General features: G+C 74.4%; 39 protein-coding genes (1 of these 39 running past the window's edge). 20 read left to right on the top strand and 19 right to left on the bottom strand.

Features of this window, described 5'->3' with window-relative positions; genetic code table 11:
• Positions 1-92: 92 nt before the first annotated feature.
• The 3 genes from AC3ERT_RS01760 to AC3ERT_RS01750 all read right to left on the bottom strand — a co-directional run bounded on the left by AC3ERT_RS01760 (position 93) and on the right by AC3ERT_RS01750 (position 5,378).
• A complete protein-coding gene (locus tag AC3ERT_RS01760) occupies positions 93-1,223 on the bottom strand; it encodes a ricin-type beta-trefoil lectin domain protein (RefSeq protein WP_435172327.1) in 1,131 nt (376 codons plus the stop codon).
• A gap of 154 nt (positions 1,224-1,377) precedes the next feature.
• Positions 1,378-3,921 carry a CBM35 domain-containing protein gene (locus tag AC3ERT_RS01755; protein WP_435172326.1) on the bottom strand — a complete coding sequence of 848 codons (2,544 nt, stop codon included), beginning with the start codon at positions 3,919-3,921 and terminating at the stop codon, positions 1,378-1,380.
• A gap of 434 nt (positions 3,922-4,355) precedes the next feature.
• Complete coding sequence (locus tag AC3ERT_RS01750; protein ID WP_435172325.1) at positions 4,356-5,378, bottom strand: acetylxylan esterase; 1,023 nt, start codon at positions 5,376-5,378, stop codon at positions 4,356-4,358.
• 230 nt (positions 5,379-5,608) lie between these two features.
• Here AC3ERT_RS01750 and AC3ERT_RS01745 point away from each other — a divergent pair, with 230 nt between their 5' ends.
• The 6 genes from AC3ERT_RS01745 to AC3ERT_RS01720 all read left to right on the top strand — a co-directional run bounded on the left by AC3ERT_RS01745 (position 5,609) and on the right by AC3ERT_RS01720 (position 12,075).
• Complete coding sequence (locus tag AC3ERT_RS01745) at positions 5,609-6,613, top strand: acetylxylan esterase (protein ID WP_435133528.1); 1,005 nt, start codon at positions 5,609-5,611, stop codon at positions 6,611-6,613.
• The gene (locus AC3ERT_RS01740; protein WP_435172324.1) at positions 6,603-8,879 is read left to right on the top strand and encodes an FAD-dependent oxidoreductase; all 2,277 of its coding nucleotides are present in this window, start codon (positions 6,603-6,605) and stop codon (positions 8,877-8,879) included. The genes AC3ERT_RS01745 and AC3ERT_RS01740 overlap by 11 nt, the downstream gene beginning before the upstream one ends.
• A gap of 131 nt (positions 8,880-9,010) precedes the next feature.
• Entirely contained in the window at positions 9,011-9,448 is a 438-nt protein-coding gene (locus AC3ERT_RS01735; RefSeq protein WP_435133522.1) for a hypothetical protein, read from the top strand.
• A 133-nt stretch (positions 9,449-9,581) separates the two neighbouring features.
• The gene (locus AC3ERT_RS01730; protein ID WP_435172323.1) at positions 9,582-10,589 is read left to right on the top strand and encodes a heavy metal-binding domain-containing protein; all 1,008 of its coding nucleotides are present in this window, start codon (positions 9,582-9,584) and stop codon (positions 10,587-10,589) included.
• 157 nt (positions 10,590-10,746) lie between these two features.
• Positions 10,747-11,577, top strand: a complete 831-nt coding sequence (locus AC3ERT_RS01725; protein WP_435172322.1) for a heavy metal-binding domain-containing protein — start codon at positions 10,747-10,749, stop codon at positions 11,575-11,577.
• Positions 11,578-11,628: 51 nt separating this feature from the next.
• On the top strand, positions 11,629-12,075 hold the full coding sequence (locus tag AC3ERT_RS01720) for a hypothetical protein (RefSeq protein WP_335972705.1): 447 nt from the start codon (positions 11,629-11,631) through the stop codon (positions 12,073-12,075).
• A 47-nt stretch (positions 12,076-12,122) separates the two neighbouring features.
• Here the strand turns inward: AC3ERT_RS01720 and AC3ERT_RS01715 are convergent, their stop codons facing one another.
• Both AC3ERT_RS01715 and AC3ERT_RS01710 read right to left on the bottom strand, forming a co-directional pair.
• Positions 12,123-13,571 (bottom strand): glycoside hydrolase family 43 protein, encoded by a 1,449-nt coding sequence (locus tag AC3ERT_RS01715; protein ID WP_435172321.1) that lies wholly within the window; start codon positions 13,569-13,571, stop codon positions 12,123-12,125.
• Positions 13,572-13,712: 141 nt separating this feature from the next.
• A complete protein-coding gene (locus AC3ERT_RS01710; RefSeq protein ID WP_435172320.1) occupies positions 13,713-14,840 on the bottom strand; it encodes a hypothetical protein in 1,128 nt (375 codons plus the stop codon).
• 430 nt (positions 14,841-15,270) lie between these two features.
• Between AC3ERT_RS01710 and AC3ERT_RS01705 the strand changes: the two genes are divergently transcribed.
• The 3 genes from AC3ERT_RS01705 to AC3ERT_RS01695 all read left to right on the top strand — a co-directional run bounded on the left by AC3ERT_RS01705 (position 15,271) and on the right by AC3ERT_RS01695 (position 18,628).
• Complete coding sequence (locus tag AC3ERT_RS01705) at positions 15,271-16,206, top strand: LysR family transcriptional regulator (RefSeq protein ID WP_335972715.1); 936 nt, start codon at positions 15,271-15,273, stop codon at positions 16,204-16,206.
• A gap of 113 nt (positions 16,207-16,319) precedes the next feature.
• Positions 16,320-16,925 carry a MarR family winged helix-turn-helix transcriptional regulator gene (locus tag AC3ERT_RS01700; protein WP_435172319.1) on the top strand — a complete coding sequence of 202 codons (606 nt, stop codon included), beginning with the start codon at positions 16,320-16,322 and terminating at the stop codon, positions 16,923-16,925.
• Complete coding sequence (locus AC3ERT_RS01695; RefSeq protein ID WP_435172318.1) at positions 16,922-18,628, top strand: MDR family MFS transporter; 1,707 nt, start codon at positions 16,922-16,924, stop codon at positions 18,626-18,628. The genes AC3ERT_RS01700 and AC3ERT_RS01695 overlap by 4 nt, the downstream gene beginning before the upstream one ends.
• A 94-nt stretch (positions 18,629-18,722) precedes the next feature.
• Here the strand turns inward: AC3ERT_RS01695 and AC3ERT_RS01690 are convergent, their stop codons facing one another.
• Positions 18,723-20,678, bottom strand: coding sequence for a Xaa-Pro dipeptidyl-peptidase (locus AC3ERT_RS01690; RefSeq protein ID WP_435172342.1), 1,956 nt, complete (start codon positions 20,676-20,678; stop codon positions 18,723-18,725).
• A 189-nt stretch (positions 20,679-20,867) separates the two neighbouring features.
• Between AC3ERT_RS01690 and AC3ERT_RS01685 the strand changes: the two genes are divergently transcribed.
• The 7 genes from AC3ERT_RS01685 (at position 20,868) to AC3ERT_RS01655 (ending at position 30,054) form a co-directional block, all read left to right on the top strand.
• The gene (locus AC3ERT_RS01685) at positions 20,868-21,812 is read left to right on the top strand and encodes a GNAT family N-acetyltransferase (protein WP_435172317.1); all 945 of its coding nucleotides are present in this window, start codon (positions 20,868-20,870) and stop codon (positions 21,810-21,812) included.
• 371 nt (positions 21,813-22,183) lie between these two features.
• A complete protein-coding gene (locus tag AC3ERT_RS01680) occupies positions 22,184-23,476 on the top strand; it encodes an ABC transporter substrate-binding protein (RefSeq protein WP_335972729.1) in 1,293 nt (430 codons plus the stop codon).
• Positions 23,473-24,375, top strand: coding sequence for a carbohydrate ABC transporter permease (locus AC3ERT_RS01675; RefSeq protein ID WP_435172316.1), 903 nt, complete (start codon positions 23,473-23,475; stop codon positions 24,373-24,375). Before AC3ERT_RS01680 ends, AC3ERT_RS01675 begins: the two co-directional genes overlap by 4 nt.
• 53 nt (positions 24,376-24,428) lie before the next feature.
• On the top strand, positions 24,429-25,193 hold the full coding sequence (locus tag AC3ERT_RS01670) for a carbohydrate ABC transporter permease (RefSeq protein WP_335973080.1): 765 nt from the start codon (positions 24,429-24,431) through the stop codon (positions 25,191-25,193).
• 45 nt (positions 25,194-25,238) lie between these two features.
• Entirely contained in the window at positions 25,239-27,515 is a 2,277-nt protein-coding gene (yicI, locus tag AC3ERT_RS01665) for an alpha-xylosidase (protein WP_435172315.1), read from the top strand.
• Between the two features lie 53 nt (positions 27,516-27,568).
• Positions 27,569-28,576: a LacI family DNA-binding transcriptional regulator gene (locus AC3ERT_RS01660; protein ID WP_435133487.1), complete on the top strand. Its 1,008-nt coding sequence runs from the start codon at positions 27,569-27,571 to the stop codon at positions 28,574-28,576.
• A gap of 179 nt (positions 28,577-28,755) precedes the next feature.
• The gene (locus AC3ERT_RS01655; protein ID WP_335972744.1) at positions 28,756-30,054 is read left to right on the top strand and encodes an MFS transporter; all 1,299 of its coding nucleotides are present in this window, start codon (positions 28,756-28,758) and stop codon (positions 30,052-30,054) included.
• A gap of 64 nt (positions 30,055-30,118) precedes the next feature.
• Here the strand turns inward: AC3ERT_RS01655 and AC3ERT_RS01650 are convergent, their stop codons facing one another.
• From AC3ERT_RS01650 to AC3ERT_RS01640, 3 genes are read right to left on the bottom strand one after another with little or no spacing between them, the layout of a single operon-like run.
• Entirely contained in the window at positions 30,119-30,844 is a 726-nt protein-coding gene (locus AC3ERT_RS01650) for an FAD:protein FMN transferase (RefSeq protein ID WP_335973084.1), read from the bottom strand.
• A 50-nt stretch (positions 30,845-30,894) separates the two neighbouring features.
• Positions 30,895-31,371, bottom strand: coding sequence for an FMN-binding protein (locus tag AC3ERT_RS01645; protein WP_435172341.1), 477 nt, complete (start codon positions 31,369-31,371; stop codon positions 30,895-30,897).
• 39 nt (positions 31,372-31,410) lie between these two features.
• On the bottom strand, positions 31,411-32,775 hold the full coding sequence (locus tag AC3ERT_RS01640) for a ferredoxin reductase family protein (protein ID WP_435172314.1): 1,365 nt from the start codon (positions 32,773-32,775) through the stop codon (positions 31,411-31,413).
• A 161-nt stretch (positions 32,776-32,936) separates the two neighbouring features.
• Here AC3ERT_RS01640 and AC3ERT_RS01635 point away from each other — a divergent pair, with 161 nt between their 5' ends.
• Both AC3ERT_RS01635 and AC3ERT_RS01630 read left to right on the top strand, forming a co-directional pair.
• Complete coding sequence (locus AC3ERT_RS01635; RefSeq protein ID WP_335972754.1) at positions 32,937-33,698, top strand: response regulator transcription factor; 762 nt, start codon at positions 32,937-32,939, stop codon at positions 33,696-33,698.
• Between the two features lie 71 nt (positions 33,699-33,769).
• Positions 33,770-35,236 (top strand): sensor histidine kinase, encoded by a 1,467-nt coding sequence (locus AC3ERT_RS01630; protein ID WP_435172340.1) that lies wholly within the window; start codon positions 33,770-33,772, stop codon positions 35,234-35,236.
• Between the two features lie 36 nt (positions 35,237-35,272).
• On the opposite strand, the gene AC3ERT_RS01625 is transcribed toward AC3ERT_RS01630, so the two are convergent.
• The 7 genes from AC3ERT_RS01625 to AC3ERT_RS01595 form a co-directional block, all read right to left on the bottom strand.
• The gene (locus AC3ERT_RS01625) at positions 35,273-35,998 is read right to left on the bottom strand and encodes an SOS response-associated peptidase (RefSeq protein ID WP_435172313.1); all 726 of its coding nucleotides are present in this window, start codon (positions 35,996-35,998) and stop codon (positions 35,273-35,275) included.
• Between the two features lie 41 nt (positions 35,999-36,039).
• On the bottom strand, positions 36,040-37,224 hold the full coding sequence (locus AC3ERT_RS01620; RefSeq protein ID WP_435172312.1) for a sensor histidine kinase: 1,185 nt from the start codon (positions 37,222-37,224) through the stop codon (positions 36,040-36,042).
• Positions 37,221-37,877 (bottom strand): response regulator transcription factor, encoded by a 657-nt coding sequence (locus AC3ERT_RS01615; RefSeq protein ID WP_435172311.1) that lies wholly within the window; start codon positions 37,875-37,877, stop codon positions 37,221-37,223. The genes AC3ERT_RS01620 and AC3ERT_RS01615 overlap by 4 nt, the downstream gene beginning before the upstream one ends.
• A 4-nt stretch (positions 37,878-37,881) precedes the next feature.
• A complete protein-coding gene (locus tag AC3ERT_RS01610) occupies positions 37,882-38,979 on the bottom strand; it encodes an FAD:protein FMN transferase (protein WP_435172310.1) in 1,098 nt (365 codons plus the stop codon).
• Between the two features lie 233 nt (positions 38,980-39,212).
• On the bottom strand, positions 39,213-40,205 hold the full coding sequence (locus tag AC3ERT_RS01605) for a class I SAM-dependent methyltransferase (RefSeq protein ID WP_435172309.1): 993 nt from the start codon (positions 40,203-40,205) through the stop codon (positions 39,213-39,215).
• Between the two features lie 108 nt (positions 40,206-40,313).
• Positions 40,314-40,886 carry a helix-turn-helix domain-containing protein gene (locus tag AC3ERT_RS01600; RefSeq protein ID WP_435172308.1) on the bottom strand — a complete coding sequence of 191 codons (573 nt, stop codon included), beginning with the start codon at positions 40,884-40,886 and terminating at the stop codon, positions 40,314-40,316.
• A 93-nt stretch (positions 40,887-40,979) separates the two neighbouring features.
• A complete protein-coding gene (locus tag AC3ERT_RS01595; RefSeq protein ID WP_435133451.1) occupies positions 40,980-42,482 on the bottom strand; it encodes a SulP family inorganic anion transporter in 1,503 nt (500 codons plus the stop codon).
• Positions 42,483-43,008: 526 nt separating this feature from the next.
• On the opposite strand from AC3ERT_RS01595, the gene AC3ERT_RS01590 reads away from it, so the two are divergent.
• Positions 43,009-43,671, top strand: coding sequence for a CBS domain-containing protein (locus AC3ERT_RS01590; protein ID WP_435172307.1), 663 nt, complete (start codon positions 43,009-43,011; stop codon positions 43,669-43,671).
• Between the two features lie 124 nt (positions 43,672-43,795).
• Here AC3ERT_RS01590 and AC3ERT_RS01585 read toward each other — a convergent pair whose 3' ends face one another.
• On the bottom strand, positions 43,796-44,221 hold the full coding sequence (locus AC3ERT_RS01585) for an Hsp20/alpha crystallin family protein (RefSeq protein WP_335972790.1): 426 nt from the start codon (positions 44,219-44,221) through the stop codon (positions 43,796-43,798).
• Positions 44,222-44,512: 291 nt separating this feature from the next.
• On the opposite strand from AC3ERT_RS01585, the gene AC3ERT_RS01580 reads away from it, so the two are divergent.
• Positions 44,513-45,385, top strand: coding sequence for a universal stress protein (locus tag AC3ERT_RS01580; RefSeq protein WP_435172306.1), 873 nt, complete (start codon positions 44,513-44,515; stop codon positions 45,383-45,385).
• 33 nt (positions 45,386-45,418) lie between these two features.
• Here the strand turns inward: AC3ERT_RS01580 and AC3ERT_RS01575 are convergent, their stop codons facing one another.
• Together AC3ERT_RS01575 and AC3ERT_RS01570 are read right to left on the bottom strand one after the other, a co-directional pair.
• Positions 45,419-46,135 carry a response regulator gene (locus AC3ERT_RS01575; RefSeq protein WP_435172305.1) on the bottom strand — a complete coding sequence of 239 codons (717 nt, stop codon included), beginning with the start codon at positions 46,133-46,135 and terminating at the stop codon, positions 45,419-45,421.
• 291 nt (positions 46,136-46,426) lie between these two features.
• Positions 46,427-46,519 carry the end of an Acg family FMN-binding oxidoreductase gene (locus AC3ERT_RS01570; protein ID WP_435172304.1) on the bottom strand. 912 nt of this gene lie beyond the right edge of the window, so only the last 93 of its 1,005 coding nucleotides appear in the window; its start codon lies beyond the right edge, outside the window; it ends in the stop codon at positions 46,427-46,429.

The raw sequence follows: 46,519 nt of genomic DNA, 5'->3' as shown, positions 1-46,519 counted from the left end.
GGAGGAGCGGCAGACGTGGTGGCGGCGCGGGTCCCCCGCGACCGGCTCTCGGCCGCGGCGGCCCCTCCCTATTCGGATGGCGCGGGGGCGGGTCAGGTGACCGGGAGGGCGGTCCACTGCTGGGCGTCGGTGCCGTTGCAGTCCCACAGCTGGAGCTGGGTGTTGTCCACCGTGCTGGAGCCGGGGTCGTCCAGGCAGCGGCCGGACTGCGGGTTGCGGTAGCCGCCGCCGTACGGCTGCCAGACCTGCGCGGCGGTGCCGTTGCAGTCGTAGAGCTGCACCAGGGTGCCGGCGGCGGTGCCGCCGTCGGCGGCGTCCACGCACTTGCCGTAGATCTGGAGGGTGCCGTCGCTGCGCCGGGTCCACCACTGCGCGTTGGTCCGGTTGCAGCCGCGGATCTCGATCGGGGTGCCGTTGTCGGTCCTGGCGTGGTCGTCGTTGAGGCACAGGCCGCTGAGGCCGGAGTGGACGGTGCCGTCGGCGCCGGGGGCGGTGATCCAGCCGGCCGCGTCGGCGGCCTGGATGCCGGTGTCGAAGGCGTCGGCCATCTTCTGGTAGCCGGCGTCGTCGGGGTGCAGCGCGTCCGACAGGTCGGCGGTGGTCAGGGCGCCCATGTTGACGTAGCGGACGTGCTTGCCGGCCGCCTGCTCGGCGCGGGCGATGCCGGGCACGTCGGCGTTGAACGCCGGCCGGTAGGGCTCCTCGATGGAGTTGGTGGACACGATCAGCGTGGCGAGCAGCACAGTGACGCCCGGGTCGTCGGCGGTGATCCGGTCGACCAGGTCGTGCAGCCGCTGCGTGGCGGTGGAGACCTCGTAGGCCTGGTTGAGGTCGTTGGTGCCGATCATCAGCGTGATGACGTTCGGCCGGTAGATGCTGAGCGTGGCGTCGGCGATGCCGGCGATCTGGTCGATCCGCCAGCCGCGGTGGCCTTCGTTGTCCGGGTCGGCCATGCTGCCGCTCTGGAGGCCGCCGACGTAGTCCAGGGTGTGGCCCTCGCCGGTGAGTTCGTCGCGCAGCGGGACGCGGTAGCCGTTGCCGGCGCTGCTGCCGACGCCCCAGGTGATCGAGTCGCCCAGCGGCATCACCCGCAGGGCCGCCGGTTGGGCGGCGGAGGCGGGTGCGGCCGCCGGGGCGGCGGCCAGTGCGTTCGGCGCGAGTACGCCGGCCGCGGCGAGCAGCGCGGCGGCTGCCGCCGCGGCCGCCGCGAGGAGTCTTTTCATCGCCAGTCCTCACCTTCCGTCGGGGGCGGGGTGGTGCGGCACCGGTGCGCGGGCGCCCGCGGGCGGGGCGGGCGGCCGCGGACCGCTGGTCGTACAAGGGGGGTGCTGCGGTGGTACCCGCGGGTGCCACCGTCTGTGCGGTCCTGCCGCGTGTTCAGAGGGCGAGCGCGACCACGGCCTGGTGGTCCGCGCCCGCGGTGACCGCCACCGTGAACAGCCCGGTGGACGCGGTGTAGCCGACGGCGCCGACGCTGCCGGTGGACGCGGTGGCCACCGGTTTGCTCGGCGCGTAGCCGTGCAGGGTGATCGGGCCCTCGCCGGCGGCGAAGGCGACGGTGGTGCGCACCGTCCCGTCGTCGCTGAGGTGCGCGATGCGCTGGTCGCCGTGGGCGACGAACTTGCCGGCGTCGCCGAGGAACGCGATGCCGGACGGGCCGACCGGGGCGACCACCCAGTAGGTGCCGGTGCTGACGGTGGCCGTGACGCTGCCGCCCGCGGCGACGAGGGCGCCGGTGTGCCCGAAGTAGTCGTAGGCGTACGCCTTGCCGCTGACGCCGGCCTCGGCGAGCGTGAAGGACGCGCTCTGGGTCGGGCCGGTGGCGGCGGTGCCCCGGGTGACGCCGAGCCAGTCGATGTTGCCGCCGCTGGCGCCGGTGGCGGTCGCCCGCACGGTGTTGCTGCCCTGGGTGAGCGTGGTCGTCATGCCGACGACCGTCCACGCGTTCCACCAGCCGGTGGAGGGGAAGGACAGGGACTTCGCGGCGCCGCCGTTGACCGAGACGGCCAGCGGGCGGTCGGTGAACGCGGCGTTGGCGTACCGGAACTGGAGCGTGTAGGTGCCGGCCGCGGGCGCCGTCACGGTCCACTCGACGTAGTCGCCGGAGTCGTGCTGGTAGTCCGCGTAGCCGCTGCCGCTGTAGCCGGAGTTGTCGCTGCCGACCACCGCCCCGGACAGGGTGGCGCTCTCGGCCTGGTAGACCGTGGTGGGGGCGGGGGTCTGGCGGGCGTAGGCGAAGACGTAGCCGTAGCCGAGGCCGCCGGCGTGCTGGACGTGGGCGGTCGCGACCATCGCGGGGTTCTTCCCGGCCGCCTCGGCGACGTAGGTCGCGTCGGTGGGCACGATCGGGCTGTCCGGTTTGACGATGATCCCGTCGGCGCGGGCCACCTGGAAGAGGTTGCCGGCGTCGACCTTGCCCAGCGCGTCGCCGACGCCGACCGGGCCGGCCGACAGGTTCGCCAGCAGCAGGTTGTTCGTCTCGCCGCTCAGGAACACGTCGACCCAGGGCCAGATGCCCAGCGACGCGGCGAACTGCGCGTCGTACAGGAACTGGTCCCACTTGGGCCGGTCGAAGCGGTCGCCGCTGACCCGGATCGTGGTGAGGTTCTGGTAGCGGACGCTTTGCAGGTAGTCGCGCGGCAGCGCCATGCAGTACTGGAGGTCCATGCCGTTGACGGCGGCCTGGTGGGCCATGTTGTCGAAGAACGCGTCGGCGTCGGTGAGGTTCTCGGCGGGCTTGGCGTTGTTGCACAGCCAGTCCTGCTCGTAGACGACGACACCGCCCTCCTTGAGGTAGGCCATGATGTCCTGCCACCAACCCGGGTCGATGACAACGTTGTTGGAGAACGCGTAGTCCTCGTGGTACGGGCTGGAGGCGTCCATCCACCGGGCGTGCGTGACCAGGGGCAGGCCGAGGTCCTTGCGGAAGGCGGCGAGGCCCTCGGGGAACAGGTCCGCGTCCGCCTCGTACAGCGAGGTGCCGTCGGGCAGGTCGTTCCAGTCGCCGTTCGGGCCCTTGGGGTACCACCAGCTGTCCAGTTGCATGTAGCCCATCGGGATCTTCTGCGCGGCCCATTCGTCGCGCACCGCGAGCAGGGTGCCGGTGTAGCCCTTGGATTCGTCGTACTTGTAGTAGTAGTCGGCGCCGTTGTCGGTCCAGTAGCCCAGGGTGCTCAGCACGATGCCGGTGTCGTTGGCCGGCACGGTCTTGCCGGCCAGCGTGCGGATCGCGGCGCCCCAGGCGCGGTAGGCGGCGCCGACGCCGTTCTTCGTGGTCAGGATGGTTCTGCGGGTGTAGCCGGCCGGCAGGCTGCCGACGGCGGTGACCACGCCGGCCGCGATGGAGCCGTCGGACGCCTTGCTGGTCCGCGCCTCCTGGAAGTGGTCGGCCGCGGACAGCACGAAGGCGTTGCCGGAGTCGTCGAAGTAGACCCAGGGGCTGTCGGAGGCGCCGGCGAAGGTGTTGAACTGGTAGGCGCCGAAGCAGTCGGCGTGGCTGACCTGGTGGGCGAGGTCCGGGTAGGCGGTGAACGTCGGGAAGGCCGTGGCGTTGGCGGCGGCCTTGACGTAGGTGTCGGTGAAGACCACCGCCGAGGCGGCGTCGTAGACGCGGATGCCGCCCTTGCGCGCGCCGGACTGGAAGGTGAACGTCGTCTCGGTCCAGGCGCCCAGCGCGTCGGTCCCGGACGCGGTGGTGATGGCGGTGGCCGCGCCGACCGAGCCGCCGAAGGTCCAGCCCAGCGCGCTCGCCCGCACCGTCCAGGCGCCGGACGCGGAGACGGTGCCCGACAGGACCCGCGGCTTGGCCGCGGCCGCGTCCGCGGCTCCCGCCGGTCCCGCGGCGCCCGCCAGCGGCAGGGCCAGGGCGGCCGAGCCGACTCCCGCGGCCCGGATGAAGACACGACGGCTGATTCCTGTCATGGGGGGTGCTCCTCGTCTCGTTGCGGGGCAGCGAAGGGTGCGCGCGGCGCCGGGGCGAGCGGCGGTGTTCGCTGGTGGGGAGAGGTGCGGAGGACGTGCGCGTGACGGTGGTGCGCCGTGGCGGCCGTGAAGGGGGGACGGCCGGAATGACGCTCAGTGTGGAGCGGTGCGGGCGAGGCGGTCAAGACGCGCGACGAAGAATCACCGGCCGGCCGCGGTTCATCCATGTGAAGAAGAGGCTGGGAACTGACCATCTCTCACGTTGTAATGACGCCTCCAACCCCCTTGAGTTCACAGTGCAGTTCGTTGTTCATATACGCAATCGCCGTCCAGACCCCTCCCCGGCCGCCCCGCACCGCGCCGCCCACCTGCCCCGACCGCCCGATGGTGACACTCCGTCACCGCCCCCCGGGCGCCGCACGGCTGGGGGGACGTCAGGCCGCGCAGGCGGCGGGCTCGGCGAAGAAGGCGCGGACCGCGCTCTGGAGGCGGGCGTGCTCGGCGGCGTCGTCGGGGTGGTCGAAGAAGTGGCCGAAGGGCATGACGTACAACTGCTTGGGGCCGGCCAGGGCGTTGTGGACGGCGAACTGGCCGGGCGGCGGCACGTAGGCGTCGAAGAGGGCGGCGCCGACGTGGACGGGGATGCGCAGGTGGCGCGCGGCGGTGGCGGCGTCGAAGTAGGCGAGGACGTCGAGGACGGACGGGTCGGCGAGGTGGCGGGCGCGGATGTGGGAGCCGCTGCCGAGGCACTCCAGGCCGACGCGCAGCGGGTGGTTGCCGAAGCTGGGGACGGTGAGGTGGCCGGAGGCGAAGCGGTCGTCCCAGGGCAGGGCGAGCGCGCCGATGCCGCCGCCGAAGCTGCCGCCGAGGTAGTCCAGGCGCAGTCCGCGGGTGGCGGGGAGCAGTTCGTGCAGGGCGGTGGCGGCGCACCAGATGTCGGCGGCGCACCCGCCGTGCACGTAGGTCTCGCGTGAGGCGAGGCCCTGCACGACGTGCGGGGTGCCGATCTGCGGCAGTTCGCTGAGGGCGGGCAGGCCGCGCAGGCAGGGCTGGAGGACGGCGGCCCCGTCGATCGGCACCCGGGGGTCCGGCGCGGCGCGGCCGCCGTAGCCGTGGGTGAGCACCGCGGCGCGGGTGGGTTCGGCGCCGGCCGGCAGGGTGAGCCAGCCGCCGAGCCGTACGCCGCCGAGCGAGGTGTAGCTGATCCGGTACGCCTCCAGGGCGGCCGGGGCCGGCCCGTCCGGGCCGGGCTCGCCCGGCCGGCCCGCGGGCAGGCGCTCCTCGATCCGCGCGTCGACCGCCACGGCCCGGGCGCGCGCGTACAGCTCCTGCCAGAAGGCGGCGAAGTCGGGCGGTTCGTTGCCGGGGGCGGGTACGGCCAGCAGGGCGTCCAGGTCGTGGCCGTAGGTCGGGTCGAAGGCGAAGGGGTGGGTGCGCGGCGGGGTCGGGCGGTCCATCGGTGTCTCCGTGCGGGGTCGGCGGCCGGGCGGGCCGACTGGGGCTGGGGCCCGCCGCACGCTGCCAGAAAGCGCCCTCTATGGGCAAGCGACCCCGGCGCCCCGCACATACCCGCTGCGCTGCGCCATTGACTTGGAAAGCGCTTACTCCTAGCGTTCCGAGGCGGACCGCCCAACCGCCCGCACGCGCCGGCGCCCCACCCGGGGCCGGACCCGACAGAGAGCCCGCGATGCCCCAATTCGACCTGCCGCTGGAAGAACTCCGCCGGTACCGCCCGGACCAGCCGGAGCCCGACGACTTCGACGCCTTCTGGGCCGCCACCCTGGCCGAGGCCCGCACCACCGCCCTCGACGCGCGCTTCACGCCGTTCGACGCTCCGCTGACCGGGGTCGAGGTGCTGGACGCCACGTTCGCCGGATACGGCGGCCACCCGGTCAGGGGCTGGCTGCTGCTGCCGGCCCACACCGAGGGACCGCTGCCGGCGGTGGTGAAGTACATCGGCTACAACGGCGGGCGCGGCCTGCCGCACGAGCACCTGGTGTGGCCCGCGGCCGGCTTCGCGTGCTTCGTGATGGACTCCCGCGGCCAGGGCAGCGGCGGCTCGGTCGGCGACACCCCCGACCCGGTGGGCGGCGGGCCGGCCTACCCCGGCCAGATGACCCGCGGCATCCTCGACCGCGACGCCTACTACTACCGGCGGCTGTTCACCGACGCCGTCCGCGCGGTGGAGGCGGTGCGCAGCCACCCGCGGGTGGACCCCGCCCGGGTCGCGGCTGCCGGCGGCAGCCAGGGCGGCGGCATCACCCTGGCCGTCGCCGGGCTGGTCCCCGACCTCGCCGCGGTCGCGGTGGACGTGCCCTTCCTGTGCCACTACCCGCGGGCCCTCGCGGTCGCGGCCCAGGGCCCGTACCGCGAGATCGCCGCCTACCTGAGCGCGCACCGCGACCACACCGAGGCCGCCTTCCGCACGCTGGCGTACTTCGACGGGGTGCACTTCGCCGCGCGCGCCACCGCGCCCGCGCTGTTCTCCGTCGCCCAGGAGGACCAGACCTGCCCGCCCTCCACGGTCTTCGCGGCCTTCAACGCCTACGGCGCCGCCGCCAAGTCGATCGAGGTCTACCCCTTCAACGGCCACGAGGGCGGCGGGCCCTTCCAGGTGCTGCGCCAACTCAGGTGGCTGCCGCAGCAGTTGGCGGCCGCCGCAGCCGGGACGGAGGCCGTCGGTGCTCGCTGAGGAGCGCACGTACGACATCGTGGTGGTCGGCGGCGGGCTGGCCGGGGTGTGCGCGGCGGTGGCCGCGGCCCGGCTGGGCAGCAGCGTCGCGCTGGTGCACAACCGCCCGGTGCTGGGCGGCAACTCCAGCAGCGAGGTGCGGGTGTGGGTGTGCGGGGCGACCGCGCACGGCGTGCACCGCTACGCCCGCGAGACCGGCATCATGGGCGAGCTGTACACCGAGAACCAGTACCGCAACCCCGAGGGCAACCCGCACTACTGGGACCAGGTCGTGCTGGACGCGGTGCTCGCCGAGCCGCTGGTGGACCTGTTCCTCAACACCGACGTGCGGCAGGTGGCGGCGGACGGCCCGCAGGACGCGCGGACCGTACGCTCGGTCACCGGCTGGACCATGGGCGCCGAGCGCACCACCGTCTTCCGCGCCGCCCAGTTCCTGGACTGCACCGGGGACGGCCTGGTCGGCCACCTGGCCGGCGCCCGCTACCGGATCGGCCGCGAGGCGCGCTCGCAGTACGGCGAGAGCTGGGCCCCGGAGGTCGCCGACCAGGCGCTGCTCGGCTCCACGATCCTGTTCTCCACCAAGGACGCGGGCCGCCCGGTGAAGTTCGTGCCGCCCTCGTACGCCAAGGACCTGTCCACCACGCCGATCCTGCGCAACCGGGTGCTGCGCACCGGCGACAACGGCTGCGACTACTGGTGGATCGAGTGGGGCGGCGAGCTGGACACCGTCCACGACAACGAGCGCATCCGCGACGAGTTGCAGTCGGTGGTCATGGGGGTGTGGGACCACATCAAGAACTCCGGGGAGTTCGACGCGGACCACCTGACGCTGGAGTGGGTCGGCTCGCTGCCCGGCAAGCGGGAGTACCGCCGCTTCGTCGGCGACCACACCCTCACCCAGCAGGACATCCTCGGCCAGCGGCAGTTCGACGACCGGATCGCGTTCGGCGGCTGGTCGGTGGACCTGCACCCGGTGCAGGGCATGTACGCGGACGAGCCCGGCGCCCGCCAGCGCTACGCCGACGGCGTCTTCCACATCCCGCTGCGCAGCCTGTACTCGGCGAACGTCGGCAATCTGCTCTTCGCCGGGCGGAACATCTCCGCCACGCACATCGCCTTCGGCGCGACCCGGGTCATGGCGACCTGCGCGACGCTGGGCGAGGCGGCCGGCACCGCCGCCTCGCTGTGCGTCACCCACCGCCTCACCCCACGGCAACTCGCCCACGAACGGTTGGAGTTGATGGCGCAGACGCTGCTGCGCCAGGACGCCTCCGTGATCGGCGTGAAGAACACCGACGACGCCGACCTCGCCCGTACCGCCCGCGTCACCGCGTCCTCCGCGCAGAACGTGCTCGGCACGCCGCCGGACGCGGACGCCGAGCCCTACCCGCTCACCCGGGACGTGGCGCTGCTGCTGCCGGCCGACCCGGCGCTGGACGCGGTGGAGCTGCTGGCCCGCACCGAGGAGCCGGGCGGCACCGAGCTGACGGTGGAGCTGTGGGGCACCGGGCTGCCGGAGAACGGGGTGCCGGCCGACCACCTGGCCACCGCCACCGTGCCGGTGCCGCCCGGCGGCCCGCACTGGGTGCGCGCCCACTTCGGCCACCGGCCCGAGCGGCCGCAGAACGTGGTGGTCGTCGTCCGCGCCCGGCCGGGCACCGCACTGCACCTGTGGGACGGGCGGGTGGACGGGGCGCTGTCGCTGCGCCGCCGGGCCGAGGGCGACGCCGCCGTGGACCACGACATCCCCGAGGAGGAGGGGCAGAGCGTGCTGGAGTGGTCCGCGCGCGAGCTGCGCCGCCGCTCCTTCTGCTTCCGCGCCGAGCCCGCCACGGCCGCGTTCGCGCCGGACAAGGCCGTCGGCGGCTACCAACGCCCTTACGGCGGGCCGCAGATGTGGTCCTCGGCCGCGCTGGGCGACGCGGACCCGACCGGCGAGTGGCTCCAGCTGGAGTGGGACGAGCCGGCCGAACTGCGCACCGTCCAGGTGGTGTTCGACGACGACGTGGACGAGTACCTCAACAACCTGCACCGGCACCGCACGCCGTTCGAGGTGATGCCCGAACTGGTCCGCGACTACCGGCTGCTGGCGCGCGGCGAGGACGGGCAGTGGCAGACGGTGCAGACCGTGCGCGGCAACCGCCGCCGCCACCGCGTCCACCGGTTCGCGCAGCCGCTGCGGACCGGCGCGCTGCGGATCGCCGTGGACGCCGTGTACGGCGCGCGGCACGCCCATGTGGTCGCCGTCCGGGCGTACGCGCGGTAGGGCCTGGACCGTGGGGCCGCCTTCCGCGCCGTACGGTCCCGGGCCGGTGTCGGGACCCGTCACGACCGCGGCGCGCCACACTTGTCCGCGCGCCGGCCGTGTCGTGGGCGCCGGCCGGAAGGGAGCGGGCGATGGGCGAGCGGACGATGTGCTGGAACTGCCGTACCGCGCCCGCGCGGCCGGACGCCGCGCACCGGGTGCGGCTGAGCCGGGACGTGCGCACGCGCTTCGTCGTCGTGGGGCACCAGTACCGCTGGAGCGCCCGGGAGGTGGTCGTGCCGCGCTGCGCGCGCTGCCGCCGGACCAACGTGGCGTACGCGGTGTACGGCAGGGTGCTCAGGGCCGGCGGCGGCTTCGTGGGCTTCATGGCGTTCTGCGGCGCGCTGGCGGCGCTGACGGTGCACCGCTACGGCGCGCTGGTCGTCGCCGCCTTCATGGCCGCGGCGCTGCTGGCCGTCCTGGTGCCGGCCCGGCTGTACATGTGGCGCCACCCGCGCCGCGCCCCGGCGGAGTACCCGCCCGTGGCCGCGCTGATCGCCGACGGCTGGCGGATCGGCAACCCGTACTGAGCCCGGCGGCGGTGGCGGGCCGGGGCGGCAGGGGGTGGTGCGGAACGGCGCGGGCCCGTGGGCGCCGCGCGCGCGGAGGCCCTAAAGTTCAGGGCAGAGCAGTGCTGCGCGCCTGACGGGAGACGGGGGACCCATGTCCGAGCCATGGAGCAGTGGGGGCCTGCCGCCCGCCGCGGCCGAGCGGTTGGCGTCGGCGGAACGGAGCGGGACCTGGACGTCCGCGCTGTCCACCGGCGAGTTCGCCGCGATCCGCTCGGTCGGTTTCGAGCCGGTCGGCCAGGTGATGGGCTCGGCGGTCTTCCGGATCGGCCGCGCCGGCCGGTACTGGGGCTACCACGACTGCCAGTACGCCGGTGCCCGCTACCTCTACCGCACCTCGCGTCAGGACGCGCCGGTCGCGCTGTCGGGCGGCGGTGCCCCGTCGCGCGCGCTCGTCGAGGTCTTCGACCGGGCCCGGCGGACCGCGCTGGACCGGATGACGGCGGAGTGCCGCGCGCTGGGGGGCGACGGCGTGGTGTCCGCGGCGCTGACCATGGCGCCGTTCGTCGGCAGCGCCGGCAGCCTGGAGTTCAAGGTGATCGGCACGGCGGTCCGGGCGCGGGGCGGCCGGCACGCGCGGCAGCCGTTCACCTCGCACCTGGACGGGCAGGGGTTCGCGAAGCTGCTCGGCGCCGGGTGGGTGCCGGTGGGGTTGCTGGTGGGCATGTCCGTCGGGGTGCGGCACGACGACTACCGGACCACCTCGCAGGCGTACTCCTGGCGCAACGTGGAGATGCGCGGCTGGAGCGACCTGGTGCACGGTGTGCGGTCCGACGCGCGGCAGCAGCTCGGCGCGCAGGCCGCCCGGTGCGGCGGTGACGGCGTCGTGATGGCCGCCGGCGACCTGCGGGTGTGGTCGGAGAAGTGCTTCCGGTCGAACAGGAGCGACCAGGAGGACCACATCGCGGAGGCCACGATGGTGGGTACCAGCATCGCGCGCTTCCAGGTCCGCACGCCGCCGCCGCGGACGCTGTCGGTGCTGCCGCTGGGCGACCGCGGCGCGAAGCTGCGCAGGCGGCTGGCGACGGCCGCCGCCAGCCCGTACGTGGACAACGCGCAGTACCGGCGGCTGGTCGAGGAGATCCACGAGTTCGACGGTTAGCCGGCTTCGACGGCGGCGATCCGCGCACACCGCCCGCGCGGACCGCTCACCCGGACCGCGCACGCGCACCGCCGCGCACCGCCCGGCCGCCACGCACGGCCGCACCCGTCCCAAGGGCCGCACCGCACCACCGCACGTCTCACGAGGGGTACTTGACATGACGAACCAGCAGCCGGGCGCCGACGGTGTTCCCGCGGACGCGATGCGCCGGTTGTCGGAGCTGACGCCCGGACGCCCGGGGTCGATCTTCACCAGCGACCTGTCGGTGAACGAGTTCCTGCTGGTGCGGGAGGCCGGCTTCACACCGATCGGCCTGGTGCTCGGCAGCTCCATCTACCACGTCGGCATCCAGCTGGGCCGCTGGGGCAGGAACCAGGAGCTGGACACCCTCAGCCAGGCGATGTACCACGCCCGGGAGCTGGCGATGTCCCGGATGGAGGCCGAAGCGGCGGCGCTGGGTGCCGACGGCATCGTGGGGGTCCGACTGACCGTGGAGGCACGGGAGTTCGGCAAGGACGTCGCGGAGTTCATCGCGATCGGCACCGCGGTCAGGGGCGACGCGGCGCCTCCCGGCGGCGGGACCTGGCGCAACAACAAGGGGCAGCCGTTCACCTCGGACCTGTCGGGTCAGGACTTCTGGACGCTGATCCGGGCCGGCTACGCGCCGCTCGGGATGGTGATGGGCACCTGCGTTTACCACATCGCGCACCAGAAGATGGGCTCGGTGGTGTCGAACATGGGCCGGAACGTGGAGATCGAGCAGTTCACCCAGGCCCTCTACGACGCCCGGGAGCTGGCCATGGCGCGCATGCAGGCCGAGGCGGAGGCGCTGCAGGCGGAGGGGGTGGTCGGGGTGCAGCTCAACGCGCACAACCACCGCTGGGGCGGCCACACCACGGAGTTCTTCTCGATCGGCACGGCGGTCCGGCCGCTGCGCCCCGACCACGAGATCGAGCGGCCCACCATGGTGCTGGGCCTGGACGGCTGACCCGGCCCGGCATCCGGCGGACCGTACGACATCTGGGAGTGGGGAAGAGCCATGAGCGAGCGAGAGCCGGCGCGGGACCAGGACGGCGGCGCGGGGCCGGACTCGGGCGCGTCGATCGAGGTGCTGGCAGCCGCGCTGCGGCGGGACGCGGCGGATCTGGAGCTGTACGCGAAGGTGCTCACCGGGTCGCTGGCCGACGCGCTGCCGCCCGGTGCGGTGGCCCTGGCGCGCAGGCGGACCGTGGGCGACCGGCTCGCGGGGCGGGCGGGCCGGCTGGAGAAGCTCGATGTCGCCCTGGACGACCGGCGGTTGACGCTCACGCTGACGCAGGGGCGGCCGCAGGGCGAGGTGGCCACGGTGGTGCGCGGGGTGGTGCTGTCCCGTACGCCGGTCGCGCTGGACGCGTGGGTCGCCGAACTGGCCGCGGCGCTGGCGGCGCGGGCCCGCTCGGACGCGCGGGCGCGGGCGGCGCTGGAGCGGCTGGTCCTCGGCGACTGAGCGGCGCCGGGTGTCGGGCCGCCCGGTGGACGGCCCGACACCCGCGGTCAGTTGGTGTACACCTCCGCGCGGTCGATGGAGACGTACGCGGCGCCCGAGGAGGCGTCCTTGTCGCCGGTCACCCGCACCCGCAGCGTGTGGGTGCCGTAGGGCAGTTCGGGGCTGACGTAGTTCAGCTGCTCGCCCATGCGGATCGGGCCGTAGTAGTCGCTGGTGGTCTCGGCGCCGCCGTCCACGGAGAAGGCGGCGATGCCGTTGCCGGTGTCGCGTACCGACAGCAGGGCGATCCGGGTGCCGGTGAACGTCCAGGTGGCGGTGGCGCCGGTGGTCGCGCTCCAGTGGTCGTCGCCCCAGAAGCACTGGACGCCGCACCCGGAGCCGGAGTTCCAGGCGCCGGTGTAGGCGACGGAGCCCGCGCCGCTGCTGCTGTTGGTGTCGTTGATCCAGTACGGGCCGCCGCCGGGGTCGCCGGAGGGCAGGTCCTGGGTGGCGCCGGCGGCCAGCGGGGACCCGAAGTTCGGGGTGCCGTCGGCATTCCAGCTGATCTTCTGCGCGCGGGTGGTGCGCCCGGTGTAGGTGTAGTCCGAGGTGTTCTTGCCGTGGTAGACGATCCAGTCCTGGGTGCCGTCCGGGCTCTTGAAGAAGCCGTTGGAGCCCGGGCCCCACACGCCGGTGGAGTCGTTGCGGGAGAACACGGCGCCGGAGTGCTGGGTCCAGTTCGCCGGTCGCAGCGGATCGGCACTCTGCGGGATGGACTGCATCCACAGCTGGTAGTCCGGCAGTCCGGTGTCGCAGGTGGAGTACACCAGGTAGGTGGTGCTGCCGTGCTGGAGGATCGAGGGGGCCTCGCGGATGGTGGAGCAGCCGCCGGCGGTGGGCAGGTAGACGCGGTTGCCGGAGACCGTCCACGGGTCGGACATCGGGGCGATGTAGATCAGGTTGTGGCCCTCGCTGCCGGCGCCGGACCACAGCAGGTAGAGGCTGTTGTCGCTCTGCCGCAGCAGCACCGGGTCGATCGCCCACTCGTCGGGCGCGTTGGGCGGCTGGAGTTCGGCCTTGAAGTGGTAGGGGCCGAGCGGATTCGTGCCCTCGGACTCCACGACGTAGAGGCGGTGGTGGTCGTCCACCCCGTCGTCGGCGGTGTAGTAGATGTACCAGTGCCCGTTGATCAGGTAGAACGACGGCGCCCACACCTGCTGGTTCCGCGAGGCGTCGGTGTCCTTCCAGACGGTGACGCGCGGCGCGGTGAGCAGTTCCCCGAGGGTCGGCGCGACGGCGATCCGCACCGCGTCGCCCTCGGTGGCGGCCAGGTAGTAGTTGCCCTGGTAGTAGGTCATGTACGGGTCGGGGCTGGTGCCCAGCGGGTTGCGGAACGTACCGGCGGCGGCGTGCGCGCTCGACGGTTTCAGGCCCATGCAGCACAGTGCGGTGAGCAGCAGGACGAGGGCGATGTTGCCCAGGGTTCTCAGCGGAAGGCCGGACGCCTCGCGGCGCATGACCGCCTCCTTGGATAGACGGTGGTGGGGGGTGTACACGTCTGATCACGTTCGAGCCGAGCCGACTTTACAACGTTGCACACGGCGCGCGACAGCTCCGTGCGCCCCTCACGTCAGCCCGGCGGCGAAGGCCGCGCCGGGTCAGTCGTCCTCGGGCCGCGCCAGTTGGGCGTCCAGCCAACCGGTCCGGTCCGGCGGGCAGGTGGCGCGCAGGGCGCCGAGCGCGAGGTGCACGGAGTCGCTGTCGTAGCCGGAGACGACGATGCCGCGGGAGCGCAGTACGCCCAGCGCGTGGCCGGCCAGGCCCTCCGGCAGCCCCCAGAAGGCCCGCGCGGCCTCCTCCCGCAGCTCCGGCTCGAACGAGGGCGATTCCAGCACGTCCGCCAGGGAGTTGACGCTGAGCATGGTGCGCGGCGGCGCGGCGCGCAGGCACTGCCGGACGACGTCGGGGTTGGGGTGGTGCAGGAAGACGTTGGTCCAGCTCTCCCGCAGCAGCGCCTGCGCGCTGCGCCGGCTGCCCATGTACTCGCGGTAGCGGGCGTTGTCCGGCCACAGGTACGGCAGCGGGGTGTCGGCGAGGAACGCGGTGACGTCGATGCTCCAGCGCACCCGCAGCGGCGCCATGCCCCACAGTTCGTCGCCGAGCGGGTCCGCGGGCAGCGTGACGGTGCCGCCGGCCCCGCCGGCCGGCCCGCGCGCGGCCCTGCGCGGCGCCCGGGCGCCGACCCCCAGCACGGTGTGCACCGACAGCCGCCGGCCGCAGGCGCGGCAGTGGGGCACCCCGGCAGCGCGGTCGGGCGCCGAAAGGCCGCTGCACACGGCGCACTGGAGCAGCGCGCAGGACCCGCAGCCGAATCCGCCGCCGGTCCGCACCAGCCCGGCCAGGCCGTCGGGGTCCAAGGAGCGCGGCCCGCTGCCGTGCGTCCAGTCGTCGAGCGGGATGTCGTAGGGCACCACGGTGTGCTCGCACCAGGCGCAGCGCGTGCTCGACGGGGTGAGGGTGCTGCCGGCGGTGCGGACGCCCAGCTCGATCAGGGCGCCGTCGGCCTCGTCGAAGATGTAGATCAGGTCGCGCCCGAAGGTGCCCTCCGGGGTCTCCACGACGGTGTACACCAGCTCGTCCCGGACCGGGGTGCGGCGCAGGAACTCCAGTGCGGCCGCCCGGCCGGGCCCGCTGTGCACGTGGTAGGTGGCGCGGTCGGTCCGCTCGGTGCGCAGGAAGCGGACGCCGCCCGGCACCGGGGCCTTCTCCCGCCTGGTGAATCGCATACGCCGGCCCCCTGTACGTCCCGTGGTACGTCGTGCTCGCGGCGGACACCGACGATGCTCCCCCGCTGTCTGTCGGAGCGTCAACTCCCTGTCACCGCGAGGTCTTCCCAGCCCAGCGCCCCGCAACCGCCGCCGAAGCGCCCGGGGGCGGCGTCCAGGACGGGTCCGACAGATGGCGCCGTCCCGCCCGAGGGACGGGGGCCGACAAGGCCCTGGTGCTCCCCCGTGGCCTGCGGCATGGGAGGTGCCCCCGACCGCAGGGCGGAGGGTGGGGTCCCTCCCGGGCGAAGCACTGGGGGAATTGAGCGCGGCGGCCCCCGCCGACGACGGGCAACGCCGGGGCGCCTCCCGCCGAAGGCGCGGGGAGAGCGTGCCTGCCGGGCCCGGCCGGCCGGCCGGGATGTGGTCAGGCACGGCCTAGTGTGGCCGCATGGATCTCGAGACCGTGCGGACGTTCGTGGCGGCCGCGGACACCGGGCGGTTCCAGGAGGCCGCCGCCGAACTGGGGGTCACCCAGCAGGCGGTGTCCAAGCGGATCGCGGCGCTGGAGCGGGCCCTCGGGGTGCGGCTGTTCGACCGCACCGCGCGGGGCGCCGAACCCACCATCGACGGGCGGGCGTTCCTGCCGCACGCGCGCGAGCTGCTGCGGGCCGCCGCGCGCGCCGTCGCCTCGGTGGGCGCGGGGCGCGGGCGGCTGCGGGTGGACGTGCTGTCCTCGCGCGGCGCGGCGTCGGGGCTGATGCGCGACTTCCACCGCGCGCACCCCGAGGTCGAGCTGGACGTGCTGATGCTCTTCGACATGGACACCGCGGTGGCGTCCCTGCGGTCCGGCGCCATCGACGCGACTTTCCGCGCGGTCACCGCGCCCGGCCGGCCGCTGCCGGACGACGTCGATTCGGCCCGGGTGCTCGACGAGCCGCTCGAACTGCTCACCGGCCCCGGCCACGCGCTGGCCGGGGCCCGCTCGGTGAGCGTGGCGCAGCTGGCCGGGCAGCGGATCTGGATGCCGGGCATCGTGCCCGGCACCGAGTGGGCCGCGTACTACGACGCGCTGCTGGCCGCGTACGATCTGACCATCGAGGCCACCGGCCCGAACTTCGGTTCGGACGCGCTGCTCGACACCGTCGCGGACACCCCGGCGCTGGCCACCTTCATGGGTGCCCGCACCCGGCTGGTCTGGCCGGCGGGGTACGACCTGCGCCGTATCCCGGTGACCGATCCGGTGCCGGTCTACCCGCACTCCCTGCTGTGGCGCCGCGGCGACCCCCACCCGGGGCTCGCCGCGCTGCGCGCCCACCTGGCCGCGGTGGCCCCGGCGCACAGCGGGCCCGGCACGTGGGCGCCCGACTGGGCGAACCGGCGCTGACCTGCCGGACAGCCGGTTCCGGTACGCCCCGGGGGGCGGCGCCGGGAGCATTACTTGCTCATGGCAAGCACTTGCGCTATACAAATAATGGACGGATGAGGAGGTGGCCACGCGTGGTGGACGACAGCGGCAGCGGCCGCGAGGAGCCGGCGGCAGAGGCGGACCCGGCGGTGGCGTCGGTCGCCCACGCGGTCGTCGAACTGCTGCGGACCGTACGCCGCTCCAAGGCCCGGCTGCTGGCCTCGGCGAGCCAGGACGTGGACTCCGCGACGCAGATCCTGCTGCGTACCGCCGCGGCCGAGGGACCGCTGCGGGCGAGCGCGCTGGCCGCGTGCGTCCAGTCCGACCTGTCGACGGTCAGCCGCCAGGTCGCCTCGCTCGTGGGCCGCGGCCTGCTGGAGCGCCGCGCCGACCCGGTGGACGGCCGCGCCAGCCTGCTGGTGGTCACGGCCGCCGGCCAGGCGGTGATCGCCGAGCACGAGAGGGCCCGGGCGGCCTTCTTCGCGGAGGTGGTGAGCGACTGGACCGCCGAGGAGTGCAGCCGGTTCGCCCGGCAGCTGGAACGTTTCACCGCCGCCTACGACACCACCCACGCCCACTGGCTGACCGACACGGCGCCGCCGCGCGCCGGCAGCGGCAACTGCGACGCCGGTCACGGCGGCGACGACAGCAACGACGGCAACAAGAGCAACGAAGCGAAGGAAGGCACCAGCGCATGAGCGCCACCTCGCCCGGACGGACCGGTGCGCCGTCCGACGGCGCACTGACCCACCGGCAGATACTCACGATCCTGTCCGGCCTGGTCCTCGGCATGTTCCTCGCCGCACTGGACCAGACGATCGTCTCGACCGCGATCAAGACGATCGGCAACGACCTGGACGACCTGTCGGCGCAGGCGTGGGTGACCACCGCGTTCCTGATCACCTCGACGATCTCCGCACCGCTGTTCGGCAAGCTGTCGGACCTCTACGGCCGCAAGCGGCTGTTCATGCTCGCCATAGTGCTCTTCGTCGTCGGCTCGGCGCTGTGCGGCCTGGCCCAGTCGATGTACGAGCTGGCGGTGTTCCGCGCGTTCCAGGGCATCGGCGCCGGCGGGATCATGCCGCTCGCGCTCGCGGTGATCGGCGACATCATCCCGCCGCGCGAGCGCGCCCGCTACCAGGGCTACATGATGGCGGTCTTCGCCAGTGCCTCCGTGCTCGGCCCGGTGCTGGGCGGGCTGTTCTCCGGCACCGACAGCTTCCTGGGCACCGCCGGCTGGCGGTGGATCTTCTACATCAACGTGCCCGTCGCGGCCTTCGCGCTGGTCGTCATCGCCAAGGTGCTGCACCTGGACCACGTCCGCCGCGAGCGGCGCATCGACTGGTGGGGTTCGGCGCTGCTGGCGCTCGGCCTGGTGCCGCTGCTGGTCGTGGCCGAACAGGGGCAGAGCTGGGGCTGGGCCTCGGCCGGCGCCTTCGTCTGCTACTTCCTGGGCGCCGCGGGCCTGGCGCTGTTCGTGTGGGTCGAGCACCGGATGGGCGACGACGCGCTGCTGCCGCTGCGGCTGTTCAGGAGCAGCACCTTCTCGGTCGCCTCGGCGCAGGTCGCCATCATCGGTATGGCGATGTTCGGCGGCATGTCGGTCCTGCCGCTCTACCTCCAGATCGTCAAGGGCGCCTCGCCGACCCGGTCCGGGCTGCTGATGCTGCCGATGGTCGCCGGGCTGATGTCCGCCTCGCTCGGCTCGGGCCGGCTCATCGCGCGCACCGGCCGCTACAAGATCTTCCCCGTCGTCGGGTCGGTGCTGATGGTCATCGGCATGGGCCTGATGACCACCATCGGCGCGGACACCCCGCTGTGGCACACCGACATCTACATGGCGGTCTTCGGCATCGGCCTGGGCCTGAACATGCAGAGCCTGGTACTGGCGATGCAGAACGCCGTGCCCGCCAAGGACATGGGCGTGGCCTCCGCGTCCTCGACGTTCTTCCGCTCCATCGGCGGCACCCTGGGGACGGCGATCTTCCTGTCCGTGCTCTTCTCGCAGGCCGGCACCAAGATCGGCCACGAGTACACGAAGGCGGCGGGCGACCCGGCGTTCACGGCGGCCGCCAAGGCGCACCCGGACCAGCTCGCGGCGCTCCACCAGCACCTGGGCGGCGGCCTGGACGACACGTCCTTCCTGAGCAGCCTCGCCAAGCCGCTCAGCCACCCCTTCTTCGCGGGCTTCTCCGCGGCCGGCGACGTGGTCTTCACGATCGTGGCCGTGCTGCTGCTGGCGGCGATCGTGCTGTCCACCCGCCTGAAGGAGGTGCCGCTGCGGCTGGTCTCGGGCAACCAGGCCCGCAGCGAGGCCGAGGCCGCACCGGCCCCCTCCCCCGCGGCGGCGGCCACCCCGGCCACCGACGCCCCCGGCCCCGCCGCACCGACCGACCACTGACCGCTCCCCCGCCGGCCCGCCGGCACAACTCGGCCGCCGCCCCCTGGTTCGCAGAAGGGGGCGGCGGCCGACGGCGTTCGGGCGGGGCTGAGGGTCAGCCGAGGCGGGCCGCCGGGGAGGCGGGGAGGTTCGCGGTCGGGGTGTGGCCGCGGGCCGGGGCGGTGGCGGCCGGGGCGCCGGGGGCCGCCGCGCGGTGGTGGCCGGAGCCGCCCTTCAGCGCGTGGGCGAGCGCCGGGAGGCCGCCGACCAGCGGCAGGTCGGCGCTGGACCGGCTCAGGTCGAGGCTGATGGTCGGCTTGGTGCTGGGCGCCACGATCAGCCCGTTGTCCGTACCGGCGACGATCAGCGCGAGCCGGTGCCCGGCCGGGACGACGTGGTCGGTCGAGGCGAGCTGGATCGTGATCCGGTACGCCTTGCCCGGGGTGAGCGACACGCCCTTGAGCGACGGGTCGTAGTGCCCGAGGTCGGCCCAGCCGCGGCTGAAGACGGTCTGCTGGACGCTCTCGGTGTCCGCCGCGGTGTCGAGGTAGCAGGCGCTGTCGCCGGAGGTGCTGTCGCCCCAGCAGGAGCGGGTGCCCAGCGTGGTGATCCCCTCGGCGCCGGCCTCGTAATCGCGGATGGTCGCCGGGCCGAGGTCGACCAGCACCGCGGACAGGTGGGCGCTGGTGGTGGAGGAGGTCGCGGTGAGCGTCACGCTGCCGCCGCCCGACAGCCGCAGGTCGCTGCCGAGCACGCCGGTGGTGAAGGCGACCTTGTCCGCGGTGGCCTGGTCCGCCTGCGCGGCCCAGTCGTCCTCGCTGTGCGCGGGGTTGTCGGTGTACCGCTCGGTGCCGGTCGCGGGCGGGGCGCCCGCGCTCAGCGAGCCGAGGCCGGCGGTGGCGCCGGCGTTCAGCGCGACCTGGGTGGCGGTGGTGCCCGCCGGGGGCCAGACCGCGTCGGTGGTCCAGTGGTCGGGGGTGCGCTCGATGTCGGCCATCGGCTGGTTCTGCACGCCGTTGTCGACGTTCATCAGGTAGTGGTCGAACCACTGGTGCAGGGTGTCGACCCAGTCCGAGCGGCGGTAGTCGAACGGGTCCACGTGCCCGGTCTGCGACAGCCAGATCTTGCGCTGCACCCCGTTCGCGGCGAGCGCGTCCCACCACTGGCCGAAGTTCTTGGTGCGGACGTTGAGGTCCTGCATGCCCTGGGCGACGAAGACGCTCGCCTTCACCTTCGAGGCGTTGGCGTAGTAGTCGCGGTCCTGCCAGGCACTGGTCCAGTCGCCGTTGCGCGGCGCGCCGTCCCGCAGCGCCTGCTGCTCCGCGGAGCACTTCGACTGCGCGCCGGAGCTCTCCACCGCGCCGGCCAGGTCGTCTGGCCCGCCGTCGTAGAGCGCCGCGCCCTGCGCGAAGTAGTAGTCGTACCAGGAGCTGATGCCGCTGATGTCCACGATGGTCTTCAGACCCTGGACGCCCGTTGCGGCGACGCCGTTGGCGACGGTGCCGTCCCAGCTCTTGCCGATCATGCCGACCGAGCCGTTGGACCAGCCCGCCTGCGCGGTCGTGGTGCCGGTGCGGGTGGTGTAGGCGGTGGCCCGGCCGCCCAGCCAGTCGATGACCGCCTTGGCCGAGGTGATGTCGGAGGCGCCCCCGACGTCCACGCAGCCGTCGGAGCGGTTGGTGCCGGCGAGGTCGACGAGCACCACCGCGTAGCCGCGCGGCACGAAGTAGTTGTCGTAGTAGAGCGGGAAGGCGACCGGGTTCCCGCTGGAGTCGTAGGTCTTGAGCTGGCTCTCGTTGCCGCGGCCGCAGCAGGAGTAGTACGGGCTGGCGTCCATGATGACCGGCACCTGCTGCCCGGCCGCCGCGGGCTCGGAGGGCCGGACGATGTCGGCCGCGACCCGGTCGGTCTTCCCGTCGTGGTCGCTGTCGAGGCCGGTGTCGACCCACACCGACTGGCGGATGGCGTTGGCGTAGGAGTCGACCGGCTGGCTGCCGGTGTCGTGCGGGCCCGGGCGGGCGTGCGCGGCGACGGGTGCGAGCAGGACGAACACCAGGGCGGCGAGGACCATCGCGACGACGGACACCGAGTGGGGGCGGGACCTCCGCGTGAGTGACAGCACCCCGGGACGCTACCCACTGACGTCGCCATGACAACAGATCCCTTTCGCGCCACCACCGTCCCTTATCGGCCACCGGGCCCCGGCCGCGGGCGGAAAACCGGTCGACGGGCACCGGCGGGTCTGGGAGCGTGGCGTGCCGTGAACGATGCCGACCACGTCCGCCCGGCCGACCTGCCGCCCCTGCTGGAGCTGGCGCAGCGCGTCGCCGCCGTCCGGCCGGACCTCCTCAACAGCGGTGCCTCCTACGGGGAGTTGTCCTGGAACTGGGGCCGGGGCTTCACCCGTCTGCATGCCGGCTGGCGGCTGCGGACCTGGCACGCGGACGGGGAGCTCGCCGCCTGGGGCTGGGCCCAGCTGCCGCACCGGCTCGAACGCAGCGACGGCTCGGTCAAGGACGTCACCGCCGCCTACCTCGACTACCAGGTCCACCCCGGCCGTCCGGGGCTGCTGGAGGACGTCATCGGCTGGTACGAGGCCACCGCCGCGGGCTGCGACCGCACCCTGATGCCGAGCGCCTGCGACACCGCCGCCCTGGAGCGGTGGGCCGCGTACGGCTACGGCACCGACCCGGCCGCGCTCGGCGACACCGGCTCCTGGACCCAGCTCAACGCCCGCGACCTCGCCGACATCGAGGAGCCGGTGCTGCCGGCCGGGTACCGCTTCCTGACCGCCGCGCAGGCCGGACCGGCCGCCGCGGTCCGCGCGCACACCGACGCCTGGGCGCCCACGGCGTTCACCGCCGAGAGCTACGCCGGGCTGCTCGCCACCCCGGCCTACCGCGCCGACCTGCACATCCTCGCGGCGGCCCCGGACGGCGCCATGGCCGCCTCGGCGATCATGTGGTTCGACGCGGCGAACCGGACGGTGGAGTTCGAGCCGGTCGGGACCCACCCGGGCCACCGGCGGCGGGGGCTCGCCCGGGCGGTGCTGCTCCACGGCATGCGCCTGGCCCGGGACGCCGGCGCGACCCAGGCCACCGTCGCGTGCCTGGGCGCGCCCGGCCACCGCGCCGCCCGCGAGCTGTACTACGGCGCCGGATTCCGCTTCTTCTCGCGCGACGCGCCCCTGCTCAAACGGGCATAGCCCCGCCGCCGCCCGAGCGGGCGAAGCCGCGCTCCCTTCGACGCGCACACCGACGGCCTGTACGACGTCCGCCCGCTCGGCGACGGCACCTGGCTGACCACGGACCCTTCCGGGCACCCCGTCCGGCGGGCGCGGGAGCCCGCCGAGGCGGCCGGCGCGACCGGGATCGCGTGACCGCCGACCTCTCCTGACGCTCCGTCACCACCGCCCCGCTCCTCCCCCGCCGGCGGTCTTCCCCGTGATTTGTCAACGCCATTGACGAATGCGGGCCACCCCCCTACGGTTCACCGTCGAATCGCTTCGACACGCTCCGTCGAAGCGATTCGACGACAGCGTTCGCCCCCTCCTTACGACCCCGTGGAGGTCCTTCGATGTCGAAGGCGCGCAAACGGATCGGAATGACCGCGATGGCCCTGGCCGGCGCCCTGCTCCTCGCCTCGTGCGGGAGTTCGGGCGGCTCGACCGGCGACGGCAAGACGCTGAAGCTGTGGCACTACGAAGCACCCGACAGCGCGATGGGCATCGCCTGGAACCAGGCGATCGCCGAGTTCAAGAAGACCCACCCGGGCGTGAAGGTGGAGTTCGAGGCCAAGGGCTTCGAGCAGATCCAGAAGACCGCCTCGATGGTGCTCAACTCCGATGACGCGCCGGACGTCATGGAGTACAACAAGGGCAACTCCACCACCGGCCTGCTCGCCAAGCAGGGCCTGCTCACCGACCTCACCCCGCAGGTGGCCAAGTACGGCTGGGACAAGGAGCTCAGCCCGAGCGTGACCACCACGAGCCGCTACGACGCGCAGGGCGTGATGGGCTCGGGCAACTGGTACGGCGTGCCCAACTACGGCGAGTACACGATGGTGTACTACAACAAGGACCTGTTCGCGAAGAACAACATCCCGGTCCCCACCACCTTCGACCAGTTCACCGCCGATCTGGCCGCCTTCAAGGCCAAGGGCATCACCCCGCTCGCCGACGCGGGCGCGGAGTACCCGGCGCAGCAGTACTTCTACCAGCTGGCCCTGAGCAAGGCCGACCGCGCCTGGGTCGACGCCTTCCAGCTCTACAAGGGCAAGGTCGACTTCCATGACGCGGCCTGGACGTACGCGGCGGACACCTTCGCCGACTGGGTCGCCAAGGGCTACATCGCCAAGACCTCCAGCGGCGCGAAGGCGGAGGACGCGGGGGTGTCGTTCATCAACGGCAAGTACCCGGTCTTCTTCTCCGGGAGCTGGTGGTACGGCCGCTTCAAGAGCGAGAACAAGTTCGCCTGGGGCTCGTTCCTGTGGCCCGGCTCGAAGCTGACCCCCGGCTCGGGCGGCAACCTGTGGGTGGTCCCGAAGAACGCGAAGAACAAACAACTGGCCTACGACTTCATCGACATCACGATGAAGCAGGCCGTGCAGAACTCGCTCGGCAACCACGGCGGCATCCCGGTGGCGGCCTCTCCCACGGCCGTCACCGACCCCGCCTCGAAGACCCTCATCCAGAACTTCGACAAGGTCACCGCGGCCGACGGCCTCGCCTTCTACCCCGACTGGCCGGTGCCGGGCTTCTACGACGTGATGGTCTCCGCGGTGCAGAAGCTGATCACCGGCAGCGCCAAGCCGGACCAGGTGCTGGACGAGCTCCAGAAGGCGTACGACGCGGGCGTGCCGGCCTCATGACGGCCCGCGCGCACCGCCCGGTCAACACCTACCCGCTGTACCTGCTCCCCGGGGCGCTGGCCCTGATCGCGGTCATCGTCTGCCCGTTCGCGATGAACGTCTGGTACAGCTTCACCAACTGGCAGGGCGTGGGCTCCCCGAGCTGGGCGGGCCTGGCCAACTACCGCCGCCTGATGGACGATACGCAGTTCTGGCAGTCCTTCCAGCACAGCCTGGCCATGGTGGTGGCGATGGCGGTGGTGCCGACCGTCATCGGACTGGTGGTCGCCGCGGCCCTGTTCGACTTCGTCGCCAAGCACTTCGGGTCGAAGCCGGCCGCGGTGCTGCGGGCCTGCTTCTACCTGCCGCAGGTGCTGCCGGTCACGGTGGCCGGCATCGTGTGGAGCTGGATTCTGGCGCCGGAGAACGGCTCGCTCAACTCCCTGCTCAAAGCGGTGGGGTTGGGCGGGCTGCGGCAGGACTGGCTGGGCGACCCGGACATCGCGCTCTACAGCGTGATGGCGGTCATGGTGTGGGTCCAGCTCGGCTTCCCGGTGGTCATCTTCATGTCCGGGCTGCAACGCGTGGACCCGGCCCTGCACGAGGCGGCCGAGCTGGACGGCACCAACTGGTGGCAGCGGTTCTGGCACGTCACCCTGCCCCAACTGCGCCCGGAGATCTACGTGGTGATGCTGTGGTGCACCATCGCGGCGCTCAAGGTCTTCGGCGCGGTCTACGTCCTGACCAAGGGCGGCCCGGCCGACGCCACCGACGTGCCGTCGTACTTCTCCTTCGCCACGTTCTTCGAGAAGACGCAGGTCGGCTACGGCTCGGCGATCGCGACGGTGATGACGGTGCTCATCCTCGTGCTGACCGTGGCGGGGTTGAGCTTCCAGGCCAGGGCGGAGGACGCGCGGTGACCGCCGTCAAGCGCTACCCGGCGCTGGCCGCGATCGTGGTGGGCGCCGTCCTCATGGTGCTGCCGCTGCTGATCGTGCTCGACAACGCGCTCAAGTCGCCCGGCGACTACTCCGCGCACGGCCCGCTCGCCCTGCCGCACCACCTCTACCTCGACGGCCTGAAGAGCTTCTGGAACCGGGTGGACTTCGGCCGGGTGCTGCTGAACTCCACCCTGATCTCCGGGTCGGTGGCGCTGGCGGGGGTGGCGCTGTCGGTGCTGAACGCCTACGCGATCGGCATCGGGCGGCTGCGCGGCCGGGCCTGGATACTCGCCTTCTTCGTGCTGGCGAACATCCTGCCGCAGGAGTCCCTGGTCTACCCGCTGTACTACCTGTCCAAGCAACTCGGGCTGTACGACACCCGGTTGAGCCTGGTGATCGTCTTCAGCGTGATCCAGTCGGCGTTCGGCACGTATCTGCTGTCGTCGGTGCTGGGGGCCTTCCCCCGGGAGATCGTCGAGGCGGCCCGGATCGACGGCGCCAACAGCTGGCAGGTGCTGTGGCGGATCGTGGTGCCGGTCAGCCGCTCCACGCTCGGCGTGCTGATGGTGCTGTTCTTCATCTGGACCTGGAACGAGTTCCTGCTGCCGCTGGTGCTGCTGCCGTCCAACGACAACCAGACGGTGTCGGTCGCGCTCGGGGTGCTCCAGGGCCAGCGGCTGATGGACGCCACGATGACGAACGCGGCCGGCCTGCTGGGCGCGCTGCCCGCGGTCGCGTTCTTCCTGATCTTCCAGCGCACGCTCACCCGCGGCATCGCCGTGGGCGCGGTCAAGTGAGCCACCCCCGCGTACCGGTCGCCCTATCAGAAAGGGTCCCTGACGATGAAGTTCACCGACGGTTACTGGCTGCTGCGCGAAGGGGTCACCGCGGCCCACCCGGCCCAGGTGCTCGACGCCACCGCGGGCCCGGGCACGCTGACCGTGCACGCGCCCACCCAGCCCGTCCGGCACCGCGGTGACCTGCTCAAGGGGCCGCTGGTCACGGTGGAGTGCACCGCGCCCATGCCGGACGTGATCGGTGTGCGCATCACCCACTTCGACGGCGGGCGGCCCCGGCAGCCGCACTTCGCGCTGGCCACCACCGGCGACACCCCCGAGGTCGCCGTCACCGACGAGGAGGCCTCGCTGACCTCCGGCGCGTTGAGCGTGCGCTTCGGGCGCGGCGAGCAGTGGGCGATGGACTTCACCGCGGGCGGCCGCACCCTGACCGGCTCCGGCCCGAAGTCCATGGGCTTCATGACGACCGCCGACGGCCGCCACTACGTCCGCGAACAGCTCCGGCTGTCCGTCGGCACCAGCGTCTACGGCCTCGGCGAGCGCTTCGGCCCGCTGGTCAGGAACGGGCAGAGCGTCGACATCTGGAACGCCGACGGCGGCACCAGCAGCGAGCAGGCCTACAAGAACATCCCCTTCTACCTCACCGACGACGGCTACGGCGTCTTCGTCGACGACCCCGGCCGGGTCTCCTTCGAGGTCGCCTCCGAGCAGGTCTCCCGGGTCGGCTTCAGCACCGAGGGCCAGCACCTCCAGTACTACGTGATCCACGGGCCGACCCCCAAGGAGATCCTGCGCAGGTACACCGCGCTCACCGGCCGCCCGGCGCTGCCCCCGGCCTGGTCCTTCGGGCTGTGGCTGACCACGTCCTTCACCACCTCCTACGACGAGCAGACCGTCACCGGCTTCGTCTCCGGCATGGCCGAGCGCGAACTGCCGCTGTCGGTCTTCCACTTCGACTGCTTCTGGATGCGCGAGTTCAACTGGTGCGACTTCGCCTGGGACCCGCGGGTCTTCCCCGACCCGGAGGGCATGCTGCGCCGGCTGAAGGAGCACGGCCTGCGGATCTCACTGTGGATCAACCCCTACATCGCCCAGCGCTCCCCGCTGTTCGCCGAGGGCAAGGCAGCCGGCTACCTGCTGCGGCGGCCGGACGGCGCGGTGTGGCAGTGGGACCTGTGGCAGCCGGGCATGGCGCTGGTGGACTTCACCAACCCCGCCGCCCGCGCCTGGTACGCCGGCAAGCTGCGCACCCTGCTGGACATGGGCGTCGACTGCTTCAAGACGGACTTCGGCGAGCGGGTGCCCACCGACGTGGTCTACCACGACGGCGCCGACCCCGAGCGCATGCACAACTACTACGCCTACCTGTACAACCGGACCGTCTTCGAGCTGCTGCGCGAGCACCGCGGCGCGGCCGAGGCGGTGGTCTTCGCCCGCTCGGCGTCGGTGGGCAGCCAGCAGTTCCCGGTGCACTGGGGCGGGGACTGCGAGTCGACCTGGGTGTCCATGGCCGAGTCGCTGCGCGGCGGCCTGTCGCTGGGGCTGTCCGGATTCGGCTTCTGGAGCCATGACATCGGCGGCTTCGAAGGGCGCCCGGACGCCGGCCTGTTCAAACGGTGGATCGCCTTCGGGATGCTCTCCTCGCACAGCCGGCTGCACGGCTCGTCCTCCTACCGCGCCCCGTGGCTGTTCGACGAGGAGGCCGTGGAGGTGCTGCGCGTCTTCACCCGTCTCAAGTACCGCCTGATGCCCTACCTGTACCAGGCCGCGTACCAGGCGCACACCGAGGGCGTGCCGGTGATGCGCGCGATGGTGCTGGAGTTCCCCGGCGACCTGGCGTGCAGCCACCTGGAGCGGCAGTACATGCTCGGCGGCGACCTGCTGGTCGCCCCGGTGCTCTCGCCGGCCGGCGACGTGGCGTACTACGTGCCGGCCGGGACCTGGACGCACTTCACCACCGGCGAGGAGGTCACCGGCCCTTGCTGGGTGCGGGAGACCCACGGCTACGACAGCGTGCCGCTGCTGGTCCGCCCCGGCGCCGTCGTACCGGTGGCGGCGGCCGACGACCGCCCCGACGGCGACTGGGCGGACGGCGTGACGCTGCGGGTCTTCCGCCCGGCCGACGGGCAGCGCACCGAGGTGCGGGTGCCGCGCCCGGACGGCGGGGCGGCGCTCACGGCGGTGGTGGTCCGCGACGGGGACGTGCTGCGCGCCGAGGTCGCGGACGCGTCGGCGCCGTGGGGCGTGGCGGTCGCGGGCGGCGGCGCGGCCCGGGCCGCGGCCGGCACGCGCAGCCTCAGCATCGATCTGCCGGGCCGCTGAGATGCGTCCGGGCACGGACGTCCGCACGGGGGGCCACCGGCCGAGGGAGCACCATGGTCAAGATCACTGACGTCGCGGCGCACGCGGGCGTCTCGCCGAGCACCGTCAGCTACGCGCTCAGCGGCAAGCGGCCGATCTCCGAGGAGACGCGGCTGCGGATCGAGCGCAGCATCCGCGAGTTGGGCTACCGGCCGCACGCCGGTGCCCGCTCGCTGGCCAGCAGCAGGGCCCGGGTGCTGGCGCTGGTGCTGCCGCTGCGCAAGGGCATGCACCTGCCGGTGGTCATGCAGTTCGCGACGTCGGTGGTCACCGCCGCCCGCGACCACGACCACGACGTGCTGCTGCTCACCCAGAGCGAGGGCGAGGAGGGGCTGCTGCGGGTCTCGCACAGCGCGATGGCGGACGCGTTCGTGATCATGGACGTCGAGCTCGACGACCGCCGGCTGCCGCTGCTGCGCACCCTGGCGCAGCCCTCGGTGCTCATCGGCTACCCGGCCGAGACGGCCGGACTGACCTGTGTGGACCTGGACTTCCGGCAGGCGGCGGAGGTGTGCGTGGACCACCTGGCCGCGCTCGGGCACCGCCGGGTCGCGCTGGTCGGCTCGCACCCGGAGGTGTACGTCCGCGGGACCGGCTTCGCGCGGCGGGTGGCGGCGGGCTTCACCGCCGCCGCCGACCGGCACCGCCTGGCCTCCTCGGTGCACCCGTGCGTGGACACGCCCGTGGCGGCGCACGCGCTGGCCGGGCAACTGGTGCGCGACCACCCGGACCTGACGGCGGTCGTGGTGCACAACGAGCCGATCGTCCAGCCGCTCCTGGCGGCCCTGGCCGCGCTGGGGCTGCGGGTGCCGCGGGACATCTCGGTCGCCGCGATCTGCCCCGACGAGATCGCCGAGCCGGCCGCCACCCCGATCACGTCGGTCGCCATGCCCAGCGCGGAGGTCGGCGCCCGCGCGGTCGACCTGCTGATGGCCAAACTCCAGGGCGCCGCCGTCCCCGAGACCACGATGCTGCCGGTCCGCCTCACCGTCCGCGCCACCACCGCCCCGCCACCCGCGTAGAGAGCGGCGCGAACCGGCCGCGAACCGGCCGCCAACCGGCCGGGGAAACTTTGCCGGCCGGGCCCGAAAAAGCTGCCGACCAGGGCCGATACACCGTCCGGGTGCTGCTACGGTGGATCGGCTGGCGAGGTAGGGGAACAGCGGCAGCCCGACGACGATCTCCCACGGAGCTGCCACCCATGCCGTCCCTTCCCGCCACCGCCGGCGTGCCCGCACCGGACCGGATACGCGGTGCCGTCATCGGCACCTACGTCGCCTTCACCGGTTGCGGTCTCGCCTTCGCGAGTTGGGCCTCGCGGCTGCCGCAGGTCCGCGACCACCTCGACCTGTCGCCGGCCAGGCTCGGCCTGGTGCTGCTGGCCATCGCCGCCGGCTCGATCATCGCGCTGCCGCTGGCCGGGCCGGTGATCCACAAGGCCGGCACGCGCAACACGGTGGCCTTCATGTCGCTGCTGCTGTGCGTGGGCCTGTCGGTCGTGGCGGTCGGCTACTCCCACGGCACCGCCCCGGTGGTGGTCGGCCTGTTCCTGCTGGGCTTCGGCACCGGCGCGTGGGACGTGGCGATGAACGTCCACGGGGCGCTGGTCGAGAAGCACCTCGGCCGCTCGATCATGTCCCGCTTCCACGCCGGTTACAGCCTCGGTACGGTCGCGGGCGCGCTGATCGGCGCGGGCATGGTCGCGCTGCACGTCCCGGTCACCGCGCACCTGCTGCTGGCCGCGGCGGCGATCGCGGTGGCCGTGCCCTGGGGGTCGCGGTCCTTCCTGATCGACGCCGCCCCGGCCGAGGACTCCGGTCCGGACGGCGAGGCCGGCGAGGACAGCGCCGAGGGCCCCGCGCCCGCCGCGCGCGGTCCGCTCGCGGCCTGGCGCGAGCCCCGCACGCTGCTGATCGGCGTGTTCGTGCTGGCCTTCGCGTTCGCCGAGGGCACCGGCAACGACTGGATCGGGATCGCCACCATCGACGGTTACGACACGTCGGCCCTGGTCGGCACCCTGGCGTTCGCGGCCTTCCTGTCCACGATGACGGTCGGACGGTGGTTCGGGCCGACGCTGCTGGACCGGTACGGCCGGGTGCCGGTGCTGCGGGTGCTCGCCGCGTTCGGCATCGCGGGCTCGCTGCTGTTCGTCTTCGCGCCCGCCACGCCGCTGGCCTTCCTCGGCACGGTGCTGTGGGGCCTGGGGGTCTCGCTGGGCTTCCCGGTCGGCATGAGCGCGGGCGCCGACGAGCCGCAGTACGCGGCCGGCCGGGTCAGCGTCATCGCGTCGGTCGGCTACTGCGCGTTCCTCGCCGGGCCGCCCTCCATCGGCCTGCTCGCCGACCACCTGAGCGTGCTGCGCGCCCTGACCTCCGTGTCCGTCCTGCTCTGCGTCGCGGCGCTGATCACCGGGGCGGTCACACCGCCGCGCGGGGTGGTGGCCTCCTCCACGGCGCGTGCCGAGGAGCCCGCCGACCGCGGGACCCGCGCCGACGCGTGACCCCGGGCGCGCCGCCCCTGCCCGCCCGCCGGCCCGAGCCGCCCGCGGCCGGTGTGCTCCGGCTTCAACCGCGCGTCGGCGCGGGCCGGGCGCTGTCCGGGCCGCGGGTGTGCCAGGTGGCGCCGTCGGCGGTGACCGCGAACGCGCGGGTGCCGGGGAGTTCGGCCAGCCAGTCCCGGGCGAGGGCGCCCATCGCGTAGCCGGCGGTGGCGCGGGCGTCGGCGTCGGTCAGGCCGCGGCAGACCACGGTGAGCGAGGCGAGCGCGCCGGCCGGGGGGCGGCCGGTGTGCGGGTCGAGGATGTGGCAGCCGCGTTCGGCCGGGCCGGACGTGGCCACCGCGAGGTCGCCGTCGGCGTCCACGACCGTCGCCAACTGCCCCGCGTGCAGCGGGTCGCTGACCCCGATCCGCCAGGGGCCGCCGTGCACCTGGACGTCGCCGCCGCCGTTGACGCACACCGCGTCCGCGCCGGAGGCGGCGACCATCGCGGCCGCGCGCTCCACCGCCCAGCCCTTGACCAGCCCGGTCGGGTCGAAGCCGCCGCGGTAGGCGGCCGTGAACCAGCCGTCGCTCTCCCGCTCGGCGGCCTCGCACCGCCGCATCACCTCCCACACCTCGGGCGAGCACGCCGACAGCGCGAGCGAGCCGGCCGCGAGCCGGCTGATCTGGCTGCCGGGCCGGTACGTCGAGAACGTCGCGTCCACGTGGCGCAGCCAGGCCGCCGCGGCGTCCAGGGCGGCGGCGGTGCGCGGCCCGGCGCCGCGGACGTCGAAGGAGAAGGCCGTGCCCATGGTGTGCTCGACCCGCCGCAGCCGCGGGCCGGTGCCCGGGCGGTGCGCCGTCACAGGCCGGCCTTGTCGAGGGCGCTCTGGAGGGACTGGATGTAGCCCTCGCTGGTGTAGGTCGCGCCGGAGACGGTGTCGATCCTCGCGCTCTGCGCGGACAGCGCCTCCTGGGTGAGCTGGGGGACGGCGAAGCCGGTGATCTCCTCGTCGCGCGGGTTGTTGGTGGGCATCTGGACGGCGGTGACCGCGGTGATCTTGCCGCCCTTGACGGTGATCCGCAGCTGCACGGGCCCGTAGCGGGTCTGGATGGTGTCGCCGGTCACGCTGCGGCTGGCGGTGGAGCCGCCGGTGGCGGGCGAGGTCGCCGGGGACGTCGCCGGGGCGGTCGCCGAGGCCGACGGCGCGGGCGCGGGCGCGGCGGCGCCGCCGCTCGGGGTGCCGGCCACGGCCACCGCGGTGCTGTGCGGCTTGAGGCTGAGCAGGAGCAGCACCCCGCCGACGGTCACCGCGACGCTCAGCGCGATCCGCCGCATCGGGCGGGAGGAAAGGGTGTTCACGGACGTCTCACCGGCTCACAGTTCGAAGGACTCGTGGTGGATGTGGCGTGCCGGCACCCCGGCCGCGCGCAGCGCCTCGTACGACGCGCGGGCCATGCCGGGCGGCCCGCACAGGTACACGTCGTGCCCGGCGAGGTCGGGTACGGCCTCGCGCAGGAAGCCGGCGGTCAGCCGCGGGCTGCGGCCGTCCGCGTCGTTGAGCAGGTAGTGCAGGCGGGCGCCGCGGTTGCGGGCGATCGCCTCCAACTCGCCGCGCAGCGCCAGCTCCTGCGCGGTGCGGGCCCGGTAGATCAGGGTGAGGTCGCCGGGGCGGGCGGGCAGCGCCTCGAACAGCGCGCGCAGCGGTGTCACCCCGACGCCGCCGGCGAGCAGCAGCACCTTCGGCCGGCTGCGGCGGTCCGCGGTCAGCGCGCCGTACGGGCCCTCGGCCCAGATCCGGGTGCCCGGCCGCAGCCGGGCCAGCTCCTGGCTGTGGTCGCCGACCACCTTGACGGTGATCCGCAGCAGGTCCGCGCGCGGCGCGGTCGACAGCGAGTAGGGGCTGGAGGTCCACCACAGCCCGGGGGCAAGGAACCGCCACCGCATGAACTGCCCCGGCCGGGCGGCGAGCCGTCCCAGGTCCCGGCCGGTGACGATCACCGACACCACCTCGGGGGTCTCCCGCACCACCTGGGCGACCCGCAGCCGGTGCCGCAGGTTCAGCCGCAGCGGCGCCGCGACCCGGTACCAGAGCACCGCGGCGGCGGCCGCGGCGTACAGCGCGTACCAGAAGGCCCGGGCGAGCGGGTGGGAGGAGAAGTCGGCGCCGAGCGCGAGCTGGTGCCAGAAGGCGAGGAAGACCGCCAGGTACGTCAGCAGGTGCAGGTAGTACCAGGTCTCGTAGCTGACCTTGCGGCGCACCGCGCGGGCGGAGACCACCCCGACGGCGATCAGCAGGGCCCCGCCGATGGTGCCCTTGAGCATGTCGGGGTAGGTCAGCACGACCGTGGTCGTCTCGCCCACCACGCCGTTGTGGGCCTGTACGGCGTAGCCCCACAGGATCAGGGTGACGTGCGCGAGCAGCAGGCACACGGTGTAGCGGCCGAGGGAGGCGTGCCAGCGGGCCACCCGGTCGCTGCCGACGCCCTGCTCCAGCACCGGCACCCGGGCCATCAGGCCGATCAGCAGCGCGCAGGAGTAGCCGCACAGCAGACCGGCGATGCGGCCGGCGCCGAGCAGCCAGTCCGCGGTGCCGACCACGGAGCCGGTGTCCTGCCACCACAGTGCGAGCACTGCGGCCGCCCCCGCCCAGCTGAGCAGCAGCACCCACGCGGCCGGCGAGCGCCGCGCCGCGGGGGCGGCGGCGTGCCTGGTCGTGCGCGGGTCGTAGGTGGTGGTCATGCCGTGCGTCCTTTCCTCGCCGTGCACGGCCACTGTGCGGCCGGAACCTCTCAGTCAGCTCTGAACCTGCTCTCAACCGGCTCTGCCGCGGCAGATCCACAGCGGACTCAGAGCCGGAACGGGGTGGCGCGGGCCGCGGCGAGAGGGATGCTGGAGTGACCATGGACTCCGCACCGCACGCCCGGCCCGCGCCCCACGCCCGGCCCGCGCCCCTGACCCGGCCCGACGGCACCCCGATCCGCGTCCTCGTCGTCGACGACGAGCCGGACCTCACCGAGGTGCTGGCCGGGGTGCTGCGCTACGAGGGCTGGCAGGTGCGCACCGCCGGCGACGTGGCGACCGCGCTCGCGCAGGCCGGCGACTTCGGGCCGGACGCGGTGGTGCTGGACGTCATGCTGCCCGACGGCAACGGGCTGACCGCGCTGCGCGGCCTGCGGGCGGTCCGGCCGGACGTGTGCGTGCTCTTCCTCACCGCGCGGGACTCCGTGGAGGACCGGATCTCCGGGCTGACGGCGGGCGGCGACGACTACGTCACCAAGCCCTTCAGCCTGGAGGAGGTGGTGGCCCGGCTGCGGGGGCTGCTGCGCCGGGCGGGCATGACGCGGGCCCGCGACGACTCGGCGCAGCTCGTGGTCGGCGACCTCACCCTGGACGAGGACGCCCGCGAGGTGACCCGCGGCGGCGAGCCGGTGGAGCTGTCGCCGACGGAGTTCGAGCTGCTGCGCTACCTGATGCGCAACCCGCGCCGGGTGCTGAGCAAGGCGCAGATCCTCGACCAGGTGTGGTCCTACGACTTCGGCGGCCAGGCGCACGTGGTGGAGCTGTACATCAGCTACCTGCGGCGGAAGGTCGACGCGGGCCGGGAGCCGATGATCCACACGGTGCGCGGGGCGGGGTACGTCCTGAAGGCGGCGCCGCGGTGAGGTGGTCCAGGTCCGGCCCGGGCGCGGGGGGCCGGTGGTGGCGGCCGGGGTCCCGGTGGTGGCCGCGCACCCTGCGGGCGCGGCTCATCTGGGGCCTGGTGGTGCTGCTCGCGGTGAGCTGCGCCGCGGTCGGGCTCGCGGCGGTCCTCACCCTGCGCTCCTTCCTCACCCAGCGGCTGGACCAGCAGATCGCGCAGGCCGGCGGGACGTTCCCGGCCAGCCTCGAACACCACGGGCGCGGCGAGCCCGACGCGGACAACCCGCACGGCGACACCCGCCGGCAGGTGCCGGGCACCTTCGGCGCCCGGCTGCTGGACGGGAAGGTCACCGCGGCCGGTGCGGTGCACTCCGGCGCGGGCACCTCCGTGACCTTGACGGCGGGCGACAAGGCGGCGCTCGCCGGGCTGCCGGCGGACGGCAGCGTGCACCGGCTGCACCTGTCGGCGCTGGGCGACTACCGGGTCCGGGCGGTCACCGGGGACGACGGCGACGTCCTGGTGACGGGGCTGCCGCTGGCCGGCGTCCAGGACGCGGTGGCACGGCTGCTCGCGGTGGAGGGCGCCGTCTTCGGCGGGGCGCTGCTGGTGGCGGGCGCGGCGGGCGCGTTCTGGGTGCGGTGGTCGCTGCGGCCGCTGCGCCGGGTCGCGGCCACCGCCGCGGCCGTGACCGCGCTGCCGCTGGCCAGCGGCGAGGTGACGCTGCCGGACCGGGTGCCGGACACCGACCCGCGCACGGAGGTCGGCCAGGTCGGCATCGCGCTGAACGGGCTGCTGGGGCATGTGGAGGGCGCGCTCGCGGAGCGGCACGCCAGCCAGGAGCGGCTGCGCCGCTTCGCCGCGGACGCCAGCCACGAACTGCGCACCCCGGTCGCGTCCATCCGCGGCCACGCCGAGCTGGCGCGGCTGCACCCCGGGCCGGTGCCGCCGGGCGTGGCGCGGGCGCTGGAGCGGATCACCGCCGAGTCGGTGCGGATGGGCGGCATGGTCGACGACCTGCTGCTGCTCGCCCGCCTCGACGCGGGACGGCCGCTGGCGTCCGAGCCGGTGGACCTGACCCGGCTGGTGCTGGACGCGGTGGACGACGCGCGCGCCGCGGGCCCGGACCACCGGTGGGAGCTGGACCTGCCGGCGGAGCCGGTCACCGTGGCCGGGGACCGGCTGCGGCTCCAGCAGGTGGCGGGGAACCTGCTGTCCAACGCCCGCCGCCACACCCCGCCCGGCACCCGCGTCACCCTGCGGCTGCGCCAGGACCGGGACGGCACCACCCGGCTCCAGGTCGCGGACGACGGCCCGGGCATCCCCGCGGACGTGCGCGACACGGTCTTCGAGCGCTTCGCCCGCGCCGACCACACCACCCACCCCGGCACCGCCTCCGGTCCTGCCCCCGGTTCGGCGTCCGGCCCCGCGCCCGAGGCCCACGGCGCCGGGCTGGGCCTGGCCATCGTGCGGGCGGTGGCCACCGCGCACGGCGGCACCGCCGAGGTCAGCAGCCGCCCGGGCGCCACGGTCTTCACCGTCACCCTGCCCGCGCGGCCGTAGGGCCGGCTTGCCGCCTCCGCACCCCGGGCGGCGCGGTCAGCGCAGCTCGGTGATCAGCTCGGGGCCGTCGTTGCGGACGCTGTTCACGGCGGGCGGGACCGGGCGGGCGGCCAGGTCGCCGCCGGAGGGAAGCGCGAGCAGGGCGCGCAGGTCGTCCGGGTCGCGGTGGGCCGGGTCGAGCCAGTCCGCTTGGTGCTCGGGGGCGATCGTCAGCGGCATCCGCGGGTGGATGCGGCCGGAGGAGTCGGTCGCGTCGGTGGTGATGACCGTGCAGCTCACCAGCCACGCTCCCGCCGGGTCGGTCCGGTCGCGCCAGAACTCGTAGAGCCCGGCCATCGCGAGCAGGGAGCCGTCGGCCGGGTGCAGGTAGTACGGCTTCTTCACGGCCTTGCGGTGCGCGGTCGCCGGGAGGGTCTCCCACTCGTAGTAGCCGTCGGCGGGCAGCAGGCAGCGGCGGTCGGTGAACGCCTTGCGGAAGGCGGGCCGGGTGTGGACGGTCTCGGCCCGGGCGTTGATCAGCCGGGCGCCGCCGGCCGGCGACTTCGACCAGGACGGCACCAGCCCCCAGCGCAGGGGCCGCAGCCGCCGTACGGGCTCGGGCTCGTCGTCCTGCGCGCGCTGCACCACGCCCCACACCGGGTCGGTGGGGGCCACGTTCCAGCTCGGCTCCGGGGCCTGCTCGCCGGTCCTGACGCGCACCTCGGCGTCGAACGCGGCCGCGAGGTCGGCGGCGGCCCGGGAGGCGACGTACCTTCCGCACATGCCTCCACGGTGCCACGGCGGCGGCCGCGCCGCCCGCGGGTTCAGGTGCGGTGGCCGGGCCGTACGCCCGGCAGCTCCAGGGCCACGCTCAGGCCGCCTTCCGCGCGGGCCCGGGCGGTGGCGGTGCCGGTGTGGGCGCGGGCGACGGCCCGCACGATGGACAGGCCCAGGCCCGTGCCGTCCGGCAGGTCGTCCGGGGCGCTGCGGCGCCGGGTGCGGTCGCCGCGGTTGAAGGGCTCGAAGAGGTTCTCCACCCGCTCGGGGTCCAGCGCGGGCCCGTCGTTGACCACGGTCAGCCGCACCGTGCCGTCGCCGGCCGGTCCGGTGGTGACGTGCAGCAGGCCGCCGTCGCGGTTGTAGCGGACGGCGTTCTCCAGCAGGTTGGAGACCGCGATGCCCAGCAGCGCGACGTTGGCGGGCAGCGGGGCGGGTTCGAGGTCGGTCCGCAGGCGCAGCCCGCGCGCCCTGGCCCGGCCCGCCACCTGGTCCAGCGCCTCGGCTGCGACGTCGGCGAGGTCGTCCTCGACGAGGTCGGCGGCGGCCTGCTCGGAGCGGGCGAGCAGCAGCAGCGCGGAGATCAGCCGCTGGGCGCTGCCGGTGGCGTCGGCGACGTCGGCGGCCATGGTGCGCCACTGCTCCTCGGTGACGGCGGGCTTGGCGAGGGTGACCTCGACGGCCGCGCGGGTCAGCGCGAGCGGGGTGCGCAGTTCGTGGCTGGCGTTGGCGACGAATCTGCGCTGGGCGTCGAAGGCCCGGTCCAGGCGCTCCAGCATCTCGTCGAACGTGTCGCCGAGCTGCCGCAGTTCGTCCGGCGGGCCGGTCAGCCGCAGCCGTTCGTGCAGGGTCGCGTCGGTGGCGCGGCGAGCGGCGGCGGTGATGTCGGCGATCGGCCGCAGCAGCCGTCCGGCGACCCACCAGCCGACCAGCGCGGACAGCGCGACGACCACCGACAGCAGCAGCAGCGCGATGACCAGCAGCCGTGAGGCGGCCGCGTCGCGGATCTGGTCGGACAGCCCGATGTAGTTGTCGTGGTCGGGGTCGAGGCTGCCGGGGACCTCGGAGGCGGGCAGCGGGCGGAAGATCTCCTCGTACAGGGCGGTGGTCATGGCCAGGACCAGGGCGCTGCCGCCGACGGTGAACAGCACGGCGTAGGTGAGGGTCAGGCGTCCGCGGAGGGTCAGGTTCGGGCGGCGCAGCCGGGCGGCGGCGCGGCGCGGCAGGTTCACCGGGCGATCCGGTAGCCGGCGCCGACGAGGGTCTCGATCAGGTCGGGCGGGCCGAGCTTGCGGCGCAGCCGGTTGACGGTGACCCGCACGGTGTTGGTGAACGGGTCGGCGTTCTCGTCCCAGGCACGCTCCAGCAGCTGTTCGTGGCTGAGCACCGCGCCGTCCGCGGCCAGCAGCAGCCGCAGCACCGTGAACTCCTTGGCGGTCAGGGCGACCGGCCGCCCGGCGCGCAGTACGGTGCGGCGCAGCGTGTCCATGGTCAGGTCGCCGCGGACCAGGGTCACGCCGTGCGCGCCGCGCCGCCGGCCCAGCGCCTTGACGCGCAGGGTGAGTTCGGCGAAGGAGAAGGGCTTGCCGAGGTAGTCGTCGGCGCCGAGGGTCAGGCCGTCCACCCGGTCGTCGATGCCCGACAGGGCGGTGAGCATGAGGATCATCGGCGGCTCGGGGCGGCCGGCCAGCTCCGCGCAGACCTCGTCGCCGGAGCGGCCGGGCAGGTCGCGGTCGAGCACGAGGACGTCGTAGTCGCCCAGCTCCACCTTCGCCAGCGCGTCGGTGCCGTCGTGGCAGACGTCCACGGCCATGCCCTGGTCCCGCAGTCCCTCGGCTATGACGGCGGCCAGGCGCTGCTCGTCCTCGACAATCAGGATACGCATGGCCTCATCCTGTCGGCCGCCCGCTCCCGCCGGGCTCGGACCGCGAACCTGACGGAGTATCAAGCGGCGGGTCGAGCGATGTGTCCGGCGGGTTGTCAGGGGCGGCGCCGGGGCGCGGAGCCGGCCCGCCGTACGGGGCCGCGGGCGGTGGCGGGCAGGCGGGCGCGGGCGGTGGCGGGCCGGGGCGGCGCTGCCGGACGGTCCGCGCGGGCGGGCGCAGCGGCGGGCGGTCCGGCTGCTCGGGCAGCGGCTCGGCCTCCAGGCGCAGCCGGCCGGCGAGCCCGGCGGTGGTGTGCAGGCGGCCGCGGGAGTCGACGCACAGCGCCTCGTACGGGGTGCTCGCGGCGAGGCCGTCGACCCAGGCGCGGGCGCGGTCGGTGGTGGGCTGCGCGGTCGCGGCGGTGGCGTACAGGTCGGCCCGTGCCAGGTCGGGGCCGATGACGGTCACCTGGGTGAGCGCGGCGGCGGGCCGGCCGGTGCCGGGCATCCGCACCGGCAGGTCGTGCCCGGTGGCCGCGCAGGTGGCGAGGGCGCCCTCGCGGACCTCCAGCATGGCGAGCAGGCCGCCGGTCAGGCCGGGGTCGGCCAGCCGCACCCGCCAGGCCGGGCCGGTGCCCCCGTCGGAGCGCAGCCGCAGGTCGCCGCCCGCGTTCACCAGGTGCCGGGGCAGCCCGCGGGCGGCCAGCAGATCGCTCGCGCGCTCTACCGCCCAGCAGCGGACCGCCTTGCGCGGGTCGAGCCGCCGCCCGCCCGGGGTCCGTGCCCCGGCCGGGGCGCCCACGTAGCCGCTGGCGTCCCAGGCGCCAGTGGTGTCCAGCGCGTCGAAGACACCCTCGCCCACGGCCCGCAGCATCGCGCACAGGTCGAGGGCCTCGCGGCTCTCCCCCGCCTCCGGCGGCCCGCCGAGGTCGGCCGCGCCGAGCAGCCCCTCGAACACGCGGCGGGCCGAACCGCCGGGCCGGGGCGCGCAGAAGACGTCCTCGATCCGCCGCAGCAGCGCGAACGCGGCGCGGCCGGCCGCCTGGAAGGTGCCGAAGTCCGCGGAGTCGGGCGCGGCGATCGACACCCGGGCCCCGAGGACGCCCTCCCTGACGGTGCGCACCGCCTACCGCTCCGCCGGGACGTACGGTGTACGGCGGCGGGCAGGCGTGCCGGTCCCCCTCGACATGGCAACTCCTTCCGGCTGGCGGGCACTTCGCCCGCCACTGTTCCGGCGGAGACCTAACGACGGGGTAACACGCCTTTCGCGACACCGTGTTTCCGGCCATCCGGCGGCGGAACGGCGCTTCGTCGCATGGGGCGTGCGGGGTGCGGGGCGTACGGTGCCGGCGGTGCTCAGGCGCGGCGGGCGGCCCACACGGCGCGCTCGGTGCGGACCGCGAGGTCGCCGCGGCGCACCACGCTCGACGGGCCGGCGGTGTCCAGCAGCCGGTCCAGCGCCCGCAGGTCCTCGGCGGGAAGCTCCGCGCCGACCGCCTCGCGCAGGCGGCGCAGGCTGCCGAGCGCGTAGCGGCCGACTGCGCTGTCCGCGGCGCTCTCCGCGCCGTCCGCGCCCACCGCCCCTGCCGCGCCCACCGCCCCTGCCGCGCCCTCGACGAACACGCGAACCGTCCGCTCGCCCTCGACCGCGAACCCGGCGGCGGCCAGCATCGGGCCCCAGTCGGCGCCTCGGTGCGGCATCTGCTCGGCGTGCTGCCGGTCCACCGCGGCATGGCAGCGGTCCTCCAGGCCGGGCCGCTCCTGCGGGGCGTCGGGGGGCAGGAACCGCGGGAAGCCCGCCATCTCGACGACGGCGAGCAGCCCGCCGGGCGCGAGCAGGTCGTACACGGTGCGCAGGGTGCGGGCCGGGTCGGCCATGTGGTGCAGCGACGCCGACGCCCACACCAGGTCGGGCCGGTCGAGTTCCGGCCACTCCCCGTCGAGGTCGGCCGGCACCGTGTGCACCCGCCCGGCCACCCCGAGCGCCTCGGCCTTCTCCCGCAGCCGCTCCAGGTGGGCCGGCGACGCGTCGACCGCGGTCACCTCCGCCGCCGGGAAGCGGGCCAGCAGCGCGAAGGTGCCGGCCCCGGTGCCGGCGCCCAGGTCCAGGATGCGGCGCGGCGGCTCCGCGACCGGCAGCCAGGCGGTGATCTCCGCGGTGTGCCCGGCGAGGACTTCCGCGCCCAGGTCCAGCAGTTCGGCCATGTCGTCGGTGCCGGGCGCGGCACCGGACGGGCCGTGGGTGTGGGCGTGGGTACCGCCGTGGGTGTGCGCGGGGCCGTGGGCGTGGGCGCCGGTGTGCCCGGGGGCCGCGGCGGGGTGGTGGTCATGCGGGGAAGCGTGGGTCATACGGTCACGCTAGGGCCGTGCCCCGGGCCCGGCGGCGCCCTTCCCGGGGTACGCAAGACATCCGCCGGATCTGCTGCCGTCCGCGCAAGGCGCCGCCGGCCGGGGTGTTCATCCGGCCTCGCCGCGCTGGTGGCCGCGGCGGGCGTCGCGGTCGAAGACGCCCAGCACGTCGCAGGGGCCGCCCTCCGCGCCGAAGGCGTGCGGCAGCATCGTGGGGAACTCCGCGGCCTGGTTCGCCTCCACCCGCACCCGGCGGTCGCCCAGCAGCAGCACCGCGGTGCCCGACAGCACCACCAGCCACTCCCGGCCCGGGTGGGCGCGGGTGCGGGCCGGGCCGTCGGGCGGGGGCGCCGTCAGCCGCTGCCGGATCACGCTCATCCCGGGGTACCCCTTTATCGGCCAGCTCATCCGCGCGTGGGCCGGGTCGATCGCCGGGTTGCTCACCACGTCGTCGGCCGCCGCCTCCACCAGCTGGTCCAGCGAGGTGTCCAGCGCCCGGGCCAGCGTGACCAGTTGGTCCAGCGCCAGGCGGCGCTGCCCGTTCTCGATCCGGCTGAGCGTCGACTGGCTGACCAGCGCCCGCGAGGCCAGCTCCTCCAACGACCAGCCGCGCGCCACCCGCAGTGCCCTGATCCGCTGCCGCACCAGGCGGTCCAGCTCCCCGTCCTCGCTTTGCGCCATGAGCAAGATCCTATGCGCCTGCCGCAACCCGCGCCCGCGCCCCCGTACGGCCGCCCGACGCGCCGCCCGCCGGGTCGCCTCGGCCCGCCCCGGTCAGCCCGCCCCCGTCAGCTCGCCGCTGAGCCGCCCGTGCATCCGCGCGCTGTGCTCGTTGAGCCCCACGATCTCCACGCTCTTGCCGCGTGCCGCGTACTTCGTGGTGATCGCGTCCAGCGCCGCCACGGACGAGGCGTCCCAGACGTGGGCGGCGCTGAGGTCGATGACGACGCGGTCGGGGTCGCCGGCGTAGTCGAACTGCGTGACCAGGTCGTTGCAGGAGGCGAAGAACAGCTCGCCGGTGACGGCGTAGACGACGCTGCCGCCGTCCGGGTCGAGGACCGAGGTGACGTCGGTGAGGTGGGCGACGCGGCGGGCGAAGACGACCATGGCGGCGAGCGTGCCGACCACGACGCCGATCGACAGGTTGCTGGTGGCCACCACCACGGCGACGGTGACGACCATGACGACGGTCTCGCCGACCGGCATCCGCTTGAGGGTGGCGGGCCTGACCGAGTGCCAGTCGAAGGTGCCGAAGGCGACCAGCACCATCACCGCGACCAGCGCGGCCATCGGGATGTGCGAGACGACCGGGCCGAGCACGATGCACAGGACCAGCAGGAAGAACCCGGCCAGGAAGGTGGACAGCCGGGTGCGGGCGCCGCTCTTGACGTTGATCATGGTCTGGCCGATCATCGCGCAGCCGCCCATGCCGCCGAAGAGCCCGGTGACGATGTTGGCGATGCCCTGGCCGACGGACTCGCGGGTCTTGTCCGAGCGGGTGTCGGTGATGTCGTCCACGAGCTTGGCGGTCATCAGCGTCTCCATCAGCCCGACGAGCGCCATCGCCAGCGCGTAGGGCGCGATCACCGCCAGGGTGTGGGTGTCGAACGGCACGTCCGGCAGCCCCGGCACCGGCAGCGACGACGGCAGGCGGCCCTTGTCGCCGACCGTCGGCACCGCGACGCCCGCCGCGACCGTGAACACCGTCAGGATCACGATGGACACCAGCGGCGCGGGCACCGCCCGGGTCAGGCGCGGGAAGAACACCATCACCAGCAGCCCGGTGGCCACCAGCGGGTAGACCGCCCACGGCACGTCGTGCAGGTTCGGTATCTGCGCGGTGAACAGCAGGATGCCCAGGGCGTTGACGAAGCCGACCATCACCGGGCGCGGCACGAACCGCATCAGCCGGGCCACCCCGAGTACGCCCAGCACGATCTGGAGGACGCCGGCGAGGATGACGGTCGCGATGAGGTAGCCGAGCCCGTGCTCGCGGACGACGGGTGCGGTGACCAGGGCGACGGCGCCGGTGGACGCCGAGATCATCGCGGGCCGGCCGCCGACGATCGCGATGGTCATCGCCATGGTGCAGGCGGCGAAGAGCCCGACCTTGGGGTCGACCCCGGCGATCACCGAGAACGAGATCGCCTCGGGGATCAGCGCCAGGCCGACGACGAGGCCGGCCAGCACCTCCACCCGGAGGACCTTCGGGGCGGACCAGGCCGGGCGGGGCAGGGCGCGCAGGCGCGCGGACAGGGGCGGGGGCGGTGTCTGCAAGACCAGGTGCCTGTCGTGCTCGGGCGCGGCCGCTCGGCTGCGCGGGGGACGGGAGGCGCGCGGCGCCGGGCGGCGGGCGCGGGGGTCGGCGGGGAGGTCGTCGAAGGGGGGCGCGGGACGGCTCGCTCGGACGGACGGACGGCCGGCCGGGCGTACGGCGCGGGCCCGGCCGGAGCGGCGCGGCGGGCGGGGTACGGCGGCGGGCCGCGGCACGCGGCTCAGCGCGCGGCCGGCCTCACGGCGGACAGCAGGCGGCGGCGGGCAACCGGGTCATGTGCACGCCTCGTCTCTCCTGCTCGCGGGTTCCGCGGGGGCGTCGTCGGCCCCGGCCGGGCGGCTCGCGTGCCGCCCCTGACAGCGCACACCCTACCCTTCGCCGCCCTACCGCCCCGCGCGCGGGACCGGTGCGGGCGGTAGGGCCCGATCGGCCCCAGCGCCGCGGGCGGCGGGTGCGCGATGCTGGAGACCGAGGCGGCCGGACGGTCCGCACGGCGGGCCCGCGTCCTCGCCGCCGCGGGAGGCGACCATGTTCAGCTCACCCATGACCGTCGGGGACGTGATGACCCGCACCGTCGTCGCCGTCGGCCGGGACGCGAGTTTCAAGGAGATCGTCAGGACCATGAAGCACTGGAAGGTCAGCGCCCTTCCGGTGCTCGAGGGCGAGGGCCGCGTGGTGGGCGTGGTCTCCGAGGCGGACCTGCTGCCGAAGGAGGAGTTCCGGGCGGTGCCGCCGAACCGCTACGACCGCGAGGAGCGGCGGCCCGGACTGGACAAGGCCGAGGCCGTCACCGCCGACCGGCTGATGACGGCGCCCGCGGTGTGCGTGCACGCCGGCTCCACGCTGGCGCAGGCCGCCCGGATCATGGCCGTGCGGGGCGTCAAGCGGCTGCCGGTGATCGACGCGTCCGGCCGGCTGAGCGGCATCGTCAGCCGCGCGGACCTGCTCAAGGCGTTCCTGCGCACCGACGAGGAGCTCGCCGGCGAGGTGCGCCGCCAGGTCGTGGAGGTGCTCTTCCCCGGGGAGCCCGACGTGCGGGTGACGGTGCACGAGGGGCGGGTGGCGCTGCGCGGCGACGTGCTGGAGCCCGGGCTGATCGGGCTGGCGGCCCGGCTGGCCCGCGCCGTCGAAGGGGTCGTCGACGTGACGAGCGAGCTGCGGCCGTCGCCGTCGGGCACCGCCGTCACCTGACGGGCCGCCGTGGCCCGTTCGTCACCGTCGTCACGTTGACACGTCGTCACGTCGTCACGTCGGCGCGGCCGAACGGGTCGGGCGCAGGGCGGCGGCCGTGCGCCCGGACCGCGGCCGGCGCCGCTCAGGGCTTCCTGGCGATCCGCACGCGGTGAGGCTCGGTCTCGGCCGGGGTGCCGACCGGCGCGGTCACCGTCAGGACGCCGCTGTCGTAGTCGGCGGAGATGTCCTCCTCCTTCACGCCGGGCGGAAGCTCCACGCTGCGGGTGAAGGAGCCGTACCGGAACTCGGAGCGGTGCTTGGTGTCCGTCGCCTCCTCGGTCCGTTCGGCGTGCACGGTCAGGACGCCGTCCTGGACGGTGACGTCGACGTCCTTGTCCGGGTCGACGCCCGGGAGTTCCGCCTTCATCGTCCACGCGCCCTCCGTCGTGCTCTCCTCGACCCGGATCATGTGCTCGCCGGGCAGGCGCAGGTCGAACGGAAGGTCGTCGATCCAGTCCGCGAACGGCGGCATCCAGCGCGGACGCCGTTCCATCTGACGTGAAGCCATGGCTGTCGCTCCTCCGTTGTCGTGTTCGGGCGGTCGACGCCGGCGGGGGCAGCCCGTGCCGGCCCCGCCGCCCTCTCGGCTCCCACGCTCCTCGTCCGCGGTGGGCGGTGCAGCGGTCCTGCGGTGCCCACGCCCGGGGCCGGCCGGCCCTGTCCCAGGGGCCGTTCGGCCCGCCGGCGCACCGCCGGTGCCCGGCCGCGCGGGCCCGAAGGGCCCATGCGCCCGACCGGCGGCCGCGCACAGAATCGGTCATGAGGGGGGCCTTGCGCACCCGACACCTTTGGAGGAGCCATGGACAGCGCAGAGGCCAGAGGGGGCCTGGGGCCCGTGGTGGTCGGCACGGACGGTTCGGCGCCCGCCGGGGTCGCCGTGCTGTGGGCCGCCGAGGAAGCCGCGCGCCGCGACCGGCCGCTGACCGTGGTGTCCGCGCTCGGCAGCGACGAGACCCGCTACGTCGGCCCCGAGGGGCTCCAGGAGCTGCTCCAGGACGCCGACCGCTGCCTGCGGCACACCGTCGACCTCGTCACCGCCCGGTACCCGGACCTGGCCGTCGACACCGTGCTCAGCCGCGGCGACCCCGCCGACAGCGTCCTGGAGGCGGCGGGCGCGACCGGCACCGCCGTCGTGGGCTCCCGCGGCCTGGGCGGCTTCTCCGGCCTGCTGCTCGGCTCGGTCGGCCTGCGCGCGGCGGCCCGCGCCCGCGGTCCGCTCGTCGTGGTGCACCGGGTGCCGGAGCCGGAGCGCGGAGTGGTGGTCGCGGCGGCGCGCGACGACGGCGACCGCGACGCGCTGCGGTTCGCCGCGCGCTCGGCACTCGCCCGCGGCGCCGCGCTGCGGGTGGTGAGCGCCTGGATGTTCCTGGAAGGCGTGGGGAGCATGGTCCCGATGGTCGACGACGTGGCGGCCGTCGCGGCGGACGAGGCGGGTGCCACGCGCCGGACGGTTCGGCCGCTGCGCGAGGAGTTCCCGCAGCTGGAGATCACCGAGCAGACGGTCCGCACCCGGTCCACCGGCGGCGCCCTGGTCACGGCGTCCGAGGACGCCGACCTGCTGGTCCTGGGCGCCCGGCGGCCCACCCACCGCTTCCGTGCGCCCTTCGGGGGCGTGACGCACGCGGTGCTGCACCACGCGCAGTGCCCGGTCGCGGTGATCCACGACGGCTGACCGGAGTCCTCCGGGCGGCGCGGCGGCGCGCGGTCAGCGGCGGCCGCGCCCACCGGGCGGGTCGTGCTCCGCGCGGTGGGCGGCGTCCTCGGTGGCGATGACGGCGGCCTGGACCCGCCGCTCCACCCCGAGCTTGCCCAGCAGGCGGGAGACGTTGTTCTTGACCGTCTTCTCCGACAGGTACAGCCGCCGGCCGATCTGCGCGTTGGTCAGGCCCTCGCCGATCAGGCCGAGGATCTCCCGCTCCCTGGGGGTCAGCCCGGACAGCGCCCGTGCCTGCGGGTCCGCGTCCTCCTCGCCGCCGCGCAGGCTGCTCATCAGGCGGGTGGTGGTGGCCGGGTCGAGCATCGACTGCCCGGACGCGACGGTGCGCACCGCGGAGACCAGGTCCGAGCCCTTGATCTGCTTCAGTACGTAGCCCGCGGCGCCGGCCATGATGGCGTCCAGCAGTGCTTCGTCGTCGTCGAACGAGGTGAGTATCAGGCACCCCAGGCCCGGCAGCCGCGAGCGCAGCTCGCGGCAGACGGTGACGCCGTCCCCGTCGGGGAGCCGCACGTCCAGCACCGCGACGTCGGGCCGCAGCGCGGGCCCCCGGGCGAGCGCCTGGCCGGCCGTGCCCGCCTCCCCGACCACCTCGATGTCGGGTTCGGCGTCCAACAGGTCGCGCACACCGCGCCGCACGACCTCGTGGTCGTCCAGCAGGAACACCCTGATCGGCCCCTGCGCTGCACCGCGCCGCGCCTCGCTCATCCCACTGCGCCCTTCCGCCCGAGTCGCCTCCTGTCCCGTGACAACGATCATGGGGCGGCGGCCGCCCGGATTTCTAGGGCCGAACGGTCTACCCGCGGGCCGGGGGCCGGCTGCGGCAGCCCGCTGCCGTGCGGGCCGCGCAGGTCCAAGGCGACCTCGCCTTGCGTTCTCGGCGGCCGGCCTCTTCGGGCGCGGCCCGGCGGCGTCCGCGCTTGCATGGTCGTCCGCGCCCGGGCCCGGGCGCAGGGGCCGACCGGTCCCGGGCCGGGGCCGATGGCACCGCCCGTCCGGTCAGCTCCCGGGCGGCCGCGGGGGCGCCAGGACGTCCCGCACCGGGCGCCGGGACGTCGGCGGGGACTGCGGGCCGTAGCCCAGCCGCATCAG

It is taken from the genome of Actinacidiphila sp. bgisy145, from assembly GCF_057708125.1.
The sequence above is the reverse complement of the archived record's forward strand: the minus strand, read 5'-3'. Positions and strand labels throughout refer to the sequence as shown.

What these genes read in the sequence shown, in the direction of transcription:
- AC3ERT_RS01695 (WP_435172318.1), top strand. Translation starts at nt 16,922, where the DNA reads ATGAGCGCCACCTCGCCCGGACGGACCGGTGCGCCGTCCGACGGCGCA.
- AC3ERT_RS01690 (WP_435172342.1), bottom strand. Translation starts at nt 20,678, where the DNA reads ATGGTCCTCGCCGCCCTGGTGTTCGTCCTGCTCGCACCCGTCGCCGCG.
- AC3ERT_RS01755 (WP_435172326.1), bottom strand. Translation starts at nt 3,921, where the DNA reads ATGACAGGAATCAGCCGTCGTGTCTTCATCCGGGCCGCGGGAGTCGGC.
- AC3ERT_RS01720 (WP_335972705.1), top strand. Translation starts at nt 11,629, where the DNA reads ATGAGCGAGCGAGAGCCGGCGCGGGACCAGGACGGCGGCGCGGGGCCG.
- AC3ERT_RS01585 (WP_335972790.1), bottom strand. Translation starts at nt 44,221, where the DNA reads ATGGCTTCACGTCAGATGGAACGGCGTCCGCGCTGGATGCCGCCGTTC.
- AC3ERT_RS01670 (WP_335973080.1), top strand. Translation starts at nt 24,429, where the DNA reads ATGGTGCTGCCGCTGCTGATCGTGCTCGACAACGCGCTCAAGTCGCCC.
- AC3ERT_RS01760 (WP_435172327.1), bottom strand. Translation starts at nt 1,223, where the DNA reads ATGAAAAGACTCCTCGCGGCGGCCGCGGCGGCAGCCGCCGCGCTGCTC.
- AC3ERT_RS01635 (WP_335972754.1), top strand. Translation starts at nt 32,937, where the DNA reads ATGGACTCCGCACCGCACGCCCGGCCCGCGCCCCACGCCCGGCCCGCG.
- AC3ERT_RS01745 (WP_435133528.1), top strand. Translation starts at nt 5,609, where the DNA reads ATGCCCCAATTCGACCTGCCGCTGGAAGAACTCCGCCGGTACCGCCCG.
- AC3ERT_RS01715 (WP_435172321.1), bottom strand. Translation starts at nt 13,571, where the DNA reads ATGCGCCGCGAGGCGTCCGGCCTTCCGCTGAGAACCCTGGGCAACATC.
- AC3ERT_RS01735 (WP_435133522.1), top strand. Translation starts at nt 9,011, where the DNA reads ATGGGCGAGCGGACGATGTGCTGGAACTGCCGTACCGCGCCCGCGCGG.
- AC3ERT_RS01615 (WP_435172311.1), bottom strand. Translation starts at nt 37,877, where the DNA reads ATGCGTATCCTGATTGTCGAGGACGAGCAGCGCCTGGCCGCCGTCATA.
- AC3ERT_RS01705 (WP_335972715.1), top strand. Translation starts at nt 15,271, where the DNA reads ATGGATCTCGAGACCGTGCGGACGTTCGTGGCGGCCGCGGACACCGGG.
- AC3ERT_RS01660 (WP_435133487.1), top strand. Translation starts at nt 27,569, where the DNA reads ATGGTCAAGATCACTGACGTCGCGGCGCACGCGGGCGTCTCGCCGAGC.
- AC3ERT_RS01575 (WP_435172305.1), bottom strand. Translation starts at nt 46,135, where the DNA reads ATGAGCGAGGCGCGGCGCGGTGCAGCGCAGGGGCCGATCAGGGTGTTC.
- AC3ERT_RS01710 (WP_435172320.1), bottom strand. Translation starts at nt 14,840, where the DNA reads ATGCGATTCACCAGGCGGGAGAAGGCCCCGGTGCCGGGCGGCGTCCGC.
- AC3ERT_RS01730 (WP_435172323.1), top strand. Translation starts at nt 9,582, where the DNA reads ATGTCCGAGCCATGGAGCAGTGGGGGCCTGCCGCCCGCCGCGGCCGAG.
- AC3ERT_RS01725 (WP_435172322.1), top strand. Translation starts at nt 10,747, where the DNA reads ATGACGAACCAGCAGCCGGGCGCCGACGGTGTTCCCGCGGACGCGATG.
- AC3ERT_RS01640 (WP_435172314.1), bottom strand. Translation starts at nt 32,775, where the DNA reads ATGACCACCACCTACGACCCGCGCACGACCAGGCACGCCGCCGCCCCC.
- AC3ERT_RS01605 (WP_435172309.1), bottom strand. Translation starts at nt 40,205, where the DNA reads ATGACCCACGCTTCCCCGCATGACCACCACCCCGCCGCGGCCCCCGGG.
- AC3ERT_RS01675 (WP_435172316.1), top strand. Translation starts at nt 23,473, where the DNA reads ATGACGGCCCGCGCGCACCGCCCGGTCAACACCTACCCGCTGTACCTG.
- AC3ERT_RS01655 (WP_335972744.1), top strand. Translation starts at nt 28,756, where the DNA reads ATGCCGTCCCTTCCCGCCACCGCCGGCGTGCCCGCACCGGACCGGATA.
- AC3ERT_RS01650 (WP_335973084.1), bottom strand. Translation starts at nt 30,844, where the DNA reads ATGGGCACGGCCTTCTCCTTCGACGTCCGCGGCGCCGGGCCGCGCACC.
- AC3ERT_RS01580 (WP_435172306.1), top strand. Translation starts at nt 44,513, where the DNA reads ATGGACAGCGCAGAGGCCAGAGGGGGCCTGGGGCCCGTGGTGGTCGGC.
- AC3ERT_RS01645 (WP_435172341.1), bottom strand. Translation starts at nt 31,371, where the DNA reads ATGCGGCGGATCGCGCTGAGCGTCGCGGTGACCGTCGGCGGGGTGCTG.
- AC3ERT_RS01590 (WP_435172307.1), top strand. Translation starts at nt 43,009, where the DNA reads ATGTTCAGCTCACCCATGACCGTCGGGGACGTGATGACCCGCACCGTC.
- AC3ERT_RS01750 (WP_435172325.1), bottom strand. Translation starts at nt 5,378, where the DNA reads ATGGACCGCCCGACCCCGCCGCGCACCCACCCCTTCGCCTTCGACCCG.
- AC3ERT_RS01625 (WP_435172313.1), bottom strand. Translation starts at nt 35,998, where the DNA reads ATGTGCGGAAGGTACGTCGCCTCCCGGGCCGCCGCCGACCTCGCGGCC.
- AC3ERT_RS01600 (WP_435172308.1), bottom strand. Translation starts at nt 40,886, where the DNA reads ATGGCGCAAAGCGAGGACGGGGAGCTGGACCGCCTGGTGCGGCAGCGG.
- yicI (WP_435172315.1), top strand. Translation starts at nt 25,239, where the DNA reads ATGAAGTTCACCGACGGTTACTGGCTGCTGCGCGAAGGGGTCACCGCG.
- AC3ERT_RS01680 (WP_335972729.1), top strand. Translation starts at nt 22,184, where the DNA reads ATGTCGAAGGCGCGCAAACGGATCGGAATGACCGCGATGGCCCTGGCC.